Consider the following 57,342-nt stretch of genomic DNA (forward strand, 5'->3'; position numbering starts at 1 on the left):
AAACGAGCTCCCCTTTCTCGGGAATGAAGGCAACACCTTGTCCAACAAGCTTTCCTGCGAATATCGGATCAGGTACCTCGTCAAGCGGAATCATACGACCTTGCATCGGCGAATGAAACAGAACCTGCGCTTGATCGCGATGAATCGTCTTAATCATTTCTTCACGAATAAGCTCAGAGTATGTTCCAAATACGACTTGAACCTGTCCGCCGCCAAGCTTTATTACGCCTGCCGCGCCTAGATTGCGAAGTGCATTTATATCAAGCAGCTTGTCATTGGATACTTTAAGCCGCAGTCTTGTAATACAGGATTCCATTTTAACAATGTTTTGTTTTCCACCGATCGCCTGCAAAATAAGCGGCGCGCGATAAGGAATATCGCCTGCCCATTCATCAAGCTGTGAGCCTTCCTCGCGACCAGGCGTCGGAATTCGAAATCTCCCGATTGCCCAGCGGAACAAGAAGTAATAAATAAATCCGACTACGATTCCAATCGGTATAATAAGCCAGCCCCGCGTCGCCAGATGCTCATTGATAACAAAATCGATAGCGCCGGCCGAGAAGGAGAATCCGTGTCTGATACCCAGCTCATAGGTAACCCACATGATAATACCTGATAATATGGCGTGAACGACATATAAATACGGCGCCACAAATAAAAAAGCGAATTCTACCGGCTCGGTTACACCCGTTAGGAATGATGCTAACGCAGCGTATAGAAATGTTTTCCGTATTTTAGGTTTTAAGTCCTCACGCGCTTCATGAATGATGGCAAGCGCAATGGCTGGCAAAGCGAACATCATCGTCGGATATAAGCCTGCCATAAAAACGCCTGCTGTAGGATCTCCGGCAAAGAATCGCGGAAGATCTCCATATACCATTGCGCCAGATGCAGTTTCATAGCCGCCAATTTGAAACCAGAACACGTGGCTAACGAGATGATGTAAACCGAATACAACCAAAATACGATGAACAAAACCATATAAGAACACGCCGAAGCCGCCGCCGGATGCTACGATTTCTCCAAGCTCTACGAGCATTTTTTGCAAGTAGGGCGCGACATTGAACATGGCTATGGAGAACAGCAAGCTTACGACGCTTACGAACAACGGAACAAACCGCGGTCCGCCAAAAAATTGTATGTATTCCGGCAAACGAAGACTTTTGAAGCGCTCATGGCTAACACCGGCAATAATCCCGATCAAAGTACCTATAAGCACGGTCGGTTCAATTGGAACCGCGGCTGTACCCGTGATGCCGCTGTAGATAAACATCCCTACAAGAGCAGCCATGCCGGCTGCGAGCGCATTTCCAGTTAATCCAAGCGATATGCCAAGCGCAAAGATATATGGTAAAAACGTAAAAATCGTTTCGCTGGCCGCTATTAAATAGCCTTCCATACCTGGCAGACCAATGTACGCCCACGGCAGCTTGCTTAAGCTTAAAAATATAGCCGCGCCAGGCAGTACAATCATCGGTAGCATAAATGCTCTACCGAGCTGCTGCAGGCTTCCAATGAAAATCATCTTGCACCCCCCTAAAGTTTTGCGAAGCAAAACTGACCTCATAAGCATTTATCCCAATATGTCTATATCGATGTTAAGCGTTTGCTGCGTTTTTGTCAAAGTAAAACGGCGAGCCAGTAAAGGCCCGCCGATGTTGATGATTCTTTTCTAATTATTCTAAAACGATGTTATCGCATACCGCCTGAATAAGGGGAATTCGCGCCACTCGTCGACTGCCAACCTACATGTGAAATAACCGGACCCGATTGCTGATAGGCATTAGTAGCTTCATATACAGGATGGAGCGATGTGTTCGAATGTGCAGATGTCATACCGTATCCGCTATGTGCATTCGACTGCGGATAGCCGCCATAACTTGCGTTTGAGAAATGCGAATTTTGTGCTCCGTAATTCATACCAGAATTTTGGTTAAAGGATTGCTGGTATGATTGCTGGTTTTCTGGACCAGCTTGATACCCTACATGTGCGATAACTGGACCCACGTTGCCAAATGCCGATGCTGGCGATTGGGCGTAGCTCTGTACGGGTTGATGCGAGATGAATGAATTATTCGTTCCTACCGGATTAGTCATATTCGTATAGCCCATCGGTGCGTAATGCTGCACGCCTTGGTTATACGAGTTAGACGCTTGATAACCGCCTGGCACATTCGAAACGATGGAATTCGTTTGTCTGCCGAACGTCGGTTGGCTGAGCTGTCCTTGATAGTGAGATTGCACGTTGCCGGTTGGCTCAAAATGCGTGCTTTGGTTTAGGAAGCTCTGTTGGCCTTGGTAATTACCCGGTTGTTGCGAAAATTGATTCACGTCGTGTCCTCCTTGGATTACAATCATAAAGTCTTCAAGCAAATGCCGTTTGCCCCGCTTTCGTTGATCATGCGAAAGGCAAGTGAGGCACTCGCTTATGAAGCCTTCTTATTGTGTAGGAGAGCCCTCTTTTTTATAACAGTTATGTTTTGGATTTTCCACCAGGAAGTAGGATGGAATCTTCAACCTTGATACAACGGTCCATAATGACCTCAAGACCGCCAGCAGCTGCAATAGCTGCCGCTTCCTCATTCGAGATACCGAGCTGCAGCCAAAGTGTTTTGGCGCCAATCGCAACCGCCTCCTCCGCTACCGGAGGGGTATGCTCGCTTCTGCGGAAAACATTGACAATATCTACAGGTACGGGAATATCTTTAAGCGAAGCGTAGCTTTTTTGTCCCAATATCGTATCGGCGTTAGGATTGACGGGAATAATCGTATAGCCCTTCGCCTGCATGGCTTCGGATACCATATAAGACACGCGATCCGGCTTGTCGGATAAACCAACAACGGCGACCGTCATGCTTTTCTCTAGAATACCCTTAATTTGCTCGCGCGTAGGATTCTCAAAAACCATCATAACACCTCAATTCTTCATGATATGAACAGAACTTAAGCGTCTCCGTCCGTTTAACCTTCAATCCATTCTACGTTTGCACCCAGTGCTTTCAAATGATCGAAATAAATCGGATACGACTTCGCAACATGATGGGCATCACGTATGCGGATCGGCTGCTTCGCACGCAAACCAACAACCGATAATGCCATAATGACACGATGATCGAAATGGGCATTAATCTCGACGCCGCCTTCCACGCCTTCCGGCCGACCGTGCACAATGATTTCCGCTTGGCGTTCTTCAACATTTGCTCCTGCTTTTCGCAGCTCGTTCAAATAATCGGTAATGCGGTCGCATTCTTTATAGCGCAAATTTTCTACGTTATAGAAGCGTGAAGTCCCCTCGGCAAAAACAGCCGCAGCAACCATGGCCAGAACCGCGTCCGTTGCGTGGTCACCATCAAACTCAACAGCTTTCAGCTTCCCGTTGCCTTTTACATGAACGATCCCTTTCTCATGCGTGAGAGGAACCTCCATCATCTTCAGTACATCAACTACCGCACGTTCACCTTGCTTGCTTTTCTCTTCCAGGCGATGCACGATCACATCCGACTCTGTCACCGCTGCTGCCGCAAGAATTGCCGCGGAGCCTGGGTAGTCACCTTGTACGGAATACGTTTTTGCTTCATAGCTTTGGCCGCCAGGAATGCGGAAACGCATATAATCCTCGTCGGCATGGATGATAATACCCGCTTGTTCCAGCACCTCAAGTGTTTGACCAACGACAACCTTTGATTTTAAATCATGCAGCACTTCGATTTCGCTATCTTCCTCTAATAGAGGCGTCAGAAACAATAGCGCGCTCAGAAACTGCGAGCTGATGTTGCCAGATACTTGAATTTTCCCGCCTTTTGGAGCACCGCCTTGAATGCGGATAGGAAGCTTCCCTTCATTATGCTCAATGGAGACGCCCATTGCAGTTAACGATTCGATCAAATCGCTATGCGGCCGTTTGCCGAGCGAATCCGGATAACGGTTAATGAAGGTAACGTCTGGACATAGCGCAGCTATAGCCATCAAAAAACGCAATACAGCGCCGGCATTCCCTACATCAAGCTGTTCAACCGGTTTCGGATGACGGCCAAAGCCTGTGATGATGATTTTCTCCTCATCTTCTTCCACCGTAGCACCCAAATCTCGGATGCAACGGCGCATAGCGTCGCTATCTTCGCTATGAGCAGGATAATAAATCGTGCTCGTACCTTCTGCAAGTGCTGCTACCAGCAGGTAGCGGGTCGTGTAGTTTTTTGAAGAAAGCGCTTGAAGTTCACCTTCAAGTCTTGGCGTTGGTGTTACTAAAACGTCCATAGTTCGTATGATCTCCCTTTACAATAATATATACACCCCAATCGGCAGCCAGGCCTATTGAAATGATGTTCAATTACGTTATTGCTTCTTGGTCCATTGTTCCAAAATCGTTGCAACGACCTCTTCGGCAGACATACTCGTCGTATCAATCGTAAGATGCGCAAAATCGTAAGCATGCTTACGCTGCTCGAGCAGCATGTTCACTCGCTCTTCCGCGTCGCCCTGCAGCAGGGGACGGGCATTATCCGTCTTCACTCTTGCCATTATTTGCTCGGGACTTGCTTTCAGCGCGACGACATAACCCTTGTTTAGCATCAGCTCACGGTTTGCGCTGCTTAGCACAGCGCCTCCCCCCGTAGCAACTACGCAGGAATCTTCGCTTGCCAAAATCATATCCAGTACTTTGGTTTCGATTTTCCGAAAGCTTGCTTCCCCTTCGGTTGCGAAAATATTAGAAATCAGCTTATTTTCAAGCCTTTCGATTTCCTCGTCACCGTCGACTCGTTTCCAGCCCAGCTCCTCTGCGAGCAGCCTGCTGACGGTTGATTTGCCGGTTCCCATAAACCCAATCAACACTAATTTATTACATGGTTGCCTTTCCATCGTTACCGTTTCACCCTTTTCATTCTTCCTAATCCATTTTTTCTACAACATCATATCATTTTTTTATTATTCAAGGGTATAAAAAAGTTGTATATGTCGTATGGATGATAATGATGTTTAAACAAGGATAGGAGTGACGTTAGCGATGACCAGAGATCTTCATTTGCAAAGTCCCCACCCCACTCAAATGCGAATCAATCGCATTCTCGATCCTGCTCATCCCCTTTGCCGCGAGGATGTCATATGGGTGCTTGAGTTTATTAAAAAAAAGGTGGCTGACGAAGATCCAGCCTTAATGGATCTTTCGCAGCCACGCTTAATGCAAAACTTTCTGTTCTTTGCCGAAGCGGCCATGTCACTCATTCATCGAAGACATTACTCCGACCAAGAGGCAGATCGTCTGCGGAATTGGCTGCGCCTGGCAACCTTCGGATTAATTACGGACAATCCCCCCGAGACGAATCAATAATGGCTTTTGAAATTAAGATTGCATCCAGTTGAAGTGGAAGCTGCCTTCTTTGTCCAAACGCTTGAACGTATGAGCACCGAAGTAGTCACGTTGCGCTTGAAGCAAGTTTGCAGGCAAACGCTCCGTGCGGTAGCTATCGAAATAAGCAATAGCGCTTGAGAACGCCGGTACCGGTACGCCGTTTGTTACTGCAGCTGCGATAACTTCACGCCATGCGCCTTGGTAAGTTTCAACGATGTTTTGGAAATAAGAATCAAGCAACAAGTTGCGCAGATTCGGATCACGGTCGTAAGCGTCTTTGATGTTTTGCAGGAAGCGAGCACGGATAATGCAGCCGCCGCGGAAAATCATAGCGATTTCGCCGTAGTTAAGATCCCAGTTATATTCTTCAGAAGCTGCACGCATTTGAGCGAAGCCTTGAGCGTACGAGCATATTTTGCTTGCAAACAAAGCTTTGCGTACGGACTCGATAAATGCTGCTCTGTCGCCAGTGAAAGGTGTTTTTGCAGGGCCGTTAAGCACTTTGCTTGCCACAACGCGTTCTTCCTTCATAGCGGACAAGAAGCGAGTGAATACGGATTCCGTAATGATGGAAAGAGGTACGCCAAGATCAAGCGAGCTTTGGCTAGTCCATTTTCCAGTACCCTTTTGACCAGCGGAATCCAAGATTACGTCTACCATTGGCTTGCCAGTCTCAGGATCGTATTTCGAGAAGATATCTCTTGTGATCTCGATCAGGTAGCTATCTAGTTCCCCTTTGTTCCACTCGGAGAAAATCTCGTGAAGCTCTTCCGCACTAACGTCAAGAACGTTTTTGAGCAGGTCATAAGCTTCGCAAATCAGCTGCATGTCGCCGTACTCGATTCCGTTATGTACCATCTTCACGTAGTGGCCTGCACCGTCTGGTCCGATATATGTGCAGCAAGCGTCATCTCCGACTTTAGCGGAAATCGCAGTAAGGATCGGTTCAACAAGCTCATAAGCGGATTTTTGGCCGCCAGGCATGATGGAAGGTCCTTTCAAAGCGCCCTCTTCGCCGCCGGAAACGCCAGTCCCGATGAAACGGAAGCCTTTAGCTTCAAGATCTTTGCTGCGGCGAACGGTATCAGGGAAATAAGCGTTACCGCCATCGATGATAATATCGCCCTCAGCCAAATGCGGAACGAGGGAATCGATTGTTGCATCCGTACCTGCTCCAGCTTGTACCATGATCAAAATTTTGCGAGGAACTTCCAACGATTGAACAAACTCTTCAATTGTATAAGTAGGGACAAGATTTTTCCCTGCTGCTTCTTGAACGAGATCATCTGTCTTCTCGCGGGAGCGGTTGAACACCGATACCGTGAAGCCTCTGCTCTCAATGTTAAGGGCAAGGTTCTTACCCATTACGGCCAATCCAATTACACCAATTTGCTGTTTTGACATCTGGTTCTTCCATCCTTCATCATCTATTTTGGGTCACAATAGTTTTATTTTACTCTTTTTATTCCAAGAAGAAAACTGCCTAACCGTAAAAATGTCGGAATAACGGCATCAGATTTATTGACCGATTTAAAAAGTTTATCTTATATATGCCTAAATACCTCACATTTATTATGAGAATATACAAATTGTTTCCTGCTCATGAACAACCTGAAAAAACATAAAAACGATCAATGGCTGATTGAAACCGCAGCAATTGATCGTTTTTAGGTTTTCATATCGGGATCGCCAACTATCATCAGAGTTCCAGTTGCAACATTTCCGAGCGAAGTGCCATCAATCGCTCTTTTGACTCAGAAACCGCTTCCTCATCCGTGCCCTGCAGCGCGTCAAACAGCATCGACAACTCGTAATCAAGCTCATAGCGCAGCACGATGGCTCTTTCTTCTGCGCGCTTGGATTGAAAAGCTCTGATCATTTCTTCTATTGTAACGAAAGGCTTCTTCTGATAAATAATCCGATGTTCCATACCGGACACCTCCACGAGTCGTATAATCTCACCGAACATAATACTCTCAATGACGATTTGACGATCTTTAATGCGCTTTACAACCGCATGTCCACGTGTGTCATTAATCAGCTTTTCAATCAACTCTGACAACTTCTCGTCTTTAATGATGTAATCTCCGACAATTTTGTAACGGTTCTTCATGCGCTGGAATTGAAGCTTAACGAGCTTGCGGCCAGTACGGATCGATACAAGGAACTGTCCCTCCGTCTCACTCCAATACAAGGAATAACCCTCTTGAATAAGATCGCGGATGAGATTTTGGATTTGCCGGCGGTCAAATCGCAGCTCCAAATTGCAATATTCGACTTCATGGCTTTTGTTCACGGCAATCCCTCCCTTACCTCAGTTTAGTTGACGAAATGTTCTGATAATTTGTTCTTACTTTTATCTTATACTCCATCCTATGTTCTGGCAACTTGGATTATTGACTAATTTTACGCTGAAAGCCGACTTTCATAAAAAAAGGGCGCGGCCGCCTCCAAATGAAGACAGCTCGTTCCCTTTTTGCGGCATTATTCCATAGGCAGACGCGGAAAATCAGAAATACTTTTAATATTCTGATCCGAGTGCGAAAGAAATAGCTTCTTCCAAACCACACTTTTGAATTTCGCCGGCCTTTCTTACCTTTAATTCTACGGCTCCTTCGGCAGCATGTTTGCCTACAACGATACGAAGCGGTATTCCGATTAAATCGGAATCCTTGAATTTAACGCCAGGCCTCTCGTCACGATCATCCAGCAGCGTATCCACTCCACCTTCGTTAAGCCTAGCCGTAATATGCATTGCCAAATCCATCTGCACGGGATCTTTCACCGAAACGGGCACGACATGTACCTGGTACGGCGCGATTGACCTTGGCCATACGATTCCGTTGCCATCGCTATGCTGCTCTAATACGGCAGACAACAGCCTGGATACGCCAATGCCGTAACAGCCCATAATAAATGGCTGCATTGATCCCGAGGCATTCAAATATTTGGCTTGCAATGATTCGCTGTATTTGGTGCCAAGCTTGAACACATGTCCGACCTCAATCCCCCGGTACAATGTCAAACTCCCCTCCGCGCAGCGCGGGCAGCAGTCTCCCGCTTCAGCGTTACGGTAATCACCGGCTAATGCCTCTGCCAAATGAACATCCGGTTTCACATTGCCAAGGTGGAAATCTTTTTCGTTAGCTCCTGCAATACCGCTGTCCATTGCAAGAACCGCAAAGTCAGCGAGCATTGGAATCTGAAGTCCGATCGGTCCCGCGAAGCCGGCAGGCGCGCCAGTCACTAGCTCCGTTGTTGCTTGGTCCGCCAGTTCAAGATGCGAGGCAGACAGCTTGTTCTTCACTTTTATTTCATTAACCTCATGATCTCCACGAATGATGATGGCTATAGGCTTGCCATCGGCTAAGTAAATCATAGTTTTGATGAAAGAATCCGCTCCGAGCCCAAATTCATCGGTTAGCTGCTCGATCTTTTTGATATCCGGAGTATGATGCCGCTCAAGCTGAGCGCTGAGCTCTTTCTCCCCTTTTGCTTGCTCGCGAACAAGCTGCTTTTTTGTTCCATACTCCGCTTTCTCTAGGTTAGCCGCGTAGCTGCAAGCACTGCATACCGCAATCGTGTCTTCACCAATATCCGCGAGTGCCATAAATTCATGCGTTCCGCCTTCGCCTCCGATTGAACCGGCATCGGCTTCTACGGAACGGAAATATAACCCGCAGCGCGTGAAAATACGGTGATAAGCTTCATACATGCTCGTATAGCTTCGATGAAGCCCTTCCCAATCCGCGTCAAAGGAGTAGGCGTCCTTCATCAGAAACTCTCTGCCGCGCAATAGGCCGAAGCGCGGCCGCTTCTCATCACGGAATTTCGTTTGAATTTGGTACAGCGTCATCGGAAGCTGCCGGTAAGAGCTCACCTCGCTGCGGACCAATGCCGTAATAACTTCCTCGTGAGTCGGTCCTAATGTAAATTCCCGCTCATGGCGGTCTCGCAGTCGCATGAGCTCAGGCCCGTAAATCTCATAGCGGCCGGATTGCTGCCATAGCTCAGCCGGCTGCATCGCGGGCATAAGAATCTCTTGCGCACCGGCGAGATCCATTTCCTCCCGGACAATTTGCTCAAGCTTTCTTAATACACGGCGGCCTAACGGCAAATAAGTATAAATACCAGCCGCAAGCTGTCTGATTAATCCTGCGCGCAGCATCAATTGATGGCTGATTGCTTCCGCATCGGACGGCGCTTCACGCAGGGTTGGCATTAATAATTGGCTCTGTCTCATTTTTGATAACCCTCCCATGTTAAATTCCCATTTTTTCGAAAACAAAAAGAACGCATTCGTAAGGGACGAATGCGTTCGTGGTACCACCCTAATATAGCCGCAGCAAACATAGAGCAGCTCTCAATCGATAACGGAAATAATTCCCGGCAGCAGCACGGCCAATAATTTACTGCTGCAGCTCACAAGGTAGGGTTTAATCAATCGTTCATAGAAGCCTTGCAGCCAGTGGGCTTCCTCTCTGAAATAAACGTTGGCTGATTAACATAGCCTTGATCTACGCTGATAAGATGTCATTAAGTTTTGACAAATTTACATTAAAACGCATTCGAAGTCAAGACTATTTTCATAAAAGAATACGAACGGTTATCAACTGGTTCGATTCGGTCTAAGCACAACGGAACCAAAGGCAAGCAATACGGCAGCGAACAAGAGCAGGATACATAGCTGCAAGCTGATGTCGCTAAAGCTGCCTCCGCCGCCCAAACGGTCAATCGCCATAATTGCCCATTTTTGAGGAGTGAAATTAGCGAGCTTTTGCATGAAATCCGGCAGAATCGAAAGCGGGAAAAAACAGCCGCTGATCATGCAGGACGGCGTAATCACCAAGTTGTTGATTTGGGAAAGCTGCGTGCTGTTTCGTACTAAGCCGGCTATTGCAGAAGCCACTCCCACTGCTGCGAGCAGGAAAAATTCCAGCACGAGCAGCATGGCTCCAAACGGTATGCCATGCGAATAACCGAAGACGAAATACAATAAACTTAATACAATCACAAGCTGTATGGTGCCTACCAGCATGCTGCCCATAAAGTTGCCAAACGCAATATCCATTGATCGAAGCGGAGCGGTAAACATTCTGGCCATCGTTCGCTGCTCCCGATCCTCCATTACAAAACCGATGGATTGGCTGACAAGAAGCATAAGAAACATCAAGATAAGGCCGATCATCATCGGGTTGGAAACGATATGACCAAGCTGCATTTCAGCATTTTCCGCAACAATCATTGGCGCTGCTTGTGCTTCAAGCAGGGCTTCCAGCTTTGCCAAATCAGCACCCGCTTCGCTACCTGCACTGCTTACAAGACCAACAGATGCGAAAAGCCGATCTGATTCTGTTGCCAGCATTGCTGCAAGTGAAGCATTCCACAGCTGCTTATTCATTTGGTAGAGTGACGCCTTAGCGTGAATGCCCTCTAGCATTTTCGCCGTAAAATCGGGTGGAATATAGATTGCTGCGTCTGCTTTCCCGTCGATGACAAGATTTTTAAGCTCCTGCTCGGAATTCGATACGTTTAGAATTTCATAAAGGGATTCCTTTTCTATCGCGGAAGCTAAATAGGCGGCTAATATTCCCGTATCCGTATTATTTACGGCAATCACGGCTTTGTTTCCTTCTAAGCTTGCAAACAATCCAACCATAATCGATAAAATAATAGCCGGAATCAGGACGTTCATGATCAGTCCGCGACGTGACCCCATCGTTCTGCGTATGAGCTGCGCTGCTATATGCAAGCTAGGCATGCTGCTTCACCACCTTAGGCAGTCTTATGACCGCAATTATTGTAAGCGCGAGTGCGATCAGTGTGAGAATTCCGATTCCGTGCCAAACGTCCGAGTCGTTGGTTTCGCTCATGATGGCACGAAGACTGATGTTAGCCCAATGATTAATCGTTAATTTATTAGCCCCGCCGACCAATTTCTCGACACCGGTCATCATGCCTCCGCTGAGAAATGTCATGCTGAATACGACGATGGTAAATAAGGTTTGCGTCGTTTTTCTTGTACGGGCTATTGATGCGATCGTAATGGCTAGACCTGCGCCAGCCGCTGTCGTAAGCAAACAAATTAACGAAATGGCACCAAATTGCCCGCCCCAATCAACACCGTAAAAATAAGTTGTAAACACTACAATGACAACCGCTTGCAGCGCAGCAAGCATAACAGCGCCAACGATGATGCCAAACACGATCACCCGGAATGAATGCGGGATGGCGTACAAGCGGTGAAGCGTACCGTTCTCTTTCTGGGTCAGCAATGCAATGGCTGCCGTCATGCCCCCATAAAGCAGAAACATAATGAGGTACGCTGCCGAATAATATTGGATGGCAGAAGTCTCGCCAAAAAATTGGCTGTCACCCATTCCAAGATTATGAATGTCTATCGGTGATTCCGATGCGGCAGCTGATTGGCCGCTCTGCACGCCTGCTCCAGCAGCCGCCGCCTCGTCAAGCGTCTTCGTGGCTGCAATTTCCATATTCACGCTAGACATATAACGATCGACAAACGCATCCGCTGCTATATTTTTCTCTTCGTAACGCCCGCTGTAGGTGAACCATTTAGAAGCGTCTCCCGCCAGCACTTGCTTGGAGAAGTAGTCAGGAATATATACGCCGTAATCCGCCAGGCCTTCTCGCACCCAGTCCTTTACTTCGCTTTCCGATTCCGCTTGAAGAACCTTAACATAGTGCCGATTGGCTTCATCGTTCCAAAATGAATCAATGCTTGCCTTCAACTCTCCTTGGTCCTCGTTGAAATAAGCAACTTTGGCAGGCTTAATCTCGGTATCGAACGCGCTGCCGAGCAGCAAAATCAATAGCAATGGCAATCCGATCAATATAATTAGAACGGAACGCATCCTGCTGTATTTAATCAATTCATAATAAGCAGTCGTCCACCAAACTCTCATCGAAAGCTCCTCCTATTCGTCACGCAAATTGCGTCCGGTCATTTGCAGAAAGAGCGATTCGAGATTCGGCTCCACCCGTGTCAGCTTGCGAAGATTAATGCTGTGCTTCTGGATGATAAACAATAAATCTTGGAGAATGGACGGCGATTCCTTTACCGACACTTCAAGCGTCTTACCGTTATCCCGCTCATCCAGATGCTGCACGCCCGGATGCCCTGACATCTCATCCCGTGCTGGTCTCGGCAGCCCGTCAATTTCAAAAATAAGCTTCTCATCCTGTCCAACCTGGCGTTTTAATTCATCCTTCGTGCCGTATGCAATAAGCTTGCCTTGATCGAGGATACCGATTCTGGTGCATATCGCCTCCGCCTCTTCCATGTAGTGGCTTGTATAAATCACGGTTGAGCCAAGTTTATTTAAAGCTCTTACCGATTCTAAAATGTGATTTCTGGATTGCGGGTCAATGCCCACAGTCGGCTCATCCATAATAATCAGCTTTGGCCGGTGCATGATGGCGCATGCGATATTGAGCCGTCTCTTCATGCCGCCGGAAAACGTCGATGGCTTATCCTTAGCCTTATCCAGCAGCCCGACAAATTGCAGCGCTTCATCTACTCGATCGCGAAGCATCGAGCCTCGGAGGCCATACAGCTTCGCAAAAAAAGTTACGTTTTCCCTTGCAGTTAACGTTTCGTAGATCGCGAGCTCCTGCGGCACCAGCCCAATCCTTTTCTTTACTTCGAGCGGCTGCTTCCGTATGGAGAAGCCGTCAACCAAAATGTCGCCGCCGCTTGGATCCAGCAACCCCGACAGCATATGAATGGTTGTGCTTTTTCCTGCGCCGTTTGGACCCAGCAAACCGAAAATTTCTCCTTCGCCGATATTAAAAGTAAGGTGGTTAACGGTTAACGTTGTATCATATTTCTTAACAACCTCGCGAAATGCAACTAGACTCATCCATCCTCATCCTCCTGGTTTGTTTCTGATAAACCTATTGTAAACCAGGGCAATCTTGGAAACAGGTCAAATAAGTCACCTTCTGGAGGTGACAAAAGTCATCTCTTTAAATGACCGGGCTGAAAGCGTGAAGGTTATATGAAAACCTTCCTCTCTAGTCGTTCGTCAATCAGAGATTGTGCTATAATGAAGCAAATTCAGCTGCGGGAGCTATTTCGATATGAATATACTGCTGTATCGGATTCGAGCCTTACTGGTAGCGGTACCTTCCGTTATTAGTATCGTGAACGTCAGCCCTAGCTTCTATGCCCTCTATACGGCCTCTGTCCTGCTTGCGCTTCTGCTGATAAAGACTAGCTCGTTATTTCCTAAATATCGCAATCTATTGCTGGTTGCCGAGCTTATCAGCTTCGCCTGGTTTTCCTATACCTATGGGGGATTCCTGTTTCTCTTGCTGTTCTCCACTCTCATTGCCTCTTTCCGCGGCAGACCTGACCGAACGCGAAGTGTCCTATGGTCTGCTATAGGGTTAATGGCATTAATCGCTGGATTGCAAAACAATGATCATCATCTGCTCCTGACTGCGGCTGTACTGTGGGTCATGACAGCAGCAATACTCTACGCTACTAATGAATATGAGGAAAAGCATCATCACATAGAGGACTTGTACGAAGCGCTAGCCGCCAGTCATGCCGAGCTCGATGCCGCGAGAATCCGAATGCAGGAATATGCCCTGCAGGTTGAGTATCAAGCCCAGATTGAAGAGCGCAACCGGATCGCCAAAGATATCCACGATGATCTGGGGCACCGGCTGATTCGCGTCAAAATGATGTCGGAAGCCGCTCTGCATTTATTTAATGCGGACACCGTCAGGGCACGCGGCACAGTCGAGCAAATACGCGATCAACTGCAGGACAGCATGGAGCTAATGCGCCGTACTGTTAGGAGATTGGCAGCGGACGGTGAAAAGGATGTCAGACGGTATGCGCTCGATCGACTCGTGGAAGAGTCGGCAGCTGGCCTCGGGATAACGGTCAGCTTCCAAGTAACCGGCAACCCTAGACCGCTTTATCCGAGTATGGAGCTCATCCTGTTCAAAAATGCCCAAGAAGCCATCACGAATGCCGTTCGTCACGGAAAAGCGACGTCTGTTACGGTAGACCTTGACTTCCTTGCTTCAAGCGTTGCCCTTACGATAGCGAATAACGGCAGCCTGCCGGAAGAGCCGATAGAAGCCGGGCTTGGCATGCGAGGCATGAGAGAGAGGATGGCATTGATCGGCGGCCGAGTGGAATGGAAAAAGTCTGATCGGTTCTCTATCACGACGACGCTTCCGCTGCTTGGCGGATAACGGAATTTAGAGTGTTTAGAAATGAGGTTATGTGCTTATGATCCAGGTGCTGGTCGTGGATGATGATCCATTTATCCGAGAGAGCATGAAGGTGATTTTGGAGCTGGATAATGATTTGCATGTTGCAGGGGTTTGCGGCAACGGGCAAGAAGCTGCTGCGTTTGCTTGTCATAATAAAGTCGATGTTGTACTAATGGATATTCGGATGCCCATTTGTGACGGCGTAGAGGGAACCAAGCTGCTCCGCGCGCTTGACTCTCCCCCTGCTGTCCTCATCTTAACGACCTTTGATGACGATGAATACATCGCACAAGCGATTCGTAACGGAGCTAACGGCTATTTGCTCAAAAATGTACCGCCTAGCCGCATTATCAGCGGCATTAAGACCGTCCATGAAGGCAATGTCCTCATTCATCCGGACATTGCCCGCAAGCTGGCAGGGATGCTTGAAACGCCGCGTGCCGAATCCGGCAAAGCAGCAGCCATTGCAGGCCTTACGCAAACCGAGGTTCAAATTGTAAAATTAATTGCCGATGGGCAATCCAACAAGGAAATTGCGGCATCCTTATTTTTAAGCGAGGGCACGATCAAAAATTATATTACTGAAATATTAAATAAACTTGAGCTTCGCGACCGTACCCAAATCGCAATCTTTTATTTGAAATTAGCGCATCAATGATTTTTAAATTAAAGGAGATTAAACCATGACAACACAGACCACCTCAGCAAAGCTAGCTGGATTTACGCAGGCCGATTTCGATGTTTTTGGAATCGAGGGTCTCGAAGAGCGAATGGCGGCCATTCAAAATCAGATTCAACCAAAGTTTCGGGCACTCGGGGAGCAGCTTAGCGTTGATGCTGCAGTGCATGCCGGCAACGAGATGTACCTGCATGTAGCTAGGCACGCCCGCCGCAAGGTCAATCCGCCTAAGGATACCTGGCTGGCGATTTGCAGCAACAAACGCGGCTACAAAGCACACCCGCATTTTCAGCTTGGCTTATTTGATGACCATTTGTTTCTATGGCTGGCGCTTATTTACGAGGTTCCGAACAAAGCCAATATCGCAACTGCTTTCTTAAAACAAATCGACGATGTCATCGCGAATGTACCTAAGGATTACGTGCTTTCTCTTGATCATATGAAAAAAGAATCGACTGCGGTCAGCACGATGACAAAGAAGGACTGGAAAGACGCGCTTGTTCGTTTCCGGGACGTACAGAAGGCTGAGCTCCTTATCGGACGACATGTGCAGGTAAATGATCCCATCCTGCGCGACGGCGAAGCGCTGCTTGCTCTTGCTTCTGCTACGTATGAAACGCTGATGCCGCTTTACCATATGTCGAACATATAATCGTATTATAAGCGTAAACGGCTGTCGCCGTCCTCTGTGGCAAAAGCAGTCGTTTCGCGGAGATATATAAGAATTTATATGTGAAAACATATAAATTCTTATATAATAAAAAAGAGCTGTCCCAGCAAGGCATAACGCCTTCTGGGACAGCTCTTTTCAGTTAAAGCTGCTGAGCAGCTGCGGCTTCCGTTTGTGCGGATGCTGCGTTAGCGCGTCTTTGTTTGCGTGAAGTGCGGAAGAACAACAGCTCATACACGCAAGGAACAATAATCAGGGTAAGCAGCGTTGCCGCGATCAAGCCGCCGATGACGACGATCGCAAGGCTTTGCGAAACGATGCTTCCCGATTCATGTGAACCGAATACGAGCGGCAGCATCGCCGATACTGTGGCTACTGCCGTCATCACGATCGGACGCATGCGCGTCGTTGCTGCTTCGATCAGCGATTCGCGAATGGACATCGTCTGCTCATTTTGCTTCACTCGGTCAATTAAGACAATCGCATTCGTAACCACGATTCCGATCAGCATCAGCGCTCCGAACATCGCCGTGAAGTCTGGCGTAACGCCCGTTACAAGCAAGCCTGTAACCGCACCGATGGCAGCTAGCGGCAAGGAAATCATAATCGCCAGCGGCGCTCGCAGCGTCTTAAACGTCAATACCATGATGAGGTATACGATACCGATGGAAATAAGCGCCGTTAAGCCCAAATCCGCAAAATCACTTGACTGATCAGCGGATGCTCCGCCCACTGAAAGGGATACTCCATCAGGCAGCTTAAGCGCATCTGCCGCTTTATTGATTTCTTCCCCAACGACCGACAGCTCTTTAGGCTCCGCGTTAGCCGTTACACGAATGTAAGTCTTTCCTTCTTTATGGTAATACAAGGAAGGCTCATCAGAGCGAACCAGTTCTGCAACTTTCGATATTGGCATTGCGCCAGCCTCTGTCATGACCGTCAGTTGTTCTAGCTCGGTTGTTGACGCTGGATTCACGACTGGCTGCAAAATGACCGGTGTATCGCTCTCCTCTATTTGGATCGTACCGATTGGCAGCGGATTGAGCATGCTTTGCAGCTGCATAGCGACCTCTTGGCCTTTAGCCAGGGTAGGATCGACTTTAAAGGAATAGACCGATTTTTTCTCTTCTTGGTTGCTTTCTACCTTCTGCACGCCGTCAATCGGTTTAACCGCTGCAATCAATTGATCTGATGTTTGAGTAAGCTGCTCAATGTTGTCGCCTGTCACATCGATATAGATTTGCGAGGATCCCCCGCCCATCATTAAATCAGATGCATTTGCGGTCAAAACGGCGTCTTTATAATTATCCTTCTGCGCTTTCACATTCTCCATAAACAGCTCTGCGTCAACGTTATCCTTCAAATCGATCATATACGTAATCAGGGTAGGCGATGATACCGATCCGTATTTCGCTGCATCAGCGCTATTGCCGAGCATCATCATGACCCATTCAATATCCTGATCGGCAGTCAGGTAGGATTCGAATTTCTTTCCTTCTTCCAGTACACGATCCGCCGGCGTTTCACTCGGATATTGCAAGGTTACATTAATGTTCTCAGCGCTGGAAGAGTCGAGCGCTCCCTTTGGCATGAACACATATGCGCTGATTGAGCCTGCGAATAGCAGCACCGCTATAAGAAGCGGTACGATTTTGTGAGCAAGGTTCCATCTGATAAATGCTGCGAATTTAGGCGAACCGGCATGCTCCTTCTCCTTCGTTCCCCGCAGCAGCACGGCGCTTAAGAGCGGCACTACCGTCAAGGCAACAAGTAAGGAAGCAAGCAGCGAATAAGCAACTGTCAGTGCGAATGGCAGCAGGAATGCCTGCAATGATCCGCGCAAAAGGCCCATCGGTAAAAATACCGCAACCGTCACAAGCGTAGACGATGTTATCGCGGAGGAAACTTCTTTCGTCGCGTCCGTAATCAGCTTAACCGAAAATGACTCTTTTTGGAGTCTTCTGTATATATTCTCGATAACGACTATACTGTCATCAACGAGTCGTCCAACGGCCACCGCAACGCCACCTAGCGTGATAATGTTGAGCGATACGCCTGATAGCTGAAGCAAATATAATGTAATGCCAAGCGACAGCGGAATCGATACAATCGTTACGATCGTAGCTTTGAAATTACGCATGAACAATAAGATTACGATCGTAGCGAACAATGCTCCGAGCAGCACCTCGCGCATCATGCTGTTTACGGATGATACGACCGAATCGGAAGTACTTAGAATAATCGAGGCATCGATTCCTTTTAGGTCTGCATTTAAACGTTCAACTGTCTCTTCAATGCCTTTACCAACAGTAACGGCGTTCGCATCAGCAGATTTAGAGACGGTGTACATAATGGCATCCTTACCGTTCATACGGCTGATGCTCTCTTGATCCTTTGCAAATTCGACACTAGCGACATCGCCAAGCTGCACGCCGGCAGCGACAGGAAGCTTGCGGAGCGTTTCCAGATCCGTCACCTGGTCATATACGTTGATATTGCCAGCCGCTCCGTCCAGCGTGCGTTCGCCAATCGAAACGGATGCTCCCCGGCCCTGCAGCACGCCCATTAGCGCTTGCATTGGTATGCCTGCAGCCGCGATCTTATCCGTATTCGGTATGATATGGACTGCCGGCGTTGATTTTCCGCTTATGCTGACCTCGCCTGCGCCCTCGGATTTCTGAAGCTCCGTCGTAACCTCTTTAAGCTTCGCTTCCTTTTCCTGCTCACTCATTCCGTCATCGAAGGTTAATGTAACCCATGCAATTGGAATCATGGACGTATTAAATTGAACAACGAATGGCTTCATTACATTCTCAGGAAGCTGTACCTGATCGACGATCCGCTCAATCTCAGCCTTAGCTTCCTTCATGTTTGTCTTCGAATCAAAATTCAAATTGATTTGCGCATAACCGTCGCCAGAGGTCGAGAACATATCCGTTTTTCCTTTAACGAAGGTTACCGCCTCTTCCAGCGGATTTGTAACGGTCTGTTCCATTGACTTGGCGTCATTGCCTGGTCCAATAGCCGTAATCATAACCTGCGGGTTATCAGCTGCCGGCAAAAACTCCATCGGCAATCTAAAGTAGCTGATCACCCCCATCGCTAAAGCCATCATGACGATCAGGATGATGGCCGCCTTATTCCGGAACGACCATTCTGTCAATTTACTCATTTGTTTCCGACTCCTTTTCCCTCTACGGTTTTCTAGTGTTTTGTCTTTTCTAATCATAGTAGGAAGTACGAATGAGAAAAAACGTCCAGAGAATGGATTTGGTTCTCGCCCTTAGTCGGAAATCAACTACGACTGAAGACCGATGTAATCGAAAAAAATGAGTAAGTACTCACTTCTAAATTATTGCGATTCCCTCTATAATAAAGTGAGTACTTACTCATTATGAAAAAAGGAGTGTGCGATATGACTCTATTCAGCCCCGCTGCACCTACAAAATCAAGCATCGCAGTAGAACTGCAAGGCATCACCCGCAGGTTTAGCGGCCGTACCGTGCTTGAGGGAATTACGCTCTCCATCCCGCAGGGCGAGCTGTTTGGCTTGTTAGGCCCTTCCGGTTCGGGCAAAACAACGCTAATAAAGATAATGACAGGAATTGACCGGGCGGATGACGGTTCGGTTCGAATGCTCGGTGAGAAGATGCCGCAGCTGAAAATGCTGCAAGCCTTCGGTTACATGGCGCAATCGGATGCACTGTACAATGAATTGACAGGGAAACAAAATTTAGCTTTTTTTGGCGCCATGTTTGGTCTAAAGGGTGAAGCGCTACAAGCCCGGATTCAGGCCGTTTCCAAACTTGTTGCATTGACCGATCATCTAAACAAACAGACCGCCGCTTATTCCGGAGGAATGAAAAGAAGGCTATCGCTTGCCATCGCCCTCCTGCATGAACCTAAGCTGCTCGTGCTAGACGAGCCGACGGTGGGCATTGATCCGGTCTTGCGCAAGTCCATTTGGAAGGAGCTCTCCGAGCTTGCCACACAGGGCGTGACTATTATTTTGACGACTCATGTCATGGATGAAGCAGAGAAATGCGATCGCTTAGGTCTGATCCGGAGCGGAAAGCTCATAGCAGTCGATACGCCGCAAGCCCTCAAGGAGCAGGCTGGCTGCAGCACGTTAGAAGAAGCGTTCATTGCGCTTGGCGAGAACGAAGGTGACCAGCGATGAGAATACGCGCACTGACCATCCGGATCATCAAGCAATTTTTGCGTGATAAGCGGACGCTTGCCTTATTGTTTCTTGCCCCCCTTCTTATCCTGAGCTTAATGAAGCTCGTATTTGACGGGCAAGCCGTAGCTCCTGTGATTGGAACCGTTAAACTCCCCGCTGCCCTAAACGAGAAATTCGAGCAGCTAGGTGCCGATATTGTCATCTATGACACGGACTCTGCTGCTCAATCCGCGATTCAAGCAGGCGACCTGGACGGCATCCTGCAATTGGACGGCGGTAATCCCGAGCTAACGCTTGAAGGAAGCGACCCCTCGATCAACCGGGCAGTATTATTGCTAATGCAAAATGCATTGCAAACAAGCGAAGGAAGCGAGGCCCCTGCTATTACTTATTTACACGGCGGGCCGGATATGGCTGCTTTCGATTCATTTGGACCCATACTCATTGGTTTTTTCTCTTTTTTCTTCGTCTTTCTGCTTGCTGGCGTTTCCTTCCTTAGAGAAAGAACAAGCGGAACCTTGGAGCGCCTGCTGGCCACGCCGATCCGCCGAAGCGAGATCGTGGTTGGGTATTTAGCTGGATTCGGTATTTTCACCCTGCTGCAAGCTTCTTTGATCGCCTGGTATTCGGTCGACATATTAGGGCTATATATGGCCGGAAACATTGGATATATGCTGATTATTAATTTACTGCTTTCCTTAACGGCATTAACGCTCGGAACGCTGCTATCCTCCTTTGCCAGCAGTGAATTTCAAATCATTCAATTCATTCCGATCGTAATCGTGCCGCAGGCTTTTTTCTCCGGCCTGTTTAATCTCGATGCCATGAACCCTTTGCTGCAAAAGCTAAGCTTGATTATGCCGCTCTATTATGGTGCTGATGCGATGCAAGGCATTATGATTCGCGGCGAGGATTGGGGGGATTTTCAGTTGGATGTATACGTGCTTGTAGGCTTCTCCCTCTTGTTCGCTCTCTTAAATGTGCTGGCGCTGAAGAAGCATCGCCGCATGTAGCTGCGAAGCGCTTCTGATATAATGAATGGATTGGGTAAAGAGAAGGAGTGTCTTAGATGCAAGAACCAGTGGATCAATGGCTGCATGAACTGTTGAAGTTAGATGATGACGAAGTGAAAATGACCGAAAAGCAATCAAAAATCGTGCAGGCAGCCTCTGAGGTTTTTGCGCAAAAAGGATTCGCTGCTTCGTCAACGAGTGAAATTGCTCAGCGGGCTGGCGTAGCCGAAGGAACGATTTTTCGTCATTACAAAACAAAAAAGGATTTGCTGATCTCAATCGTTGCGCCTGTGATGGCAAAGCTTGTAGCCCCTTTTGTCCTGCGCGACTTCTATAAAGTGCTCGATGGCAGCTTCGACAGCTTAGACCAGCTGCTGCGTGCCATCATTGAAAATCGAATTGCTTTTCTGGAAAAAAATATGCAGGTTTTCAAAATATTTATTCAAGAAATCCCTTTTCATCCCGAAATTCAAGAGCAATTTCAGAAACAGATTTTGTCAAAGGTACTGGAAAAGTTCAGCATTAGTATTCAGAAATTTCAGCAGCAAGGCGCCATTATCGATTGGTCGCCGATTACGGTTATCCGTTTAACGGCATCTGCGTTGATCGGTTACGTGCTCTGCCGCTCCTTGTCCGGAAATGTTTCCGGCAATGTATGGAATGACGATGCCGAAAGGGAAGCAACCATCACTTTTATCATAAAAGGGCTTGCGCCTTAGATTTCATTAAAAAAAGCCGGTTATCCATCAATAAGATGAGTAACCGGCTTTTATCTATTTATTTTGCTGACTGTAAATTCACTTCATCGATGCTTGTCCTGTCGAGCTGACGGAAGCGGAGCAGCAGAAGCAGTGCGGCCAGGCACAAAATACCGCCCAGTAAATATGGCAATCCCATCTCAATCGTGAAGAAGAATGAACCAAGCAATGGCCCAGCGATACGGCCCAAGCTGTCCATCGACGAGCTGAGTCCAGACGCTACGCCCTGACCTACCGTTGTCTTCTGCGTAATGAGCGAGGTCACACACGGCCTGATCAAAGAGTTACCGATGCCGAACACCGCAAGAGAAAGCGTTGCCCACAAAAGCGAATGAGCGCCAAGCAGCAGGAAAAATCCGATGGCTGAGATAACAAGACCGATTGCAATGTATTTCGGCTCCTCGCCTTTCTTGATGAGCCGGCGTACGACTCCGCCCTGCACGAGCGCACCAACAAAGCCGCATACAAAAAACAAGATGCCGACCTGCAGCGGAGTCACTTCAAACCTGCGCATGCCGAAAAATTGCAAAGTCGCTTCCATACCGGCAAGCGTAAATGTCACAAAAAACGCCAGCACGTACAAATACTTTAGCGGACCGGTAAAAGCAGCCCATCTTGAAACCCGTTTCTCCGAAGATGCTCGCCGCTGCTCAGGAGCGAGCGATTCCTTCAGCTTCCATGCCGCCAGCACAAACGTGATTAATGCAAGCGCCGAGGCTGTGTAAAAAGGCGTTTGCAACGAGAATACGCTCAAAAGTCCGCCTACGCCGGGCCCAATCGTAAAGCCGAGGCCGATCGACATCCCGACAAGCCCCATCCCCTTCGTTCTCGACTCCGGCGGCGTGATATCCGCTACGTATGCCACGATAACGGAAGCGACTGCGCCAGAAAACAATCCTCCCAGCACCCGCGACAGGTACATGAGCGTCAAATTCCCTGAAGATAGGCCAAACAGCAGGAAACTTACCGCAAAGCCAAGGACGCCTATCAAGATTATTGGCCTTCTGCCGATCCGATCGGATAAGCTTCCCCAAAATGGCGAAAGGAAAAACGAGACTGCGGAATAAATAGCCAGCATTCGGCCTGTATGTATTTCCGCTTTATTCGGATCAGCGGCTTGAATAATTTCCGGCATAACCGGAATGATAATGCCGAACCCAATAAAAGTTGTCATTAATATTGCCATTATAATAAGCATACGTTTATCTTTCATGCTGCAACCCCTCCACCAACCTATGTTACCATATCCATTAATCAATCATGTATGAACAATTGAAGAACAAATCGACAAACCTTGCCCTTATCTTAAAATTGAAGCTTGCATTCCCCCCTGTATTTGCTATACTCAACTTTGTTTGTAACCTCTAATGAAAGGCAGGGATGAAAGCAATGGATCATACCAAAACCCCGCTATTCACCGCGCTTCGCCGTCATGCGGAGCAGGATCCCGTACAGTTTCATATTCCCGGACACAAAAAAGGATTGGGCAGCGACTCGGAATTTCGCGAATTTATCGGCGATAACGCGTTGTCGATCGATTTAATCAATATAGCACCGCTTGATGACTTGCATCAGCCGACTGGCGTTATTGAGGAAGCGCAGAAGCTAGCAGCTGACGCATTCGGATCGGACTACACTTATTTCTCCGTACAAGGAACAAGCGGAGCGATCATGACCATGATTTTAACCGTGTGCGCGCCTGGCGACAAAATCATCGTTCCTCGCAATGTTCACAAATCGATCATGGCTGCCATTATTTTCGCAGGCGCAAGACCAGTATTCATTTCACCTGCAAGGGATAACAATCTTGGTATCGATCATGGCATTACGACACGTTCCGTCCGCAAGGCACTTGAGAGACATCCGGATGCAAAAGCCGTTCTCGTCATCAACCCGACCTATTTCGGAATATGTGCGAATTTGAAAGAGATCGTCGATCTCGTACATAGCTTCGACATTCCAGTCCTTGTAGACGAAGCGCATGGCGTGCTCATTCATTTCCATGAGAAGCTGCCTATGTCTGCCATGCAAGCGGGCGCGGATATGGCTGCAACGAGTGTTCATAAGCTCGGCGGTTCCATGACGCAAAGCTCGGTGCTGAATGTCCGCAAGGGCAGAGTCAACCCGCACCGCATTCAAACCGTGATCAGTATGCTGACCACCACTTCTACTTCTTACATTTTGCTAGGATCACTTGATACGTCGAGACGCAATCTCGCTCTGAATGGACATGCTATCGCCGGGCGTGCGATTGAGCTTGCCCAGTACACTCGCAAGCAGATCAATGAGATCCCAGGTCTTTATTGCTTCGGAGAAGAAATTCTCGGTGATGAGGCTACCTATGATTACGATCCGACAAAAGTGTCCATCCATGTCCGTCATCTCGGGATTACCGGCTATGAAACGGAAAACTGGCTTCGCGACAATTATAATGTAGAGATTGAAATGAGCGACATGTATAACATTCTTTGCTTAGTTACGCCTGGAGATACCTCTGATTCCGTGTCAAAATTGTTAATCTCGCTTCGCGGTCTTTCAGAGAGGTTCCATGAAGGTGCAGAGGCGCGTGAATTAGTCGTCAAAATTCCGGATATTCCCCAGCTTTCCCTGACACCGCGCGACGCATTCTACGGTGAAACGGAAGTTCTTCCGTTCAAAGAATCTGCCGGACGGATCATTGCCGAGTTTATTTATGTCTATCCGCCGGGAATTCCTATTTTATTGCCGGGCGAGGTCATTACGCAAAAGAATATCGACTATATCGTCGATCATGTCCAAGTCGGCCTGCCGGTTAAAGGCCCGGAGGATCGCAGCATTGAATTCGTAAAAGTCATCGTTGAAGAAACAGCGATCTCATAAGCAAGAAAATGAACCGGCTTTAGAGCATCAGATTGCTTCTAAAGTTGGTTTTTTTCATGCATTTTTGCAGAATGCCACTTATTGTAAACCCATATCGAGCATGCTATGATGTTGGCAGAGGTGAGATGCGATGAGTCAAAGCGCTTACATAAAATTCGTGCAAGGATCATCCGTGGAGAAGCTGACATTAGAGGAAATTAAGAGCCAGCTCTTGCATTACCGGGAGCAAACCGCCCTGACCGGCTCGCAGTTGGATTGGAATTACGCAGAAGCCGCTTTCCCTTACACAATCGAATCCAAGCAGGATGAGCGGTGGTTTTACTTAAAAGGGATCAACCCGCTTTATAAGCATATCATTTTTGGGCCAAGCGAAGCCGAAAGCGCCGCTGGAGGCTTTGTACCTTGTGTACAGGTCGTTCTTCCGGACGAAGCCACTCACGGCGATAAAGCGAAGGCGAATGAGCTGTGTAAATTTATAGCCAGCCGCCTGAAAGCCGAGCTTACCATGTTCAATGGCCGTACCATTTATTATAATCCGCGAAAATAATATAAGCTTTGGAATAGGGGCAATAAGAAAAACCGTCAGGGAAGATCATCCTGACGGTCCTTTTTAGGTTTGACGTACATCGTAACGACCCAGAGTTTTGCCCCGGCTTGACGAGTGGTTATAAAAAAATAATCTGGGCAAAACTAAATAAAAGACTGAGAATTCGATCCAATGGATTGAATTCTCGCGAAGTGATAGGACAATACCGCCAGCTTTTTCAAAATATAGGAAAGTATAAGATTTTCTCTTATATTCACGCCTCTATTTCTCCGCGAAACGAGCTTTTGCCACCAAGGACGGCGTCAGCCGTTTACGCTTGGAGATTACTTACGCAAAGTTGCGAGAGGGAGGTACTGATCTCCTTTGCTGGAAAAGATTATCGTCCTGTTTATCATCTACGCAGCCATATTGGGCTATGATTACCCGAATCTAAAAAAAACCAGCATAAAACTTCGACTGGCCTATGGAGGAATTATGCTATGTGCGTTATATCTCAGTACAGCCTATGCGGGCAATCTGAATTGGCCGGAACTGTATCACTTCCTCCTATTCCTTTTCGATCGACCGGCTGAGATCATTGTGAATATGATGAAATCGTGAGAAGGAGAAAAAACCATTGCAAGAACATGAAACGGTGAGTTCAACACAGATGGCGACCCTTTTCCTATGCTATTTGGCTGGTTCCTCCATCCTTTTCATACAACAACCCTTGATTCAACTTGCAAAAGATATGGCTACGCTGGCTGTCATTACTGCAAACGGCATAGGTTTTCTGTTGTTAGGTTGTGTTCTTTATTTGCACAAACAGTATCCCGGACTAACCTATGTGGAATACAGCAAGCAGGCAGTAGGCCGCTGGTTGTCTATGGTCTTCGCGATTCTGCTTATCGTTGAGCTTATGCTGACAGCAAGTGATATCATTCGAAACGACGGGGCCTTTGTAGCAAATACGATAATGAGCGCAACGCCAGTCTATGTGTTAAATTCGCTCCTTCTAGCGACTGCCGCTATTACAGCGTACTGCGGAATCGAAGTGATGGCCAGAATGTTCGTTCTTTTGATGATTACGAACTTTCTGTTTATAGTTGCTGCATATGTACTGAACATACCGAATTACCAGGTTGAAATGCTATTCCCCCTATTTACCGAAGGGATCAAACCATTCTTTTACGGAACGTATGTTGCAACAGGGATTCCTTACGCGGGACTGGTCGTTTTCGGGATGCTGTTACCTTATGTAAAACAAGAGGACAAGCCCTCCCTTGGAAAATGGATGTATGGGGCTCTTGTTACGCATGGAATAACGCTATTGCTGGGGGTCATATGCACCATTGCTGTACTTGGTCCGTTGGCAGCAGAAAAAAAGTACTCTTTGTATGTATTATCCGGAATGATTGAGATTGCGGATTTTGTGGAACGTCTACAAACCACCATGGTTTTCACTCAAGTCGTCGGATCCTACATGAAAACCACCATTGTTTTGTTTATTCTGAATGTCACATTGTGCAAAATATTACAAAAACAAAATGAACGAATCCTAATCTTCCCTCTAACCTTAGTCGTCCTGCTTCTTTCGTTAACCGCTCCAAATGAACAAGAAGCATCCCATTTGTTTACAGATGTGGCACCATTCGTTTATACAACCTTAGGAGTTGTCCCATTACTGATCATTGTTCTTGTCACTTTCATCAAACAACGGATCAAGAGAGGAAGAAATAGATGAGTCCAATTTCGAAGAGGAACCGTTCAGCCGATCATTCGTCCACGAGTCAATCATTAGATAACGAAAATCCTCAGTTGCCCGAGAATAAGGAACCGATCTCTCCTGACTTGCCGGTTAATAAGCAGCGGATGGAAACGATCTTCGCGGAATGTAAGGATGTCATGTTGCACCCGTACCATTACGGACCTGATCTCCAACATTCAGCATTGGTCATTCACTGTGAAACGCTAGTTCAGGACATGAAAGTGAGTTTCATAAAATCGGTTATGCAAGATCTTACGGACCATGAAGTTGGTCCGGCCTATAATATTACGCCTGATCAAATCGATTCTTTTTTCAGCCGGCAAGGCATTTCCGCTCATTCCACGAAAATAATCGAACATCTTGACGAAGTCGTACAACATATTATGAACGGCTATGTCGTTATCTTTTTTAACCAATGGAATAAAGTGCTCAGCTTTAACGCGATATCAATCGAGACGAGACAAGTGACAGAACCGATTACGGAATCCGTCGTAAAAGGGCCTCATGAAAGTACGGTAGAGAATCTGAAAAAAAATATCGGAATGCTTCGTGCAAGATTGATAACCGTAGACTTTAAAATGGATTTCTTCAGAGCGGGGGGAAAATCGAATAGCGAAATTGCTTTTGGTTATGTGGAGGGTGCCGTTAACCCAGAAACGTTGACCGAATTTAAACAACGAATAGCCAAAGCCAAAGATATGGAAATATTGGAGACCTCGTACATTGAGGAGCTTCTGGAAGATTGGACTTACTCTCCATTTCCACAATTTCGTTTCACGGAACGTCCGGATACGGCGGTGGCTGCTTTGTTGGATGGCAAAATTATCGTGATGGTCTCCGGCAGTCCGTCCATCATGATTTGTCCGGGTCTATTTCCCGAATTTTTGCAATCCAGTGAAGATTACTATGAGCGAACCGTTTATTCCTCCATGGTTCGTCTACTAAGGCTATTTGCTTTTGTTGTTTCGCTCACCTTGCCAAGCATCTATATTGCCCTAACAACCTTTCATCCCGAATTGATCCCGTCGGTTCTCTTGTTGGCGATTTTAAACACACGGGAAGGGATCCCGTTTCCTACTTTCGTTGAAGCGTTCATTATGTCCGTTTTCTTCGAATTGCTCCACGAAGCAGGGATTCGTCTGCCGAAGACGATTGGCTCCGCAGTGAGCATCGTAGGGGCGCTTGTCATCGGTGATGCGGCAATCAATGCCGGCATTGCCTCCCCTATGATGGTTGTCGTAGTGGCCATAACCGGGATCTCCACTTTTACCATTCCGCAATATAATATTACCACTGGGCTGCGTGTCTTGCGTTTTCCGCTGATGATTCTTGCCGCTACACTGGGAGGATTCGGGCTGATGATCGGGTACCTCTTGATTTTCCTGCATATGACGTGTTTACGCTCGCTCGGCCAGCCGTATTTTGCGCCGCTCGGCCCTCTTCGCCTGCGGCAATTACTCGATGTGCTCATTCGCGCGCCATTGAAAACGTTGTTTCGTTCACCGCGGAATCGGCATTCACACAAGTCGTCTTAAGTAACGGAGAAAGAGGGATGAGCATTGAGAAAGATAGCGGTTGCGGTAATATCTTTTGTTGCTTGTCTGTTTTTGGCAGGATGCTGGGATAAAATGGAATTAGATGATTTAGCGTTTGTTCAAGCGGTTGCCATCGACGAAACCGAGAATGGAAAGATTAGAATGACAACCCATTTCTATAAACCTCAGGGCGTGGGAAGTGGAATGTCTCAAGGGCAAGGTGCCAAAAGTTATCAAAATGTGGAGACGATCGACGAGTCCATGTTTGAAGCGATTCGCGACTTTACGCTTCATGTGGGCCGCAAGGCGCAGTGGAGCCATATGCGGGTCTTGATTATCGGGGAAAAACTCGCCAAGAAGCGAAATATCGGAGAGATCCTGGACATTATGTCGCGGGACAATGAACCGAGGGCTACCATGAACATCATCATTGGCAAGGACCAAGGCAGTACATATTTGGAGGTTGCGCCGTTTATCGAACAAACCGAAGCTCAGGAGCTGCTGAAAATTAGCCGGATGGCTTACCGTTATACCGCTAAGACGGTTAATACCAATTTTTTGGATCTGTCTTTGCAGCTGAAGAGCGAAACGGGTATTGCAAACATACCGTACGTTTATCGCGACAAAAGAAGTGCGCCCGACTCCGTGCCTGTTCTAGCAACCGCGCTAATAAAAAAAGGGAAAATGGTCGGACTGCTGGATAATAAGGGTACGGAATCGTTGGTTGCCCTTACTGACCAATACAAGAACGGAATCATCGAAACGGCCTGTCCGAATCCAAATAAAAGGGAAACGATTTTAGCGGAATCCTTCAAGACAAAAATAACACCTGAAATCAAGGAAGACTCGGTTGACGTTCACGTATCCGTCAAAATCGATGGAATCGTCGGCGAACTCGTATGCACGACCTTGACAGACAAGGAAGGGTTCCAGCGTTTCAGTGATAAGATCGAAAATAGCGTGGAGCAGCAGTTGCAGAACACGATAGAGCTGCTGCAGAAGAAAAAACTGGACGCAATCGGAATTGGCAATCTCATACACCGACAAAATCCGGCTTTGTGGAAACGATGGAAACCGGATTGGGAAGAACGTTTTGCTCGCGCAAAATTCAATGTCGATGTCGAGGTAAACGTGCTGAACACAGGTATGAACATCGGAAAGCCTTATGCCAAATAAGAAACCGTGAATGTGGGGGACGAATATATGCTTGTAAAAATAATGGTTTTAGTTATTTTATTTGCTGCAATATTTGTCTCTGACGGTCCGAAATGGAAAAAATTTGGGCCCAGGGAGCGAATTGCTTATAGCGTGATCATGACCGTGGCCGTATATCTGAGTGTAGATTTTGTGGCAGATATGAATTTACCGAATCTCGATGAGCTGCTCAATGTTTTTTTGGCCGACCCGGCTAAACGCATCGTGGAATCGATTAAGCTCCCGTCCTAGTACGTCTGATTGAAGGAAGCGGTGGAATGTAATGAAAGAAAAGGTTAGTTCAGGGCAAATGGCCGCGCTATTCCTCTCGTTTATGGCGGGATCGGCCATTGTCAATATACCCGCACCTTTGACAGGGGCCGCGAAAAATGGAGCTTGGATTTCGGTCGTGATTGCAAATGGACTCGCCATGCTCCTTTTAGCTTGCGTTCTCTATTTAAACAGACGCTATCCCGGTTTGACATTTGTTGATTATAGTCGCAAAGCTCTTGGAAAGTGGTTATCCTTATTCGTTATAATCCCTATGCTGCTCCTGGCTTTGGTAGATATTCCCTATATTGTCATCGATATTGGAGGATTCTTTAAAAGCACGATGATGAGGGGAACACCTGTATATATCACGCACACCCTCGTTTTTTTGACTGCTGCGCTGACAGCAAGGGCGGGAATTGAAGTCATGGCCAGAATGTTCGTTTTGCTGCTATTCGTTATTATTGTCTTTGTCATTCTCGTATTATTGTTCGTTTCGCCATATTATCACGTGGAAAATCTGCTTCCTTTAGGAACAGTCGAGCTCAAATCGGTCATGCATGGTACGTATATCGTTTTTGGGTTTCCGTTCGCCGAACTTGTTACTTTTTCGATGCTTCTGCCGCTTGTTTCCAAGGAAAGTGAACATTCGCTGAACAAATATATGTTTATCGCTCTTTTGAGCATAGGGATCCTGTTAATCGCCTCAATCGTGTGTTCGATTATGGCTTTGGGCCCCCTCGCCGGAGAATTAAAGTTTTCCCTCTTTCAACTCGCACGTCTAATCAATGTGCAAGAGATTATCGAGCGGGTCGAATCCGTGATCGGCATGGTCTTGATCGTCGGTTCCTATATGAAAACAACCATCATGCTGTTTATTCTTAACAAGATGTTATCGCATGTTTTGAAATTCAACGATGCTCGGAGTGTTATTTTTCCTGTTACGCTTGTGACCCTGCTCCTTTCTCTTACGATGTATAAGAATGAAGCGGAGTTTGCCGAAGCTGTCAATGTGGTCTGGCCGTTATTCACTATTATAGCAGTTGTACTTCCCTTGGTTCTAGTTACGGTTGTTACCCTATTTAAAGGGAAGAATGATTAGGCGCAACCAGCTTATTGTATAGATTTCAAATAATCCAGGCTCTTCTTAGCACTTTCCAGAGGATGTGGGCTCACATCCTGCTCTACGAAGTAAAATTTCACTCCTACACTCTCCATAATACGAAAAATCGACGGCCAATCGATGATGCCGTAACCGACTTCCGTAAAGTCCCCGTTCTTGTCTATATCCTTCACATGGATGAGCGGGGACATCCCGCTGTACGCGAGAAGGGCTGACTTGGGGTCTAGGCCCACTTTCCTCACAAAATATAAATCAAGCTCCAGCTGCATTAAATCACGTCCAACACCTTCAAGCAACCGATCGATTATTTTCTTGCCGTTTCTTTTTTCAAATTCATGAGCATGAGGATGATATAACAAAAGCATCCCGTGACGTTTTACCTCCTTGCCCATTGTTTTCAAAGAATGGACAAGCGCCGGAAAATCCGACTCATCGGCAAACCTTTCCTTGGGAAACCCGGTTACCATATAATGAGCGCCTAGCGTTTTGGCATAATCGATTTGGTTCTGCAAGTTATTTTCCATATCTTCCGGACTAACGTAAGTGGAAACGGTCTTCAAACCGAGACGCTCTAACTCTTTCTTCATTTCGGCAGCCGGAATCCCCTCATAATCTAAAGCAAATTCCACCAATTTATATCCCATATCCGCCACTTTCTTAAGCGTTCCGAAGAAGTCTTTCTTCGTTTCGTTACGCAGCGTATACAGCCCCAGTCCAGGTGGAATTTTCGACATATCCCACATTTCATTGCCTACTCTTAAGAATCTCAAATTCATCTCACCTCTTCGCGGACAGGTTATTTAAGCTGCTGCACGATATAATCCGCCGTGCGAATGGCGAGCGCGACGGTAGTGAGTGTAGGATTGGCGGTACCGCTTGTCGGGATGACGCTGTTGTCGGCGACATAAAGTCCGCGTATGCCATGGATTTGACCATACCGATCAGTTGCGGAAGTGAGCGGATTGTCTCCCATGCGGCAGGTTCCCGTTTCATGATTTTCAACGCCGGGGGGCGAGAGGCTAAAAACCGATCCGTTTTCCCTTTCTATCAAGGGCACTTTCATCGCTGAAGCGGCTTTAAGTATCCCTTCCGCCATTTGCCCGATCACGATTTCGTCCTCCCCGCTGTAAGAAAATCGGATTTGCAGCTCCGGCATTCCGTACGAATCGCGTTTGACAGGATCGAGGAAAACTTTGTTTTCGTACCTGGATTCAACTCTTCCTGAAGCGTAAAAATTAACTTCCCACTCCTTTTTCAAAGGTTGTTCTTGATACTGAACCCAAATGTAATCTCCCGGCCCTCTTATCTGTATTTGATAAGGACGGTGTTCTGTACCTGGGACTAATATGCTGAGCGGACCCAAAACTTCCGGGAATTCGTCCCGGATCACAACACCTGTGGCATTCACCCTTGAATGTCCGACCAGATAATGTCCGATCGCTCTTCCCGGAATATCGGAGTTCAGTAATATTTGCGGCGATCCAAGAGTGCTTGCCGACAGAACGACGTTCTTCGCTTTTAGGAAATAGGATCTTTTATCAGGTGTCATCACTTGTACGCCGACAGCCCTATCCTTTTCAATCAGAACCTTGACGGCGCGGGCATTAACCGCCAAATCGAAGGGGTAGTTAAGGGCCTGTGCGAATAACACAAGGGTGCTGAAGAACGGGTTGGAACGGATCACACCGTTTTTCGTCTGCTCTAGATCGATCGCGAGCGGTTCATCCGTCGATTCGGGAAAACCGTTCATTTGAAGCCGATTCAGCAGCATTTGCGTGATTGACGCTTCTTTGGTAAAAGAGTAGGTGACACTCAAGGCTTTTTCCGCAAGCCCATAATAAAAATCCATCTCTTTCAAGGTAACGGGCCATTGCGCAATTTCAGATGTTGGCATGCGGGGACTGGCCACTGACCAGAACAAGGTTCTTCCGCCCAGGGCATACACCTGAGGAGACTGAAATTGAGGTGGAGTATCCGCCACACTTCGAAAATACGCTCCGAAACGCTCATTCATCGTCGCGATATTCCAAGCGTGGGTCGGCAGCAGAAGCCCTCCTCTTTCGACGATCCCGACCCGTTTTCCGCTATTTTGCAGCTGCTTGATTAATCGCCAGAGGACGGCCCCTCCTCCTGCCCCGGTACCGACAATGAGCACGTCATAAACCGTTTTCTCCATCTCGTCTAACGAAGTTAGAGGAATCCATTGCTCATTGAAATCAAGCGAGTCAGGCAGCTTTACTTGCATACCTGCAATATTCATATCAGGACTTTTTATGTGCGAATTAAAGGAAATCAGCGACACCAAATCGACTTTGCATTTTCGAGAGATTGTTCTCAGGGTATCCGTATCATGTGCGAGATAGATCTTCATATCTTCACATCCTTTTAATACTCTTTATATGAGGAAACGTATCCGCGTAACACAAAAATAAACTGAGATCAATTGTTCCTTTTTTGGCATCGCTTCGATTGCATTTTTAATCACATTCACGAATACTTGCTTGAGTTGATTTTCTTCACACACGATCGATAGTTAGTTAATTGTGCTGTCGTAGAAAAAAAAACGATCCGCAAGATAAACTTGCAGATCGTTTTAGTTTGGCTGATCGCAGGTGACGAATGAGAATTACTTCTCTTCGCTCTCCGAACGGGCAATTTCTTCGTATATCGCTGTAACGCGATCCCATTCCGCATCGTCTTCAATACCGACTAGGAAGGACTCATCGTTTTCTTCTTCAATACGGAAAATGACGCCGTCCGCTTCCGGATCGTTACGGTCCAGCAGTACAGCATACACATTGTTTTCGGATTCAAACGTATAAACCATGACCATTTCGCGTTCCTGGCCCTCGTCGTCAGTCACGATAAAGACATGCTCTTCATGCTCGTGGTCTTCACCACAGCCGCAATCATCGCCATGCTGATGCTCGCTCATGTTATTACCCCATTTCAATAATGTTTACAGACTATCGTATAGTAACATGACAGTCTATCAACGGTCAAACAAAGACGCCCCTTTTCATAAAAGGAGCGCCTTCTCGAAGCCATGCAATCAAAGTGAAGAAATTAGTTTTTCCGAAACAGCGGTCCACTCGTCGTAGCCTTTTAGCTTCAGAAAGAAGCGAATCGGATATTTCCCGCTTGATTCGAATTTATATTCAATCTCATCCGTTGCATACCAGAAATTGTCTTTGGACGTGTTCACACTTTCTGTTTGAATCACTTTCTCTCTCCCGTTCGGGTCGAAGATCGATACCTTAACAGCCACAATATCTGTTTTTAAATTATCGATCTGGGCAAACACTTTAAACTTGGCTTGATATCCTCTTGCCACATTTCCAAATACCGCGTTATTTTGGAATAGGAACATATGGACATTTGGCTTATACACAATCGCACGTTTACTTTGATTGTCCCATTCAACGATGGCTTGCATTGATGTAGCCAGTTGACGAAGCGGCAAATAGGTTTTGCCTTCGGTCACTAACCCGCCGTCATCCTGCTCCGCCCCGTTAATAAAGACGCGTACCCTCTGCGTTGCAGAATCTGCAAACAGCATCGTTCCGCCCCAAAGAGACAGCAATAGCAGCAGAATTGCAACTTTTCTGAATTTCATAGTTGTATGCCTCCATCCGATAGCCTGGATGTATGGTTATACTCGGATACTCATGCAAAGTTGCGTTTTTCCGAAACTATTTTGCTTATAGTGCGATTGCACCAACGCTGTCAAACGGTGTTGAAACCTGCGCTTGCCTGGGAAATAGAAGTGCGAAATAAAATCATTACCCATACGTTCTCGTTAATACGCAAGGGACACCCTTACCGACTGTTCCAGGTGTTCTCATTCTAGCCAAATAGCTGATCCCTCTCGCGCATGGCGTTTTGCATACCGCACAGGTATCTGAGAGTACAAGCTTATAATTATAGTACTTGCGATCACTTGCCGGCTTCTTTTTCTTTACTACTTTACCTTTTCCTTTGCTCATCCCTAGTTCGCCTCCACTGTACGTAACGCTTTAGCATTATATGTAGAGAAGGGCGAATGTGCATCAGTAATTGGCAGAGATACTTAAAATTTGGTACATTAAATAAGTGTAATGACGAGGGGGTATTGTTATGAACATAAAAATGATTGGAACGGGCAGTGCTTTTGCCAAAAAATACGATAATAACAACGGACTCATTGAAATCAATGGCTTTCGACTGCTTGTCGATTGCGGAATAACCTTGCCTAAAGCTCTGCATCAGCAAGGGATCTCTTTTCAAGATCTTGATGCGGTTCTAATCAGTCATATTCACGGGGATCATGTTGGCGGATTGGAAGAGTATGCTTTTCAAATGATGTTTAAATATAATCGGAAGCCTGTCCTCTATATCGCGGAAACACTCGTTGAACCGCTTTGGGAGCAGACGCTACGCGGAGGACTAACGCAAGAACCGTTAGAGAGGCTGGATGATTTTTTTGATGTCCGTCCTCTTGAGCCAAATAAAGACATCGAGCTTCACGAAGGGCTGAAGGTTAAGCTGCTGCAAACCAAACATATCGAGAATAAACCTAGCTATTCTTTTTTGTTTAACCAAAACTTCTTCTACACGGCTGATATGCGGTTCGATCCTGTGCTTCTTCAGCAGCTGGTTGATGAAGGCGTCACGACGATCTACCACGATTGTCAGCTTGAAGCGCCAGGCGTCGTCCATGCTTCCCTAGAAGAGCTGTTAAGCCTTCCTGAAGAGATACAAAGGAAAACATGGCTTATGCATTATGGCGACGCGATAGAGCAGTATAAAGGCCATACGGGAGCAATGCGAATAGTCGAACAACATAAGACCTATGAAATCAAATAACCGCAAGAAAGGCGCCGCATGACTTGCATGCAGGCGCCTTTCTTCAAATGTAAATAAATCCCAATTTATTTTACCCCATTAATTAATCATTCTAAAAGGTAGGCAGCTGATCCAAATTGTTTGTCGGATCCCCGTCAGCGTCGCCGCGGATATAAAACTCACCATCTCTGCCCTTAAAGGTATTCACACCTGCAATATGCCCTGCTTGTACTTCTTGAAGTGCCGTAGCATAATCAAGCACCCGGCCGCTGTTCGTTTTAAAAGCTGTAAGATCGCCGTCTCCATCCTTTTGCACAGCAACGATTTGCTCCCTCGTATCTTGTCCACTGTTCATGTCGCTCATGATTACTAGCCCCTCTCAGAATAGAAGATTGTACAGCCAACTTTTATCCTGCCCTTCTCGGCACCCTTTTTATGCATAAAAGCAAACAAAAAAATCCGACGAGCCCGCATCTATCGCGCTCGCCGGATTTTCGTATTATTTTCTTTTGATTGCGTTTGCCGGAAGTCTTCTTCTCCATACGAACTGCTCATCATGCGATAAGGAATCCCGAATAGCGAATTTAGCCACAGAACCGATAACAATACCGATAATTCCAAACATCCCTAATAGCCAAATAGCTAAGTAGGCATACTGTGCAGCCAACACGAACCGCCTCCTGCGCGCTTTCTATAAAGGTATGCAGGAAAGTTTTCCTTTAGTATACGTTTCCAACATGCATACTCATTTGTAAAAAGCTCATACTAATCGACAGACATTGGATAACAATGCTAGCGTGAAACCATACATTAAGGGAGGCACAACCATGCTTGAAAATGTAGAGAGCAATTACAATTGTTCAAATGCTTCGACTGATTTACCCAACTTGCTTCAGGAACTGGAACAGCTGGAGCAAAACGCAAACAGCGATCAAAGCGAGGAACAGCTGCAGCAATTAAATCGAATCCGGAACCAAATTCATTTTATTCGCAATAAATGCGATATTCCGCAATGAGTCATAATTAAAGGCGGTCGTTTTGCGGAAATATATGAGCACAATTATGATGTGAAGACATATAAATGCTTATATATTAAATAAATCCCTCCCACTTGCCGATATATTAAGCAGGAGGTGAATGATGGATATAGCAGCAGCTTCCATGACGATGAGTCAGAACCGTTTAGCTCTTGCAACCAGTATCCGTGTCATGTCTTTGAGCAAAGACATCGCTGCGCAGCAAGGAAAAGAACTCGTTCAAATGTTGAAAAATGCTCAGCCGAATTTAGGCAATAACCTTGATATTCACGTATAAATTCCCCCCCGCGGGCAGGAATGCCTCAGGGGGTTCTTCCTCAACGCTTGTGATTCCAACTTTGCCGTTTTAAGCTTGAATTGTTTCATAATACAATTATAGGTGTAGATAATCGAATACGAAGGCTTCAAAGTGATGCATTGTTCAGAAAACTAACAAAAACCTAATTGCTTTTTGGAAAAATTCTAACAACCTTCGTTTATCCTTAATTTATACAAATGATAAGTTGGAGGGATTATGATGGAAAATAATTTTTACCAGCAGAAAATTGAAGAAATGAGAGCGGAAATGGTACGATTATTTGAAGCTTGTAATAACTTCACTGATCATGCTGTTATCAAAATCAGTCAGGAGCTTGACCATCTCCTTAACGAATATTCAGGCAGTCTGGCCAAATAGTCGAGGATAATAAGCAGCACCGCAATTAATCCTTATCTCGACCATCGTGCTAACTTTCAATAAAAAAGTGTTGACTTCGCATCTTCACCCTGCTATATTATTAATTGTCGCTAATATGATCTGGTAGCTCAGCTGGGAGAGCACTATCTTGACAGGGTAGGGGTCACAGGTTCGAACCCTGTTCAGATCATCAAATAAAAAGCCTGCAAATCCTTATAACAAAGGGTTCGCAGGCTTTTTTCTTATTATTTAACATCGAAAAATAATTTTCTTTTGCATTCAACCTGTATTTACCCTCCTAACATCGGGAACCATACTGTCATTAATGTAAGGAGTGGAATTCCCATGACTTTTAAACGACAAGAATGGACGAGTACCAGCATTCCTTTTGCTCGCAATAAACCTTTGCAGCTAATGATCATCATTTTTATCCTATTTTTTGGTCTTTTGGCTTTTTCGCCCACTGATCGATTTATATGGATAACTTATAACTCAACCCTAATCGCGGTTATCCTAATCCTTGTCTTCACTTACAAGTGGTTTCGTTTTTCAAATCTGTCCTACCTTCTGATGCTCATTTTCTTTTGTCTCCATACTTACGCGGCACATTATACATATGAAGGCACACCTATGGACCAGTGGCTAAAAATATCGTTACATACAAAAAGAAGCTATTATGATCAAGTCGTTCATTTCGCCTTCGGACTCCTCATTGCTTTTCCGTTCCGTGAATTTTTCATATTCCAAGTTAAGCCGCGCGGAATTTGGTCATATGTTCTGCCAGTAGTCTTTGTAATCGGCTTTAGCGCGCTATTCGAGATCCTTGAAATGTTGGCCGCCTTAGTAGCTGGCCCTGGTGGCGAAGCCACATTTGTTGGAATGCAAGGTGATATCTTCGATACGCAAAAAGATATGGCATTAGGATTCCTTGGTGGAGTCATTTCGATGGGTATTCTCGCATGGATAATCAGGAAAAGGGATAAAACAAATGCTGCTTCGGATTCCCTACGCTAACCCTTAAAATACAAGCAGGAATAATTACGAATTAACATTTTAAAAGATACTATTCAACATGAGAATCCTTGATTTTAAGGGTTCTTTTTATTATCTTTATAAGGATTGCAACAATTTGCCTTTCTTCAACGTCAAATAAGTGCTGCAGCAAATAATAAACGAGGTGACCATATGAAAAAAAGATCCCTACTAATCTTAACACTGGTTGCGATGATGCTCTTCACTCTCGGACAAACCGTCTGGGCATTCAAGGACGTTAAAAATGATGCAAATGAGAAACAAATCGAGGAGCTTCAGAAGCTGGGCATACTGAGCGGTGATAAGCATGATAAGTTCAATCCGAAAGGCACGCTTACTTATGCGCAAGGCGTCTCGATGATCGTTAAAGGCTTAGAGCTTAATATTGATCACATCCGCTTCATTAAAGCGCCAGAAGCAAGCGATTACTTTACAAATCTAAAAGATGATGCCTGGTACTCCGATGCGTTTATCATCGCAAATCTAAACGGCTTAGAAATTCCAAAAACGGTAAAAGCTAATGATATCATGACACGTGAGCAATTCGCTCATCATTTGTTCAAAGCGATACTGACCAAAGGCGATTATGCCTTTATCGAAATTTTCATGCTGCTCGAAGACGAGGCTGACGTCAACAAGGATTATATGGACAGCATCCAGAAGCTGATCATTAGCAAAATTGTTACACTGGATAAATCAAACAAGTTTTATCCAAAGAAAGCCATTACACGCAGCGAGGCTGCCGGCTGGCTCTATGGGGCCATTCAATTCGTAAAGGAGACGACACCTATTCCTGAATTGCCTGAACAACCGGTCCTAGATCCAAAGCTTTCTGTAACCGCAGTAAACGCTGAAATTAATAAAGTAACCGTCACGGCTCAAGTGCCGCACCCTGGTTATGGCATTCGTATAGCCTCTATCGGATTTGAAGGCGATAAAGCTGTTATTTATCTCGAAACGGTATTGCCTGATCCGGATAAAATGTATCCGCAAGTCATTACTGATGTATCGGTATCCACTTACGTCGATGCAAAACTAAAACCTGTGCTTCCGGAATCAGCGGGTTCGAGCCAATCGTCCACGGGTTCTGCGATTATCGCGGAGTAAGCGTAAACGGTTGTCGTCCCCAAATAAGGCTTCTCTAATTGTCTGAGCTGAAGCTCAGACAGCGGAGAAGCCTTTTTTTCATTTACATTTAAGCTCAGACAGCATCGGAATCGCCCAATCAATGGGCTCACACCCTATCTTCTCTAGAAACGCATTCGCCCGCGAGAAAGGCCTGCTCCCAAAAAATCCTCTGCGTGCCGCAAACGGACTCGGATGCGGCGAGGAGATAATAAGATGTTTGTCCGTATCAATGGCACCGGCTTTCGCCTCTGCATGCTTTCCCCAGAGCATAAATACAACGGGTCTCTCCCTCTCGTTCAGCGTCGCTATAACCGAATCGGTAAATCGCTCCCATCCGAGTCCCTGATGAGAATTAGGACTGCCCTCTTCCACCGTCAGCACCGTATTTAGCAGCAGCACGCCTTGCCCCGCCCACGACTCCAGACTGCCATGATCAGGTATTTGTGCGCCTATATCCGTTTCTAACTCCTTATATATGTTCTTCAGAGAAGGCGGCACCTTCACGCCTGGCTGTACGGAGAAGCTAAGCCCATGCGCCTGCTGTGGTCCGTGGTATGGATCCTGCCCCAGGATAACCACTTTCGTTTGTTTATAAGATGTATAATTAAGTGCATTAAGAATGTTTTGTTGTTCAGGAAACACCGTCTTGCTCTTATATAAAGTATCTAACTTTGCCAGCAGCTCCACCATATATGATGCTTGAAGCTCGTCCTTTAACTTCTGGGACCAATCATTGTTCAGCCGTATCGTCATTTTTCCGCATCCTTCCAAGACTGTGTAAAATAAAAATCTCCTCCGCAAGACCTGATTGCTCAGTTCCATGCAAAGGAGCTTTGAATATGATAGGACTTTTATATGCTATTTCTAATTTTAGCATGACCTGCGTGTTAACTACAATATTTCACTCGTACTTACCTCGGCTGTGGAATCTCTTACGATCAGCTCCGTGCGAAGAGCAATCCGCTGCTTGACCGTGTTCGAATCCGCAAACTGTTGGATAAGCAAATCAACCGCTGCCTCTCCTAACTGATCCATAGGCTGAGCAATCGAAGTTAACGGAGGATTCGTAACCGTCGCCAATAGGGTATTATCGAAGCTTACGATCGATAAATCAAAAGGCACACGCAAGCCACATTCCTTCGCGGCCTGCAGTGCACCGACAGCTATCAAATCATTGCAGCAAAACAGCGCGGTTGGCCGGTCCATTCGGCTAAGCAGCTCCGATGTCCGGGCTCTCCCATCCTCCAGTCCGCTTTTGCAAGCCAAAATACTTTCGTCAGGCAGCGAAATCCCTGCTTCCCCGAGCGATTGTCTAAAGCCGCGAACCCTTTCACGGCTGCTGCTTATCTGCAGGCTCTCTGCGAGCACCACCATTTTCGTATGTCCTAGACTTAGCAGATGGCAAGCAGCCTGTCTCCCGCCGGCGTAATCATCCGCTACAACCGTATGCACGGGAAACGAGTTTACCTCACGACCGATAACGACAATGGGGATAATCGTGCTGATATCTTGTAAAATGTCATTATTTTCAAGACCTGTACCGATGATGATGCCGTCCACGCGTTTTTGCTTTAAAACAGAAATATATCGTTCGACACGGTCATCCTTATTATCCGTGCTGCAAATAATGACGCTGTAGCCAAATCGATGGCCGCGATCCTCGACAGCACGAGCAACTTCGGCAAAAAAAGGATTGGCAATATCCGGAATAAGCAGACCTAACGTGAAGGTCTGCTTGCTGGTTAGAGCCGAAGCGATCGCACTGGGCTGATATTGCAGCCTCTGCATAATCGCAAAAATTTGATTGCGCCGCTCCGTGCTTATTTTCCCTTTAGCGTTAATAACCTTCGACACGGTTGCGATAGAAACGCCCGCTTCTCTAGCTACGTCGTAAATGGTCGCTTTCATTTCGATTCCTCGCTCGCCTTTTCGCTCATACTCTATTATGCTCAAAGTGATGGAAGATTGGCAATCATTTCTTATTCAGCCATTCATGATCGGAATCAAGTTTGTTCTATTGGTTGCGCCTTTATCTTGGCAGGCCCCGCTGCTTTCAAGCGCATGATCTCCACGCCGGCAAGCAGCATAATGCCGATACCATGGTTGTCATTAAGGACCGTTCGCAAATCATGCATGTAATAATCAGGAGAGAAGGAATAACGAGAGCCGCTGCATACGCCATGTACATTGCCCTGCTTGTCAATTGCGCTGCTCGTTAGCCCTTGCCATGCCCGCAGCGCGGTTTCGGTATATGCCATCTGATCTTTTAACCAGCCACAGCGAACGCCGCGTGCAAACGCATAAGCAAACATCGCCGTACAGGATGCTTCCTCATAAGCATCTGCCTGATTAAGCACCTGACGCCACATGCCTGACTCACCCTGCAGAGCAGCAACCCCAGCACACATTTCCTCAAAAAATGCTTCCAGCGCTTGTCGATCGCTGTGTTCAGGAGGCAGCTTTTCCAGCAGCTCCGATAAGGAAAACAAGCACCACCCGTTTCCGCGTCCCCAAGGCACAAGCGTAGCTTTTCCGTATTTAAAATCGAACACATGCGACATGAGGCCTTCGTCTGCCATAAATAAATAGCTTTTGAATAAAAGAAATTGTTTCGCAGCCTCATCAAGCGATTTCGGCTCACCTGTTGCCAATGCATAACGGATCAAGAACGGCCCGCTCATATACAAATCATCGGCCCACATCGTATCTGCCGAATATTCGCCCGGACACTGCCGATAGAACGCTCCATCCTCCTTCCTTTCCAGCTGCTCGAGCATGAAATCCGCAATCCGGTCTGCGATTCGTAAAAAAGTTTGATCCCTCGCTGTTGCATATGCCTCCAGCATAGCCGAACCGAAAGAGCCGCAATTATCAAGCATTCGTATCAAAACGAGCTGATGATTAATAGACGGGAACCCGTATTCCTCTTTATCCCACATGGAATAGTCGTACATGTCCGTGCAGCTGCGGATATGGCTCAGCGTGTAATCGATCAAATCCCTGCGTTCCAGCTCGCGTGCCATCTTTAGGAGCCCATACATCGTAACGCCGAGCGGATAATCCCAGCGGCCATAGTTCGTCGCGCTTCCGGTTGTCCATTTATTGCTCAGCATCGCATTCTCGTAATAGGGACGGACACGCGTCTGCGGAGCATCCACCCACCAATACGAGTAACCGCTGAATTCTCCATTTTGATTAACGGCCGGGAAAAGCGCTGCAGTCGAGCATACTAACGCAGAATCTACGGCGTCAGCAGGATCGAGAGGTCCAGCAAACAGCCACTTTCCGTTGTAACCGTGAATATGCGCCGGCGCTTCAAAGCCCAAACGGTTTCCTTCCTGTTTGGCACTAAGCTCAAAGCCCCAGCCTGCCGATCCGCTGATGGAACGCACTAACAATTCGTTGTACCCGGCAGAAGCGTTTACTTCTATCCTAAAATCCCCAGCCTTCATCAGAGCTGCGGCAAATTGTCCACCCAGCCAAATGCTCGTTGGACCATATGCGGTCCCTTCCAGCACAATGACGGCATCTCTGCCCGGCACATTCAACTTTGTCCAGCCAAATGCGGCAGCCGGTACAGCGGGACTTCCGAATAAACGCTCGCAATTCGGCCGTTCAGCTTCCTCGGCTGTCCATTCCCTGCGAGGAAGCCAGCTTAAACCGCTGGCTTCCTCCGATTCTCCAAATGAAAAGTAACCGTTGTCTTCCAATATTCGAGATTCGTCTGCGGGCTCTGAATAGACCCAGCCTGCGCTGCCTGCTCTTCCGGAGAAAGGAGCCAGTACCTGCATAATGCGTACCTTTGCTTCATCTGCGCCGAAACGGCAGCCAAAACCAGCGACTGTTTTGCGCGCTTCGATTAACACTTGATTCCAGCCTTTGCGGAACAACAGGGGGATTACTGCCTGCGCACCTGGCTTCAGCTCATCGACGACGGACGAGCGGTATACCTGCTCTTCATTCACCAGAAGTTTAATGGGGCCAAACGGCTCTATTATGCCGTCGATTGAGCGCTCGTCATCGCTCCAGACAAGCCCGTAAAGATAGGCGTACTGGCCCTGCCTCGCATCCGGCAGCCTTTCAAATAGGTCCATTTCATATAAACCATTTTCGCTTTGCAAAATACCTGATTTGGCGAAGGCACGCAGCGTAAAAGGTACGGGCGGGTTAGCGCCGACATACCTTCCGGCAAGCACCTCCAAGATGCGCTTGTCATCGTCTCCGTACCAATAGCGGCTGCTTTCGCGCGGTTCAAAATATCCGCTCATTTCATCAGCTCCTCTTGATCAGTCAAAGACTGCGGGTTTGTGGTCTCCGCATCCGCCTTAGGGGGCGAGAGCTTGATATCAAACGTTTTATTATAGGGTGTCATCAGATTGACGACAAGCGATTGGCAGCCGGCCGGTATCGCTGTATTCCGCAGCGTTTTCACTAAATGCTCATGCGCACCGCCATCAACCTCTATCCAATCCTCTCCTGCTGCATAACGAACGTTTCCATGCTTCCAGAAATAAGCATCCTCTATGGGAGTTAGCCCTTCGCCCGAAAATGATCCTTCGCTGCCAAATACGAAAACGACCTGCGTCATCATGCTGTCAGGCTCCGGGCAACGAAGCTGAAGCTGCCAGCCATGCTCGGTTTTCCTTAGCTCTGCCTCGACATGATGGCATTGCAAATGCGTCGTCTCTCTTAGATGATGGGGAAGCAAGTACCATGGACTAACCGCCGATCCTGCCGACAGGGGTAAATTCTCCTCCGCTACGGGACCGTAATAACCCTTGCTCTCGACAGCCGTCAGCTTATAGCCCTTCTCCAGCACCTCCAATTCGTTCATCTTTACAAACCCAGGCTCAAAGGAAGTGCCGATTTGTACCGCCAGCAATTTCGCATCGCCATGCCGAAGCGCAAACATCGAGCTCGCCTCAGCCATCACGGTTAAGCTTGTTTTCCCGTCTCTTTCGCGGGCAACCGGCGCGCCAAAATCAGGATGCAATCTGCTGTGATAAATTTTACCGCCGTGCCCTGCCGCATCCATTTCACTTAAAAAACGTTTCCGCGGAAAGTTACGGTTAAGCACCATTCGGTATATCGTTGGCAGCTCGGCCGGATGAATGGTATGCTCTCGCAGCTCGGGCCGCAATAAATAACTGAGCATGGCATTGTTAGGCAGCCAGCCTGGATGTTTAAGCGATTGGCCCGCAAGCTCGGCGATCGCTTCAAATATAGGATTGTAATCCCTTTGTGCCATTAACCTGCTGACTAGAAAGTAGCTTTCCATCGTATAGCTGAGGCCAAAATCCTGCCTTCCCGAATAATCCGTGACGACCTCTCCGTTAGGATGAACCATGTATGCCATCATCTTCAGATTTCGGCGGACCGGCTCGAGCAATTCCGGTTTATCTAGAAGCTCAGCCGCATGGAACAACATAACATCGCTGACCGCATTGTAAATGCCGTTGCTACGCTCGGTCCATTCCCCATCCTCCGTGCAGTCCAGCCCCTCAGCCAACCACGCGTGTGCTCTTTCCTTAAGGTCAGCGCGGCCCGTCAGCTTGTACATATACCCCAGCGCTGCAGTCAGCACCCAGCGATGATTCGGCGTATGGCAGCCGCCTGTCAATAATGCGGGAATCGTCTGCTCTAGAAAGAGCAAAATATTCGCTGTCGATTTCCGAAGCGGCTCCCATTGCTCCGCCCGCAGCAGCTCATAAACCTGTGCCAGCCCAACGACTACAAAAGCGGTATCCGGCGGTGAATGCATATTGGTCCATCCGGGGGATATCGTGCCGTCGGCATGCTGGGAGCGCAGCATATATTGCGTGCCAAGCTCCAGTTGGCTGGCCAGCTCCTCGTCATGATGGAGCATCGAGTCCTTGTTGATCAAAGCTGCGACCCAGAGCGCCATTACCATCGGCGAGCCGCCATGGCTGGGCCACGCGATACCGTTCTCCGCGTCGGCTACTCCCCCGTAATATCGGCTGCCTTGATCCAGCACCTGCCGGCTGGCGCCCTCTTTTGCCCAAAAATCGTTTAATTCAACAAGCTTTTCGTACATGCTCCTCCGTCCTTTCGCCACGTTCATATCGTACGGCTGGATGCCGCTATCCTTTTACAGCCCCAAGCATAACACCGCTTACAAAGTAACGCTGAAGCCACGGGTAGACGATCAAAATCGGCACGGTTGCGAAAATAACGCTGGCTGCCTTCAAGCTTTCAGGCACGACCGTCGCCATTTGTGCGCCTTCCATCTGCATCAACTCGCTGATCATATTGTTTTGAATGAGCTGGTACAGCTTAAGCTGCAGCGGATAAAGCTCCGGACTGTTGATATACATCAGCGTGTCCGTAAAACCGTTCCAGCGGCCTACCGCATAGAACAAACTAAGCGTCGTAATAACAGGAAGCGACAAAGGAAGAATAATGCTGACCAGCGTCCGGAAATGGCTGCTGCCGTCAATCTCGGCCGATTCTTCGAGACTCTCGGGAATATTGTTGAAAAACGAGATTAATATAATCAAATAAAACGGATTGATTAGCCCGGGAAGCACCAGCGCCCACATCGAATCCAGCATATGCAAATTACGAATTAAAATATATTCTGGGATAATGCCTCCGCTGAAGAACATGGTAATGACGACGATAAACATAAAGCCTTTACGGCCCTTCAGCTTCTTTTTAGATAGCGGATAGCCCATAGCAATCGTCATCACCATGCACAATACGGTGAAAATGCCTGTCAGCAGCACCGTGAAGCCAAGTGAACGAATCATCGCAGGGTCAGAAAACACTTTATAATACGCCTCAAAATTCAGCTCTACCGGATACAAGCTCACTTGCCCCGAAAGAATTGGCTTAACCGAGCTTAGTGAGATAGCCAATATATGAAGAAATGGAGCCAGACAAATCAACGTGCAAACGGATAAAACAATAAAATTAATCGTATCAAATACACGGTTAGCGGTTTGTTCTCTCATCACGTCCGCTCCTTTCAAATAGTCGCTAGCAAGAAAAGGAGATTCATTGCGTCAGGTTTATAGGATGCTCTCATCCGTCAGCTTCTTGGAAATGTAATTTGCCCCAAGCACGAATACGAGGCCAACGACGGCTTGGAATAACCCTATGACCGTTGCCAGCGTATATTGACCGGACTGAAGCCCGATACGGTAAACGAAAGTACTTAATACATCCGCATACTCGCGAACCGCTAAATTACCAATGACATAGGGTCTTTCAAATCCGATGGATATCATATGCCCAAGATTGATGATCAGCAGCACGATGATGGTTGGCTTTAGGCCGGGCAGAGTAATATGCCAAATTCTCTTTAGCCTTCCCGCTCCATCAATGCCGGCAGCTTCAAAGAGCTCCTTATTAATACCAGTAAGCGCGGCCAAATAGATGATCGTTCCCCAGCCTGCGCTTTGCCACACGCCAACCAGGAGATAAGTAATGAGCCAATCGTTTTTATCCGTGAGAAACGGCACCGCGTCAAATCCAATCGAAGTCAGCAAGTTATTAATCATGCCTGACTGTGTGCCAAATACCTGATAGACGATACCGCCAATAATTACCCAAGAGATAAAATGGGGAATGTAAAGTATGGTTTGCGACAGCTTCTTAAACCAAGCCGTCTTCAATTCGAATAGCATAATCGCTAATATGAGCGGTGCCGGGAAGGATACGAGCAGATCAAGAAAATTGAGCATCAGCGTATTGCGAAGCGTTTTATAGAAATCGCTCATCCCGAATACTTCCTTGAAAGCTTCCAATCCGATCCATTCGCTGCCGTTTATGCCTTGAAAAAAGTTAAAATCCTTAAATGCAATCTGTATGCCGTACATGGGACCGTATTTAAAAATGATGAAATACGTCAGCGGCAATACAAGCAGCGCATACAGCTGCCAATATCTGCGGAAATAGACGGTCATGCTCACAGCGGTTGCCTCCTCTAATGAAGTTGAATTCTGCGAGGGAGCAAGGCCAGGCCCCGCTCCCACCGCAAATCCCAACTTACATGCGCTTTATTTGGATTTCATCTCTTTGTAAACAGCGATCCGTTCATCCAAAATAGCTTGACCGCCGCTAGCCATATAATCCTTTAGCATCGAATCAAAAGTGCTCTCGAATTGCTCGGGTTTCGCCATGGTCGTTTTCACGATAATTTCATTGAACTTGTCGAGCAGCGTTGTTGCATATTTGGTTTGAGCTTCAATCGGCCGATCCATCATCACGAGTGGAATCGTATCCGTATTGGCAATTTCTTGGGCAACCGCAACTTGCTCTTGGAACTGCTTAGGCATTGCCAGCGCTCTCGCCTTCAGATTTTTCTCCATGCTGCCAAGCTGCTTGCCGTTTGAAATAATGGCCATATCGCCAACGTTATACATCCGGTTTAACGCTTCTTCGGTCGGATTTTCCATAGCAACAGGAATTCCATCTACCAGCGTGTAGTTCTCGTTTTCGATTCCGTTTTGGATTTGGAACAGGTTATCGCCCGATGTCATCCAATCCAAGTATTTGATAGCCTCTACAGCCCGTTCGCTTGACTTTGGAATCATAATATAAAGCCCATTCGGAGCATATTTTGGCTTGGCATGCTTGCCTTCTTCATTTGTGTATACGTCAACGGCGGCAATTTCAGCGCCTGGCACGTTTTTTTGCAGCAGGTCATACGATCCATTCTCATAATAAATGTTCACGTCATCTTCACTGAAAAATCCGATTTTGCCTGTCGAGATATCCTCGCCTAATTTTTTCTTGTCTTTATCCAGCCCAAAATCTTTGTTTATAAGCCCCTCATTGTAAAGCTTGTTCATGAACTGAAGTGCGTCTTTAAATCCTGGAAGCAGAACGGGATAATCATTGGAGCCAAGCTGCTGCGTAAGCGTATATTGCTCTTCTTCCGTCATGGTCTTAATAAACGACCAAAGCAGCGGTTCATACTGTGCCGATGCGATTGTCATACCCAGCGGAATGACTTGTCCTCCGGTTTGCCCGGGATCCTTCTCTTTAAATGCCTTCAAGGTTTCATACAGCTCATCAGTTGTCTTCGGAACCGGCATGCCCAGCTTATCCAGCCAGTCCTGGCGAATAAAAGAAGCATATTTACCGATGTTTGAACGTTTTGCCGGAATCGCGAATTGCGTTCCTTCAAACTTGCCGTAACCGAGTACTTCATCTCCTAAGAAAGCTTTTAAATTGGGTCCATACTCATCAAGCAGCGGCCCAAGATCGGTTAAACCGCCTTGTTTTGCATAACGGTTGAAGGTGTTCGGATCATACGTGAAGACGATATCCGGCACGCTGCTGCCGCTTGCCATCAATACATTCAGCTTTTCAACTTCCTCTGAACGCGGCACTGGAACGTATTCCAACTTTACGTTGTTCGGCGCCCCAAAATTTTCTTGAATCCATTTTGTCCAATAATTATCAGTAATAGTGGAGCCTGCAGGTGAATTGCCTCGATCGAATACTTCAACCTTTAGCGTAACTGTCTTTGCCGGAGCTCCGCTTCCGTTCGTGCTCTCTGCTGCATTTGGCTCGGATTTAGATGAACACGAGCTGAACAACAAAGCGCAAACGACCATAAAAGCAAGCATTGATGTTTTTGAAGCAATGAACCGTTTTTTCATTATGTTTCTAGTCATCGTTCCAACCCCTTCTTCGTATCGATTGGTATTCGAATCAGGTTGCATGACCTTTTTAGACAACGCTTACATACCGTTCATGCAACCCGTATCGGAATGACCACAGTATGGCATGCCAATCGTTCAAGCTGCAATAAACTAGTTTCTTATCGATAAACCCCGTTGTTTTTTACCATATTGTGGATGACTCAACCATACTCGTATACTAAACTATTTTCAAAAAGTCCCGGTTTGATTGGGTTTTCCCGGCTTTAGCTTCAATCTTCTGTAGTCGCCGGGCGTTACTCCGATCACCCGCTTAAATACCCTGCCGAACGTAATTGAGTTGGCATAACCAACCTGAAGCGCGATGCTTTGTACCGAATCCTCGGTTTCGGCAAGCAACCCCTCCGCATGCTCCATGCGCAGCTGCACGATGAAGTCCACGAATTTCATATTAAACTCCTCTTTAAACAGATAGCTCGCATATTTGGCCGAGATATGAAAACGATCGCTTAAATGCTTTAAAGACAAATCCGGATTCGCGAAATTTTCTTCGATATAAGCCTTCATTTCGGTGATCATTGCATGATGGTTTTTGGTCTCGCAAAAAGCAACGTAGTGATGATACATCTCGGTTAAATACGCAAGAAACAAACTGCGCAGATCTGTTAGCGACTGCGTATCATCCACCGTTTGCTTCCATTGCTCGGCTTTTTCCCCTTTAAAATACGCTTGCAATTCCTCTGAAATGCTCCCTAGCTCGCTGCCCAGCATGTCCATCATCGTTTGCAGCAGCATTCTTATATCTTCATCCTTCAAGCAATCGGCTTCCAATGATTCGAATATTTGCTCCAAATGCTCACGCCACTGGCCCGTCGAAAGCCGGAATTCCCTTACTAAATCCGCTGCTTGCTGAATATACTTATACGATTTTTTCCCTGCGTTCCTAGGCAGGTCATCACTCATAATGACAGCTTCCTTGCTGAGCGACAATTTATGAAGCATTGCATTTACGGCTGATTTGTAGGATATGCCGATAGTTGCCCAGCCCTTCAGAACAGGCCCGATTCCGAATAACAAGGAAATGCGGAGATTTTCGGACACCCATTCGCCTCCTTTTTCGGCAAATTGACGGATGTACTCCTTTGCAGCTTGCATGTCTTTGACGGTACCAATAATGATCCCCATCCGGCTTTCTCCGATCCATTCTGCCCAGGCAAACATTCCTTCATCCCGGGCAAGCTCCTGCAATACGTTAGACAACGCAAATTTTAACGTATGCTGATCTCTTTCCGAAAAACCGCTGCGGAAATTCCCGTAGTGTCCAATCTCCACCATGATAAAAGCAAACTGCTCCAGCTTTATTCCCGCAGACAGAAGCTTTAGCTTCAACAGTCGATCCTCCACATTTGCAGACTCTTCACCTTGAACAAGATCATAAAATAGCTGCTTCCTGCCGGCCAGTAAGTGATCATTCTGCTCTTTTTCGTAATCGTCTTTCTGTTGAATTAAATTTTCCAGCGTACGGTCAATGAGAGTCAGCTCATCCATTTTCAAACCGAGCCCGTCATTGCGAAGCTGGATCGATTCGATCCGGTTCATCATCACGCGGATAGGTTTATAATTTTTGCGAGTAATATACAAGATATAAACGATTGCGAATACAACTGTCAGCACGCCGATGACAACCCAGACGTAAGAAATGACAGAAACCCATAAAAAGAGCTGTCCCGCTGCGATACCGCTTTCGAAATTCCAGCCGAGCATTTCTAATTCAACCTTGTTGAGAACCTTTCCGTCTTCTTCCTCTGCATTCATCGTCGAAAAGAGCATTTGGCCAGCCTTATCGCGAATATGCAGAAACGTGACGGAATCATTTTTCATCGATTGGATCATTCTTTCAACCGCATACATATCTACATTGATGACAACAAGTCCTTCCGTTCCAAACGGGAGCGGCTCTCTCTTGTACATGGAAATGACCTTTTTATCGTTCTCCATGCTTAGCTCATGATAAGGACGAATGGGCGACCAGCCCTGATAGGAGACGTTGGCGAGCGCATCCTCGAGAAATTCTCTATCCGCAAAATCATCCCACGGCACGAGACCGCTGAGTGTCAACACCTGCTTGTCTTCTATGCGATAAACATACATCGAGTCAATCAGGCTGTCATTTGCGATCAGACCGCGCATGCTGTCTACCACCTCGAAAATAACCTCATGATTTGAGGTTGTCCGCTCTATATTCAAAAAATTGCGGTATTGATCGTTCTTTTCCACTTCTTCAAGCACATCCGTCTCAATCCCTTTTAAAGAACGAGATAATGTATCCATGATATAACCGGTTGAAATACGGTCAGCCTTTACCGTTTCATTATGAGAGATTTCATTTACCATGAGGAAAGATAAAAACGTCAGCATCGTTATCGTAAATAAGAAAATAGGGAAATAAGAAAGCAGCATTCGGCGGTACCAACTCTTTTTCATAACCATCACTCCTCTTCTAGACAAACCGGAAAGCTAGCAAACATTTTAATATAATGGAATTGATCCTTATCCTCATAAAAGTAAGGTAAGCGCTTTCTCTACTTATTCTAAAAGATTCATACCTGCAAAGCAATCCATGCCGAGCTATTATTCCGCACAAAAAAAGGCCCGAATGAAAGACACTTGTTGCTTGCGTCTTCCATTCGGGCCTTCGTTTATAAATCCCCTATTCGCCTCCGGCTTGCTTGTCAAACCAGTTATAAAAATACTGGTTGATATATTGGCCGGCAAGCAGGAACGGGAGTGTGTCATCTTCATTAAATGACTCTTTGCCTTTAATATTGAAATATAACCAAAGCGCCAGTCCTTCCGCGAACGCGCCGGTATGAAAATCCGTTCCATTCAGCAATTTGGATATGGCGGACATACAATCCTCAAACGCCGCTTCACCTGCTGGATGAAGCGCTTGGAGCTTTATTTTCAGATAGGAATAAATATAAGGAAACTCCTTGCTCCCCGCTAATGCTGAGCTGAAAAGCGCTGTCGAGACAGCAGCGGTCATAATACCCGACTTCCACTGCTCTGCATGTTCTTTCAAGGAAACATCTTCCCGGAATCGTTCAAGAAGATCATTATACAGCGTATCCTTTAAGGAAAAAATCTCCGCATATAAACGACGTGAGTTTTGCTTCAGTGAAGTCTCTCCGTTCTTGTGCTCGATCATGTAATCCCCGCTTTCCTATGTCTTCGGCAACGTAACACCTCTTCTAGTTTACTTCAAACAAATTATAGAATGCAAAAATAGATTTAATAAGACAACAAAAAAAGCTCGCTGCAAATTCATGCAGCAAGCTTTTTTAGAAGCATAGCTAATTCCCCAACACGACTTCCGTCCCTGCAATAAAATCATGAATCGCCCGTTTATCCTCACGCAGCCCAACCATAAATGCGCTGATGATAACCCCGATTCCAAGCGTTAAAGAATACACAAGCCCGCCTACGACATTTCGCAGCAGCATCGTGCCGATTCCTGGACTTGAGCCGTCAAGCTTCCGAATTTGAATGCCGCAAATCCTCTTGCCGACCGTATAACCGTTCCAAAAAACCGGAAGCAGCAGCGTGTAGAGGAAGGATATAATGTCCGTGAAATACTCCCTTCCGTCAAGTCCGCCGGTAATCAGCAAAGAAATAATAAACAACGGGACACCGACAATTAATCCGTCCAACAAGGAAGCGCCTAACCGGATCCAGAAGCCAGCATTCATACGTGCAACTCCTCCTGTAACTAATCAAATTGATGATCACCAACAAGGCATTCACTCATCAAATAAGGTATATGTTAGCTTCATCCGGATGATTACCTTGCCATCGTATCTTATTTAATTGATATGGAAATCCTCTTATAAGGCGCAACGAAAAACGCATGACGCTTACTATGAATAAAGGAGGAAAATTTGCTAGTGAATTCCAACAAGGACCTTTTAATAAAAAAAGCTTTTGCCAATCCAAGATTGAGGCAAAATATTGTTAACAAAGGCATCATCTACCTCTATTGCGACTACTCTGGTTTCTTTGCTCAAAACAATTATGCCGTAGCATGCTGCTTTGTCTACAACAGAAATATAAAGGTTACCGCTAAAAGGCTCGAAATTGAAAGTGAACGAGGCTCGAATTACGGAGAATTACTCGCGATCCTTTACAGCCTGGAAATTCTATCAGATGCGTTAACCGAGCATCAACCAAAACTCGCTTACATTTACACGGATTTTAGCCGCATCGAACAAGTCTTATCGAGTCAGTACTTCTCAAATCTGCATTATGAACAAGTAAGAAATGAAATTGTAGCATGTCTAAATCATATACACCGGATGTATCCTTTGGTGAACGTGAAAGTAAAATACATAGGTAAACATAAACATAATAACTCACTCCACCGAATGGCCCATAATGCTTCCAGGCTTGCCGCGATGGAGTAAGAAAATATGGATGAGCATACGAGAATAAAATAGAGCCAACGGAATAATCCGAAGGCTCTTTGATCTGTATAAGCTTTATTTTTTATTGAAGAGGATTGTTTTGAAGAGCCATTGCTGCATCTTGAGCCTGCTGCAGCTTTTGTTGAGCCTGCTGAACGTCCTGATGCTCCCGTTTGACCTGTTGTTGCGCTTGCAATACTTGTTGCGTTTCTGCTTGCAGCAGTTGTTCCGCTTCTAATAATTCTTGATTTTCTTCTTGCAGTTTCTGATGTGCAATTTGAACTTCTAGCTGCGCTTGTTGTAATTTTTGATTCTCCTGAAGATCGGCAGCGATCTGCTGTAGATTTCGATTTACCATTAAGTATGCCTCCCATCATTATTGTTATTGTCCTGAATTGACCAATAATTATGGTGCTCTAAATCATGCTTTTCTATGCTGTAGCTTTCATTTCATGACGAGTTATGTTCAGGAAGTAACCTTAAGCAGGAATAAAATAACGAACTGATAGCGATACTACTTAAGATCAAAAAATGAAGGAGACTATGATGAATAAACAACGAGCAATTGAAATTTCCGAATCACCGATAATGGAAAATGTAACTTATCAAGGAACTCCGGTATATATTCAGCATGTGAATGAAAATGATACCGCGAGGATATATCCCCTTGGTCAATCCGATCAAGAAATTACGGTTTCGTTAGAAAGCCTGATTGAGAACTTCTAATCGAGCTATGTATCTCAAAACATTGAAAATCTTCTTGCTTGTATCCCAGACCTATTTCCGTACAGTCGCCGTTAACAAAAAAATAACCAAACCACCTATATAGCGGTGGTTTGGTTATTTTTTAATTCAGAAGCAACTTATTGTTTTTATTACTATCATTACTTTTTAAGTCTAGCTTCGCGTTGTATAAGGTGTTGTTTTCAATGACGTATGGTGCGCTGTCTGTGCCCGCGTTGGATGTGTGGATGCCGCTTACAGCTAAATTGGTTTGGAACGTATTCTCTTTTACAACGACATTGAAGATTTTTGTAAGTTTAGGGTAGCCGTATGGCCCAAACTTCATAAAAGGGGTAGATGCCGCAGATAATTGATTTGCGGTGAATGTGTTGTTCAAAAAGTTTATTTTATCCGTACCCAACACATACACAGCAGCAGCATATCCGATTTTATCTGTCAGAACAAAATTCGAGTTTTGTACGATGACCTCCATTTTATCCCCGTACATGTTTTCGACGTTCAATAAACTGTTTTTTCCTGTGATATCACAATCATCAAGTGAATATTTGCCGGAACGACTAATGGATAGGCCTGCTGTATCCAGTGTGCAATTATAATATTTTCCTGAAGTCAATAACGTCTTTTGTTTGCCATCATTGTCAATGACTAAGTTTTCGTATATGTTATCATCTGATCCATAACCGAAAATGATACTGTTCGCTGCGCTGGCGCCTGTGATCGTTACGTTTTTAAGAAGAGCGGTTTTTTTTCCTAGGTACAGCGCTCCCTCCTTATTTGTTCCGCTGAGGGTGATATTGATATTGGTTGCTTTTGTACCTGCTTTTTCGCCTAAAGTTAGACTCGTGTCGATTAAGGTTGCGTTATCGAACTCAATATTTCCTCCGAGCAATTTTACTTGCGCGTTTTTAAACGAATTGCCTGTGGCTTTGATATTTTGAGGCAGCAAGGTGAGTCCAGAACCATCGAATTTATTGTTATTGACGGTCGATCTCTGATAATCTTCGTGAATATGAACGCCAACATGGCCAGGCACATCACCACGTATAAAATTGTTGTCTTCAATTATCGCTCCTTCTCCGTAAGCCAGTACAATTTGAATTTTGTTGGCATTAAACTCGTTACCTTTGATAAGGTGGTTGATGGCAGGGAAGAATCCTGGTTCGATGTCAATGCCTGACATTGGGGCAGTCCCGCGCGTGTGATGGATCTTGTTGTTTAAAATTTGGACTTCTTCGCCTCCAGCTGTAATTCCCTGTCTGCGATTATAACCAATATCATTATTTTGAATGATAATATTTTTGCTGTTATCTATCGTCATTCGGTTCACATTTACATTTTTAACAGAAGAAGCATTGAAGACCACTCGGAAATAATCAGCGCCATCTGGAATGTTAGAGCCAATGAAGTACGCTTTGCGTTCTTTTTCACATGAAATAAAGCTGTTATTCGATCGGTAATAACAAATGTCATAAGTGTCGGATGTGAGACCTTTAGGAAGCCACATATGGACATTTCGGTGTGTTTTGTAGGCTTTGTTGTCAAAATTCGTTTGTGTTCTTCCTACGGAGCGAATCTTGCCTTTAGCAGGTATAGGCTTACCGTTTTCATCTAAACTACCTTGCTCTAGAAATGGTGTTGTTATGTAAGATCCTGCGATGGTGACACCGCCAATGAAGATACCGTCTCCCGTCATTTTTTCAATTTTCATATTCTCGACAATGACATTTTCAGCGCCAGAGATATTAATGCCATATCCCCATTCGTGAGTACCTCCTGTATAGAGTCCTTTTTTAGAATAATCATGTGTATCGCGATCTCCTCGCAATGTGCCTCCTCTAACAATGGCGTTCTTGACATCAGAACCCATGTAGATCACATCATATATTTCCAAACTATTCTTTTCTTTTTGGAAAATTGCGTTTTTATCCAACTCTAAAACCATATTGCTTACCATATTGATACGTTTCCCCGCAGCGATTAAATAAGTGCCGCTTGGGACTTTAAATGTCGTTTTCCCGTTTGTTTTTGCCCACTGCAAAGCGTTGTTCAGTCCTGTTGTCGTTTCCATGGAATGGGTACCATCATTGTAAATTTTCCACTTTTTGAGTTCCAGGTTGTATACGCTTGAATCGCTTGCAAAGGCAGAATGTAAACTAAAAGCTTGTGCAGTCAAAAAAACAGCGAAAAATAACACGATAAAATTAAATTTAATGCTAATCACCCCTCTCTATAAGGATTATACTTTTCTTTGAAATTGTCAATATTTTTATTCATATACTTATTATGTATATTCGGGTTAGGATTCACTTGGCATCTGTTTTTGCGCGCGGTTCGTAGCAATAATGCGCATATATGTATCAATAATAATCCCTAAAAGGTGGTAATCATCAATTGTGGATTTGGACATCGAAATTGAGTCTGTTTGCTCCTCTACCTTTTATTTTAATACTTCTATATTAATCTACTATAAGACTAAATAACTAAAAAAGCCCCCGAATGAGGAGAGTCCTGCAAAACGAATACAGTTTCTGTAAAATGGAGCCCAGTACCCTGTTGGTACTGGGTTTGTTGTATAATGGAAGAAAAGTAAAAGCGAGATGAGCCTGTTGTTGCATGCCGGTAAACA

At 46.2% G+C, this 57,342-nt stretch carries 55 protein-coding genes and 1 tRNA gene (1 of these 56 running past the window's edge); 24 read left to right on the forward strand and 32 right to left on the reverse strand.

The window, feature by feature from the left end; genetic code table 11:
• The 5 genes from RCO25_RS03120 to RCO25_RS03140 all read right to left on the reverse strand — a co-directional run.
• Positions 1–1,525, reverse strand: the 5' portion of a protein-coding gene (locus RCO25_RS03120) for a glucose PTS transporter subunit IIA (RefSeq protein WP_308994673.1). It extends 362 nt beyond the left edge of the window; 1,525 of the gene's 1,887 nt are visible here — the first part of the coding sequence; its start codon is at positions 1,523–1,525; its stop codon lies off the left edge, out of view.
• A gap of 167 nt (positions 1,526–1,692) precedes the next feature.
• The gene (locus RCO25_RS03125) at positions 1,693–2,331 is read right to left on the reverse strand and encodes a hypothetical protein (protein WP_308994674.1); all 639 of its coding nucleotides are present in this window, start codon (positions 2,329–2,331) and stop codon (positions 1,693–1,695) included.
• A 142-nt stretch (positions 2,332–2,473) separates the two neighbouring features.
• Positions 2,474–2,908: a CoA-binding protein gene (locus RCO25_RS03130; protein ID WP_308994736.1), complete on the reverse strand. Its 435-nt coding sequence runs from the start codon at positions 2,906–2,908 to the stop codon at positions 2,474–2,476.
• A 53-nt stretch (positions 2,909–2,961) separates the two neighbouring features.
• Positions 2,962–4,257 (reverse strand): 3-phosphoshikimate 1-carboxyvinyltransferase, encoded by a 1,296-nt coding sequence (gene aroA / locus RCO25_RS03135; protein WP_308994675.1) that lies wholly within the window; start codon positions 4,255–4,257, stop codon positions 2,962–2,964.
• Positions 4,258–4,335: 78 nt separating this feature from the next.
• A complete protein-coding gene (locus RCO25_RS03140) occupies positions 4,336–4,860 on the reverse strand; it encodes a shikimate kinase (RefSeq protein WP_308994676.1) in 525 nt (174 codons plus the stop codon).
• Positions 4,861–5,005: 145 nt separating this feature from the next.
• Between RCO25_RS03140 and RCO25_RS03145 the strand changes: the two genes are divergently transcribed.
• The gene (locus tag RCO25_RS03145) at positions 5,006–5,329 is read left to right on the forward strand and encodes a hypothetical protein (protein WP_308994677.1); all 324 of its coding nucleotides are present in this window, start codon (positions 5,006–5,008) and stop codon (positions 5,327–5,329) included.
• Between the two features lie 12 nt (positions 5,330–5,341).
• On the opposite strand, the gene gndA is transcribed toward RCO25_RS03145, so the two are convergent.
• From gndA to RCO25_RS03175, 6 genes are all read right to left on the reverse strand, one after another.
• The gene (gndA, locus tag RCO25_RS03150) at positions 5,342–6,754 is read right to left on the reverse strand and encodes an NADP-dependent phosphogluconate dehydrogenase (protein WP_308994678.1); all 1,413 of its coding nucleotides are present in this window, start codon (positions 6,752–6,754) and stop codon (positions 5,342–5,344) included.
• Positions 6,755–7,049: 295 nt separating this feature from the next.
• Positions 7,050–7,646 (reverse strand): hypothetical protein, encoded by a 597-nt coding sequence (locus RCO25_RS03155; RefSeq protein WP_308994679.1) that lies wholly within the window; start codon positions 7,644–7,646, stop codon positions 7,050–7,052.
• A 225-nt stretch (positions 7,647–7,871) separates the two neighbouring features.
• On the reverse strand, positions 7,872–9,593 hold the full coding sequence (locus RCO25_RS03160) for a proline--tRNA ligase (RefSeq protein ID WP_308994680.1): 1,722 nt from the start codon (positions 9,591–9,593) through the stop codon (positions 7,872–7,874).
• A gap of 366 nt (positions 9,594–9,959) precedes the next feature.
• Positions 9,960–11,111 carry an ABC transporter permease gene (locus RCO25_RS03165; RefSeq protein WP_308994681.1) on the reverse strand — a complete coding sequence of 384 codons (1,152 nt, stop codon included), beginning with the start codon at positions 11,109–11,111 and terminating at the stop codon, positions 9,960–9,962.
• Entirely contained in the window at positions 11,104–12,276 is a 1,173-nt protein-coding gene (locus RCO25_RS03170) for an ABC transporter permease (protein ID WP_308994682.1), read from the reverse strand. The genes RCO25_RS03165 and RCO25_RS03170 overlap by 8 nt, the downstream gene beginning before the upstream one ends.
• Before the next feature lie 12 nt (positions 12,277–12,288).
• The gene (locus RCO25_RS03175) at positions 12,289–13,233 is read right to left on the reverse strand and encodes an ABC transporter ATP-binding protein (RefSeq protein WP_308994683.1); all 945 of its coding nucleotides are present in this window, start codon (positions 13,231–13,233) and stop codon (positions 12,289–12,291) included.
• A gap of 220 nt (positions 13,234–13,453) precedes the next feature.
• Here RCO25_RS03175 and RCO25_RS03180 point away from each other — a divergent pair, with 220 nt between their 5' ends.
• The 3 genes from RCO25_RS03180 to RCO25_RS03190 are packed head-to-tail and all read left to right on the forward strand — an operon-like array spanning position 13,454 to position 15,936.
• Complete coding sequence (locus RCO25_RS03180) at positions 13,454–14,584, forward strand: sensor histidine kinase (RefSeq protein WP_308994684.1); 1,131 nt, start codon at positions 13,454–13,456, stop codon at positions 14,582–14,584.
• Positions 14,585–14,621: 37 nt separating this feature from the next.
• Positions 14,622–15,263 carry a response regulator gene (locus tag RCO25_RS03185; RefSeq protein ID WP_308994685.1) on the forward strand — a complete coding sequence of 214 codons (642 nt, stop codon included), beginning with the start codon at positions 14,622–14,624 and terminating at the stop codon, positions 15,261–15,263.
• 25 nt (positions 15,264–15,288) lie between these two features.
• Positions 15,289–15,936, forward strand: coding sequence for a DUF1054 domain-containing protein (locus RCO25_RS03190; RefSeq protein ID WP_308994686.1), 648 nt, complete (start codon positions 15,289–15,291; stop codon positions 15,934–15,936).
• Positions 15,937–16,096: 160 nt separating this feature from the next.
• On the opposite strand, the gene RCO25_RS03195 is transcribed toward RCO25_RS03190, so the two are convergent.
• Positions 16,097–19,126: an efflux RND transporter permease subunit gene (locus tag RCO25_RS03195; protein ID WP_308994687.1), complete on the reverse strand. Its 3,030-nt coding sequence runs from the start codon at positions 19,124–19,126 to the stop codon at positions 16,097–16,099.
• Between the two features lie 243 nt (positions 19,127–19,369).
• Here RCO25_RS03195 and RCO25_RS03200 point away from each other — a divergent pair, with 243 nt between their 5' ends.
• The 3 genes from RCO25_RS03200 to RCO25_RS03210 are packed head-to-tail and all read left to right on the forward strand — an operon-like array spanning position 19,370 to position 21,869.
• Entirely contained in the window at positions 19,370–20,134 is a 765-nt protein-coding gene (locus RCO25_RS03200; protein WP_308994688.1) for an ABC transporter ATP-binding protein, read from the forward strand.
• Positions 20,131–21,150 (forward strand): ABC transporter permease, encoded by a 1,020-nt coding sequence (locus tag RCO25_RS03205; protein WP_308994689.1) that lies wholly within the window; start codon positions 20,131–20,133, stop codon positions 21,148–21,150. Before RCO25_RS03200 ends, RCO25_RS03205 begins: the two co-directional genes overlap by 4 nt.
• A 56-nt stretch (positions 21,151–21,206) precedes the next feature.
• Positions 21,207–21,869, forward strand: coding sequence for a TetR/AcrR family transcriptional regulator (locus tag RCO25_RS03210; RefSeq protein ID WP_308994690.1), 663 nt, complete (start codon positions 21,207–21,209; stop codon positions 21,867–21,869).
• Positions 21,870–21,927: 58 nt separating this feature from the next.
• Here the strand turns inward: RCO25_RS03210 and RCO25_RS03215 are convergent, their stop codons facing one another.
• Complete coding sequence (locus RCO25_RS03215) at positions 21,928–23,121, reverse strand: MFS transporter (RefSeq protein ID WP_308994691.1); 1,194 nt, start codon at positions 23,119–23,121, stop codon at positions 21,928–21,930.
• A gap of 176 nt (positions 23,122–23,297) precedes the next feature.
• Here RCO25_RS03215 and RCO25_RS03220 point away from each other — a divergent pair, with 176 nt between their 5' ends.
• From RCO25_RS03220 to RCO25_RS03255, 8 genes are all read left to right on the forward strand, one after another.
• The gene (locus RCO25_RS03220) at positions 23,298–24,767 is read left to right on the forward strand and encodes an aminotransferase class I/II-fold pyridoxal phosphate-dependent enzyme (RefSeq protein ID WP_308994692.1); all 1,470 of its coding nucleotides are present in this window, start codon (positions 23,298–23,300) and stop codon (positions 24,765–24,767) included.
• A gap of 130 nt (positions 24,768–24,897) precedes the next feature.
• On the forward strand, positions 24,898–25,314 hold the full coding sequence (locus RCO25_RS03225; protein ID WP_308994693.1) for a DUF1885 family protein: 417 nt from the start codon (positions 24,898–24,900) through the stop codon (positions 25,312–25,314).
• Positions 25,315–25,677: 363 nt separating this feature from the next.
• A complete protein-coding gene (locus RCO25_RS03230; protein ID WP_308994694.1) occupies positions 25,678–25,914 on the forward strand; it encodes a hypothetical protein in 237 nt (78 codons plus the stop codon).
• 16 nt (positions 25,915–25,930) lie between these two features.
• The gene (locus RCO25_RS03235; protein ID WP_308994695.1) at positions 25,931–27,037 is read left to right on the forward strand and encodes a GerAB/ArcD/ProY family transporter; all 1,107 of its coding nucleotides are present in this window, start codon (positions 25,931–25,933) and stop codon (positions 27,035–27,037) included.
• Positions 27,034–28,596, forward strand: a complete 1,563-nt coding sequence (locus tag RCO25_RS03240) for a spore germination protein (RefSeq protein ID WP_308994696.1) — start codon at positions 27,034–27,036, stop codon at positions 28,594–28,596. The genes RCO25_RS03235 and RCO25_RS03240 overlap by 4 nt, the downstream gene beginning before the upstream one ends.
• A gap of 24 nt (positions 28,597–28,620) precedes the next feature.
• On the forward strand, positions 28,621–29,772 hold the full coding sequence (locus RCO25_RS03245) for a Ger(x)C family spore germination protein (RefSeq protein ID WP_308994697.1): 1,152 nt from the start codon (positions 28,621–28,623) through the stop codon (positions 29,770–29,772).
• Between the two features lie 27 nt (positions 29,773–29,799).
• A complete protein-coding gene (locus RCO25_RS03250) occupies positions 29,800–30,042 on the forward strand; it encodes a hypothetical protein (protein WP_308994698.1) in 243 nt (80 codons plus the stop codon).
• Between the two features lie 31 nt (positions 30,043–30,073).
• On the forward strand, positions 30,074–31,162 hold the full coding sequence (locus RCO25_RS03255; RefSeq protein ID WP_308994699.1) for a GerAB/ArcD/ProY family transporter: 1,089 nt from the start codon (positions 30,074–30,076) through the stop codon (positions 31,160–31,162).
• 11 nt (positions 31,163–31,173) lie between these two features.
• On the opposite strand, the gene RCO25_RS03260 is transcribed toward RCO25_RS03255, so the two are convergent.
• The 5 genes from RCO25_RS03260 to RCO25_RS03280 form a co-directional block, all read right to left on the reverse strand.
• Entirely contained in the window at positions 31,174–31,953 is a 780-nt protein-coding gene (locus RCO25_RS03260; RefSeq protein WP_308994700.1) for a sugar phosphate isomerase/epimerase family protein, read from the reverse strand.
• A gap of 26 nt (positions 31,954–31,979) precedes the next feature.
• Positions 31,980–33,554, reverse strand: a complete 1,575-nt coding sequence (locus RCO25_RS03265) for a GMC oxidoreductase (protein ID WP_308994701.1) — start codon at positions 33,552–33,554, stop codon at positions 31,980–31,982.
• 255 nt (positions 33,555–33,809) lie between these two features.
• On the reverse strand, positions 33,810–34,118 hold the full coding sequence (locus RCO25_RS03270; protein WP_308994702.1) for a DUF1292 domain-containing protein: 309 nt from the start codon (positions 34,116–34,118) through the stop codon (positions 33,810–33,812).
• A 117-nt stretch (positions 34,119–34,235) separates the two neighbouring features.
• Positions 34,236–34,799 carry a stalk domain-containing protein gene (locus RCO25_RS03275; RefSeq protein WP_308994703.1) on the reverse strand — a complete coding sequence of 188 codons (564 nt, stop codon included), beginning with the start codon at positions 34,797–34,799 and terminating at the stop codon, positions 34,236–34,238.
• A gap of 166 nt (positions 34,800–34,965) precedes the next feature.
• On the reverse strand, positions 34,966–35,169 hold the full coding sequence (locus RCO25_RS03280; protein WP_308994704.1) for a hypothetical protein: 204 nt from the start codon (positions 35,167–35,169) through the stop codon (positions 34,966–34,968).
• A 124-nt stretch (positions 35,170–35,293) separates the two neighbouring features.
• On the opposite strand from RCO25_RS03280, the gene RCO25_RS03285 reads away from it, so the two are divergent.
• Entirely contained in the window at positions 35,294–36,028 is a 735-nt protein-coding gene (locus RCO25_RS03285) for an MBL fold metallo-hydrolase (protein WP_308994737.1), read from the forward strand.
• Positions 36,029–36,119: 91 nt separating this feature from the next.
• On the opposite strand, the gene RCO25_RS03290 is transcribed toward RCO25_RS03285, so the two are convergent.
• Both RCO25_RS03290 and RCO25_RS03295 read right to left on the reverse strand, forming a co-directional pair.
• The gene (locus RCO25_RS03290) at positions 36,120–36,371 is read right to left on the reverse strand and encodes a DUF3892 domain-containing protein (RefSeq protein WP_374992046.1); all 252 of its coding nucleotides are present in this window, start codon (positions 36,369–36,371) and stop codon (positions 36,120–36,122) included.
• Between the two features lie 135 nt (positions 36,372–36,506).
• Positions 36,507–36,677 (reverse strand): hypothetical protein, encoded by a 171-nt coding sequence (locus tag RCO25_RS03295; protein ID WP_308994705.1) that lies wholly within the window; start codon positions 36,675–36,677, stop codon positions 36,507–36,509.
• A 157-nt stretch (positions 36,678–36,834) separates the two neighbouring features.
• On the opposite strand from RCO25_RS03295, the gene RCO25_RS03300 reads away from it, so the two are divergent.
• From RCO25_RS03300 to RCO25_RS03325, 6 genes are all read left to right on the forward strand, one after another.
• Positions 36,835–37,023, forward strand: a complete 189-nt coding sequence (locus tag RCO25_RS03300) for a DUF2524 family protein (RefSeq protein WP_308994706.1) — start codon at positions 36,835–36,837, stop codon at positions 37,021–37,023.
• A gap of 121 nt (positions 37,024–37,144) precedes the next feature.
• On the forward strand, positions 37,145–37,321 hold the full coding sequence (locus RCO25_RS03305; protein ID WP_308994707.1) for a YjfB family protein: 177 nt from the start codon (positions 37,145–37,147) through the stop codon (positions 37,319–37,321).
• A 237-nt stretch (positions 37,322–37,558) separates the two neighbouring features.
• Entirely contained in the window at positions 37,559–37,720 is a 162-nt protein-coding gene (locus RCO25_RS03310) for an aspartyl-phosphate phosphatase Spo0E family protein (RefSeq protein WP_308994708.1), read from the forward strand.
• A 117-nt stretch (positions 37,721–37,837) separates the two neighbouring features.
• Positions 37,838–37,910: transfer RNA gene (locus tag RCO25_RS03315), tRNA-Val, on the forward strand.
• A 155-nt stretch (positions 37,911–38,065) separates the two neighbouring features.
• Positions 38,066–38,734 (forward strand): DUF2238 domain-containing protein, encoded by a 669-nt coding sequence (locus RCO25_RS03320; RefSeq protein WP_308994709.1) that lies wholly within the window; start codon positions 38,066–38,068, stop codon positions 38,732–38,734.
• Positions 38,735–38,905: 171 nt separating this feature from the next.
• Positions 38,906–39,859 carry an S-layer homology domain-containing protein gene (locus RCO25_RS03325; protein ID WP_308994710.1) on the forward strand — a complete coding sequence of 318 codons (954 nt, stop codon included), beginning with the start codon at positions 38,906–38,908 and terminating at the stop codon, positions 39,857–39,859.
• Between the two features lie 78 nt (positions 39,860–39,937).
• Here the strand turns inward: RCO25_RS03325 and RCO25_RS03330 are convergent, their stop codons facing one another.
• From RCO25_RS03330 to RCO25_RS03375, 10 genes are all read right to left on the reverse strand, one after another.
• On the reverse strand, positions 39,938–40,633 hold the full coding sequence (locus RCO25_RS03330; protein ID WP_308994711.1) for a uracil-DNA glycosylase: 696 nt from the start codon (positions 40,631–40,633) through the stop codon (positions 39,938–39,940).
• Between the two features lie 138 nt (positions 40,634–40,771).
• Entirely contained in the window at positions 40,772–41,788 is a 1,017-nt protein-coding gene (locus RCO25_RS03335) for a LacI family DNA-binding transcriptional regulator (protein ID WP_308994712.1), read from the reverse strand.
• Between the two features lie 95 nt (positions 41,789–41,883).
• Positions 41,884–44,148 (reverse strand): glycoside hydrolase family 88/105 protein, encoded by a 2,265-nt coding sequence (locus RCO25_RS03340; RefSeq protein ID WP_308994713.1) that lies wholly within the window; start codon positions 44,146–44,148, stop codon positions 41,884–41,886.
• The gene (locus RCO25_RS03345; protein WP_308994714.1) at positions 44,145–45,935 is read right to left on the reverse strand and encodes a hypothetical protein; all 1,791 of its coding nucleotides are present in this window, start codon (positions 45,933–45,935) and stop codon (positions 44,145–44,147) included. The genes RCO25_RS03340 and RCO25_RS03345 overlap by 4 nt, the downstream gene beginning before the upstream one ends.
• Positions 45,936–45,981: 46 nt before the next feature.
• Positions 45,982–46,854: a carbohydrate ABC transporter permease gene (locus RCO25_RS03350; RefSeq protein WP_308994715.1), complete on the reverse strand. Its 873-nt coding sequence runs from the start codon at positions 46,852–46,854 to the stop codon at positions 45,982–45,984.
• Between the two features lie 57 nt (positions 46,855–46,911).
• A complete protein-coding gene (locus RCO25_RS03355; protein WP_308994716.1) occupies positions 46,912–47,814 on the reverse strand; it encodes an ABC transporter permease in 903 nt (300 codons plus the stop codon).
• Between the two features lie 87 nt (positions 47,815–47,901).
• Positions 47,902–49,527, reverse strand: coding sequence for an extracellular solute-binding protein (locus RCO25_RS03360; RefSeq protein WP_308994717.1), 1,626 nt, complete (start codon positions 49,525–49,527; stop codon positions 47,902–47,904).
• Positions 49,528–49,743: 216 nt separating this feature from the next.
• Entirely contained in the window at positions 49,744–51,996 is a 2,253-nt protein-coding gene (locus RCO25_RS03365) for a helix-turn-helix domain-containing protein (RefSeq protein WP_308994718.1), read from the reverse strand.
• A 226-nt stretch (positions 51,997–52,222) separates the two neighbouring features.
• Positions 52,223–52,720 (reverse strand): hypothetical protein, encoded by a 498-nt coding sequence (locus RCO25_RS03370; protein ID WP_308994719.1) that lies wholly within the window; start codon positions 52,718–52,720, stop codon positions 52,223–52,225.
• Between the two features lie 145 nt (positions 52,721–52,865).
• On the reverse strand, positions 52,866–53,261 hold the full coding sequence (locus RCO25_RS03375; protein ID WP_308994720.1) for an RDD family protein: 396 nt from the start codon (positions 53,259–53,261) through the stop codon (positions 52,866–52,868).
• 195 nt (positions 53,262–53,456) lie between these two features.
• Between RCO25_RS03375 and RCO25_RS03380 the strand changes: the two genes are divergently transcribed.
• Positions 53,457–53,972 carry a hypothetical protein gene (locus RCO25_RS03380; protein ID WP_308994721.1) on the forward strand — a complete coding sequence of 172 codons (516 nt, stop codon included), beginning with the start codon at positions 53,457–53,459 and terminating at the stop codon, positions 53,970–53,972.
• 82 nt (positions 53,973–54,054) lie between these two features.
• Here RCO25_RS03380 and RCO25_RS03385 read toward each other — a convergent pair whose 3' ends face one another.
• The gene (locus tag RCO25_RS03385; RefSeq protein ID WP_308994722.1) at positions 54,055–54,330 is read right to left on the reverse strand and encodes a hypothetical protein; all 276 of its coding nucleotides are present in this window, start codon (positions 54,328–54,330) and stop codon (positions 54,055–54,057) included.
• A gap of 188 nt (positions 54,331–54,518) precedes the next feature.
• Here RCO25_RS03385 and RCO25_RS03390 point away from each other — a divergent pair, with 188 nt between their 5' ends.
• Positions 54,519–54,698 (forward strand): H-type small acid-soluble spore protein, encoded by a 180-nt coding sequence (locus tag RCO25_RS03390; protein ID WP_308994739.1) that lies wholly within the window; start codon positions 54,519–54,521, stop codon positions 54,696–54,698.
• A gap of 121 nt (positions 54,699–54,819) precedes the next feature.
• Here the strand turns inward: RCO25_RS03390 and RCO25_RS03395 are convergent, their stop codons facing one another.
• Positions 54,820–56,937 carry a right-handed parallel beta-helix repeat-containing protein gene (locus tag RCO25_RS03395; RefSeq protein ID WP_308994723.1) on the reverse strand — a complete coding sequence of 706 codons (2,118 nt, stop codon included), beginning with the start codon at positions 56,935–56,937 and terminating at the stop codon, positions 54,820–54,822.
• Positions 56,938–57,342 lie beyond the last annotated feature (405 nt).

This window comes from Paenibacillus sp. LHD-38 (assembly GCF_031157315.1).
Lineage (GTDB): Bacteria > Bacillota > Bacilli > Paenibacillales > Paenibacillaceae > Pristimantibacillus.

What these genes read in the sequence shown, in the direction of transcription:
- RCO25_RS03130 (WP_308994736.1), bottom strand. Translation starts at nt 2,908, where the DNA reads ATGGTTTTTGAGAATCCTACGCGCGAGCAAATTAAGGGTATTCTAGAG.
- aroA (WP_308994675.1), bottom strand. Translation starts at nt 4,257, where the DNA reads ATGGACGTTTTAGTAACACCAACGCCAAGACTTGAAGGTGAACTTCAA.
- RCO25_RS03140 (WP_308994676.1), bottom strand. Translation starts at nt 4,860, where the DNA reads ATGGAAAGGCAACCATGTAATAAATTAGTGTTGATTGGGTTTATGGGA.
- RCO25_RS03145 (WP_308994677.1), top strand. Translation starts at nt 5,006, where the DNA reads ATGACCAGAGATCTTCATTTGCAAAGTCCCCACCCCACTCAAATGCGA.
- gndA (WP_308994678.1), bottom strand. Translation starts at nt 6,754, where the DNA reads ATGTCAAAACAGCAAATTGGTGTAATTGGATTGGCCGTAATGGGTAAG.
- RCO25_RS03160 (WP_308994680.1), bottom strand. Translation starts at nt 9,593, where the DNA reads ATGAGACAGAGCCAATTATTAATGCCAACCCTGCGTGAAGCGCCGTCC.
- RCO25_RS03165 (WP_308994681.1), bottom strand. Translation starts at nt 11,111, where the DNA reads ATGCCTAGCTTGCATATAGCAGCGCAGCTCATACGCAGAACGATGGGG.
- RCO25_RS03170 (WP_308994682.1), bottom strand. Translation starts at nt 12,276, where the DNA reads ATGAGAGTTTGGTGGACGACTGCTTATTATGAATTGATTAAATACAGC.
- RCO25_RS03175 (WP_308994683.1), bottom strand. Translation starts at nt 13,233, where the DNA reads ATGAGTCTAGTTGCATTTCGCGAGGTTGTTAAGAAATATGATACAACG.
- RCO25_RS03180 (WP_308994684.1), top strand. Translation starts at nt 13,454, where the DNA reads ATGAATATACTGCTGTATCGGATTCGAGCCTTACTGGTAGCGGTACCT.
- RCO25_RS03185 (WP_308994685.1), top strand. Translation starts at nt 14,622, where the DNA reads ATGATCCAGGTGCTGGTCGTGGATGATGATCCATTTATCCGAGAGAGC.
- RCO25_RS03190 (WP_308994686.1), top strand. Translation starts at nt 15,289, where the DNA reads ATGACAACACAGACCACCTCAGCAAAGCTAGCTGGATTTACGCAGGCC.
- RCO25_RS03195 (WP_308994687.1), bottom strand. Translation starts at nt 19,126, where the DNA reads ATGAGTAAATTGACAGAATGGTCGTTCCGGAATAAGGCGGCCATCATC.
- RCO25_RS03200 (WP_308994688.1), top strand. Translation starts at nt 19,370, where the DNA reads ATGACTCTATTCAGCCCCGCTGCACCTACAAAATCAAGCATCGCAGTA.
- RCO25_RS03205 (WP_308994689.1), top strand. Translation starts at nt 20,131, where the DNA reads ATGAGAATACGCGCACTGACCATCCGGATCATCAAGCAATTTTTGCGT.
- RCO25_RS03210 (WP_308994690.1), top strand. Translation starts at nt 21,207, where the DNA reads ATGCAAGAACCAGTGGATCAATGGCTGCATGAACTGTTGAAGTTAGAT.
- RCO25_RS03215 (WP_308994691.1), bottom strand. Translation starts at nt 23,121, where the DNA reads ATGAAAGATAAACGTATGCTTATTATAATGGCAATATTAATGACAACT.
- RCO25_RS03220 (WP_308994692.1), top strand. Translation starts at nt 23,298, where the DNA reads ATGGATCATACCAAAACCCCGCTATTCACCGCGCTTCGCCGTCATGCG.
- RCO25_RS03225 (WP_308994693.1), top strand. Translation starts at nt 24,898, where the DNA reads ATGAGTCAAAGCGCTTACATAAAATTCGTGCAAGGATCATCCGTGGAG.
- RCO25_RS03240 (WP_308994696.1), top strand. Translation starts at nt 27,034, where the DNA reads ATGAGTCCAATTTCGAAGAGGAACCGTTCAGCCGATCATTCGTCCACG.
- RCO25_RS03250 (WP_308994698.1), top strand. Translation starts at nt 29,800, where the DNA reads ATGCTTGTAAAAATAATGGTTTTAGTTATTTTATTTGCTGCAATATTT.
- RCO25_RS03255 (WP_308994699.1), top strand. Translation starts at nt 30,074, where the DNA reads ATGAAAGAAAAGGTTAGTTCAGGGCAAATGGCCGCGCTATTCCTCTCG.
- RCO25_RS03265 (WP_308994701.1), bottom strand. Translation starts at nt 33,554, where the DNA reads ATGAAGATCTATCTCGCACATGATACGGATACCCTGAGAACAATCTCT.
- RCO25_RS03270 (WP_308994702.1), bottom strand. Translation starts at nt 34,118, where the DNA reads ATGAGCGAGCATCAGCATGGCGATGATTGCGGCTGTGGTGAAGACCAC.
- RCO25_RS03275 (WP_308994703.1), bottom strand. Translation starts at nt 34,799, where the DNA reads ATGAAATTCAGAAAAGTTGCAATTCTGCTGCTATTGCTGTCTCTTTGG.
- RCO25_RS03280 (WP_308994704.1), bottom strand. Translation starts at nt 35,169, where the DNA reads ATGAGCAAAGGAAAAGGTAAAGTAGTAAAGAAAAAGAAGCCGGCAAGT.
- RCO25_RS03290 (WP_374992046.1), bottom strand. Translation starts at nt 36,371, where the DNA reads ATGAGCGACATGAACAGTGGACAAGATACGAGGGAGCAAATCGTTGCT.
- RCO25_RS03300 (WP_308994706.1), top strand. Translation starts at nt 36,835, where the DNA reads ATGCTTGAAAATGTAGAGAGCAATTACAATTGTTCAAATGCTTCGACT.
- RCO25_RS03305 (WP_308994707.1), top strand. Translation starts at nt 37,145, where the DNA reads ATGATGGATATAGCAGCAGCTTCCATGACGATGAGTCAGAACCGTTTA.
- RCO25_RS03310 (WP_308994708.1), top strand. Translation starts at nt 37,559, where the DNA reads ATGATGGAAAATAATTTTTACCAGCAGAAAATTGAAGAAATGAGAGCG.
- RCO25_RS03320 (WP_308994709.1), top strand. Translation starts at nt 38,066, where the DNA reads ATGACTTTTAAACGACAAGAATGGACGAGTACCAGCATTCCTTTTGCT.
- RCO25_RS03325 (WP_308994710.1), top strand. Translation starts at nt 38,906, where the DNA reads ATGAAAAAAAGATCCCTACTAATCTTAACACTGGTTGCGATGATGCTC.
- RCO25_RS03330 (WP_308994711.1), bottom strand. Translation starts at nt 40,633, where the DNA reads ATGACGATACGGCTGAACAATGATTGGTCCCAGAAGTTAAAGGACGAG.
- RCO25_RS03335 (WP_308994712.1), bottom strand. Translation starts at nt 41,788, where the DNA reads ATGAAAGCGACCATTTACGACGTAGCTAGAGAAGCGGGCGTTTCTATC.
- RCO25_RS03340 (WP_308994713.1), bottom strand. Translation starts at nt 44,148, where the DNA reads ATGAGCGGATATTTTGAACCGCGCGAAAGCAGCCGCTATTGGTACGGA.
- RCO25_RS03345 (WP_308994714.1), bottom strand. Translation starts at nt 45,935, where the DNA reads ATGTACGAAAAGCTTGTTGAATTAAACGATTTTTGGGCAAAAGAGGGC.
- RCO25_RS03350 (WP_308994715.1), bottom strand. Translation starts at nt 46,854, where the DNA reads ATGAGAGAACAAACCGCTAACCGTGTATTTGATACGATTAATTTTATT.
- RCO25_RS03360 (WP_308994717.1), bottom strand. Translation starts at nt 49,527, where the DNA reads ATGACTAGAAACATAATGAAAAAACGGTTCATTGCTTCAAAAACATCA.
- RCO25_RS03365 (WP_308994718.1), bottom strand. Translation starts at nt 51,996, where the DNA reads ATGAAAAAGAGTTGGTACCGCCGAATGCTGCTTTCTTATTTCCCTATT.
- RCO25_RS03370 (WP_308994719.1), bottom strand. Translation starts at nt 52,720, where the DNA reads ATGATCGAGCACAAGAACGGAGAGACTTCACTGAAGCAAAACTCACGT.
- RCO25_RS03375 (WP_308994720.1), bottom strand. Translation starts at nt 53,261, where the DNA reads ATGAATGCTGGCTTCTGGATCCGGTTAGGCGCTTCCTTGTTGGACGGA.
- RCO25_RS03385 (WP_308994722.1), bottom strand. Translation starts at nt 54,330, where the DNA reads ATGGTAAATCGAAATCTACAGCAGATCGCTGCCGATCTTCAGGAGAAT.
- RCO25_RS03390 (WP_308994739.1), top strand. Translation starts at nt 54,519, where the DNA reads ATGAATAAACAACGAGCAATTGAAATTTCCGAATCACCGATAATGGAA.